This window comes from Roseomonas sp. CAU 1739 (genome assembly GCF_039839775.1).
GTDB lineage: Bacteria > Pseudomonadota > Alphaproteobacteria > Acetobacterales > Acetobacteraceae > Neoroseomonas.
Window position 1 is genome coordinate 112,702 of sequence record NZ_JBDOQQ010000013.1, and the last position, 56,587, is coordinate 169,288.

50 protein-coding genes (2 of these 50 running past the window's edge) are annotated in these 56,587 nt (G+C 70.7%); 16 read left to right on the top strand and 34 right to left on the bottom strand.

The window, feature by feature from the left end; genetic code table 11:
- The 3 genes from AAFN86_RS20075 to AAFN86_RS20085 all read right to left on the bottom strand — a co-directional run.
- Positions 1–972, bottom strand: partial view of a tripartite tricarboxylate transporter substrate binding protein gene (locus AAFN86_RS20075; protein WP_347545330.1) — the 5' portion only. Its footprint begins 3 nt before the window's first position; only the first 972 of its 975 coding nucleotides appear in the window; its start codon is at positions 970–972; its stop codon lies off the left edge, out of view.
- A gap of 108 nt (positions 973–1,080) precedes the next feature.
- Positions 1,081–2,055: a tripartite tricarboxylate transporter substrate-binding protein gene (locus AAFN86_RS20080; RefSeq protein WP_347545331.1), complete on the bottom strand. Its 975-nt coding sequence runs from the start codon at positions 2,053–2,055 to the stop codon at positions 1,081–1,083.
- 149 nt (positions 2,056–2,204) lie between these two features.
- Positions 2,205–3,191 (bottom strand): tripartite tricarboxylate transporter substrate-binding protein, encoded by a 987-nt coding sequence (locus AAFN86_RS20085; RefSeq protein WP_347545332.1) that lies wholly within the window; start codon positions 3,189–3,191, stop codon positions 2,205–2,207.
- Between the two features lie 152 nt (positions 3,192–3,343).
- Between AAFN86_RS20085 and AAFN86_RS20090 the strand changes: the two genes are divergently transcribed.
- Both AAFN86_RS20090 and AAFN86_RS20095 read left to right on the top strand, forming a co-directional pair.
- The gene (locus AAFN86_RS20090; protein WP_347545333.1) at positions 3,344–4,975 is read left to right on the top strand and encodes a thiamine pyrophosphate-binding protein; all 1,632 of its coding nucleotides are present in this window, start codon (positions 3,344–3,346) and stop codon (positions 4,973–4,975) included.
- An 8-nt stretch (positions 4,976–4,983) separates the two neighbouring features.
- Positions 4,984–7,365: a glycosyltransferase gene (locus AAFN86_RS20095; protein WP_347545334.1), complete on the top strand. Its 2,382-nt coding sequence runs from the start codon at positions 4,984–4,986 to the stop codon at positions 7,363–7,365.
- Positions 7,366–7,401: 36 nt separating this feature from the next.
- Here the strand turns inward: AAFN86_RS20095 and AAFN86_RS20100 are convergent, their stop codons facing one another.
- On the bottom strand, positions 7,402–8,664 hold the full coding sequence (locus AAFN86_RS20100; protein ID WP_347545335.1) for a nucleotide sugar dehydrogenase: 1,263 nt from the start codon (positions 8,662–8,664) through the stop codon (positions 7,402–7,404).
- 114 nt (positions 8,665–8,778) lie between these two features.
- Between AAFN86_RS20100 and upp the strand changes: the two genes are divergently transcribed.
- Positions 8,779–9,432, top strand: a complete 654-nt coding sequence (upp, locus tag AAFN86_RS20105) for a uracil phosphoribosyltransferase (RefSeq protein ID WP_347545336.1) — start codon at positions 8,779–8,781, stop codon at positions 9,430–9,432.
- Positions 9,433–9,558: 126 nt separating this feature from the next.
- Here upp and AAFN86_RS20110 read toward each other — a convergent pair whose 3' ends face one another.
- Both AAFN86_RS20110 and AAFN86_RS20115 read right to left on the bottom strand, forming a co-directional pair.
- Complete coding sequence (locus AAFN86_RS20110) at positions 9,559–10,254, bottom strand: hypothetical protein (protein WP_347545337.1); 696 nt, start codon at positions 10,252–10,254, stop codon at positions 9,559–9,561.
- A gap of 61 nt (positions 10,255–10,315) precedes the next feature.
- Positions 10,316–11,266 carry a hypothetical protein gene (locus AAFN86_RS20115; RefSeq protein ID WP_347545338.1) on the bottom strand — a complete coding sequence of 317 codons (951 nt, stop codon included), beginning with the start codon at positions 11,264–11,266 and terminating at the stop codon, positions 10,316–10,318.
- 353 nt (positions 11,267–11,619) lie between these two features.
- Between AAFN86_RS20115 and AAFN86_RS20120 the strand changes: the two genes are divergently transcribed.
- Positions 11,620–12,663 carry a helix-turn-helix transcriptional regulator gene (locus tag AAFN86_RS20120; RefSeq protein WP_347545339.1) on the top strand — a complete coding sequence of 348 codons (1,044 nt, stop codon included), beginning with the start codon at positions 11,620–11,622 and terminating at the stop codon, positions 12,661–12,663.
- Positions 12,664–12,950: 287 nt separating this feature from the next.
- On the opposite strand, the gene AAFN86_RS20125 is transcribed toward AAFN86_RS20120, so the two are convergent.
- Together AAFN86_RS20125 and AAFN86_RS20130 are read right to left on the bottom strand one after the other, a co-directional pair.
- Complete coding sequence (locus tag AAFN86_RS20125; protein WP_347545340.1) at positions 12,951–14,252, bottom strand: aminotransferase class III-fold pyridoxal phosphate-dependent enzyme; 1,302 nt, start codon at positions 14,250–14,252, stop codon at positions 12,951–12,953.
- Between the two features lie 128 nt (positions 14,253–14,380).
- A complete protein-coding gene (locus tag AAFN86_RS20130) occupies positions 14,381–17,590 on the bottom strand; it encodes an AsmA-like C-terminal region-containing protein (RefSeq protein WP_347545341.1) in 3,210 nt (1,069 codons plus the stop codon).
- 17 nt (positions 17,591–17,607) lie between these two features.
- Between AAFN86_RS20130 and AAFN86_RS20135 the strand changes: the two genes are divergently transcribed.
- Both AAFN86_RS20135 and bcp read left to right on the top strand, forming a co-directional pair.
- A complete protein-coding gene (locus AAFN86_RS20135; RefSeq protein ID WP_347545342.1) occupies positions 17,608–20,601 on the top strand; it encodes a bifunctional [glutamine synthetase] adenylyltransferase/[glutamine synthetase]-adenylyl-L-tyrosine phosphorylase in 2,994 nt (997 codons plus the stop codon).
- Positions 20,598–21,065 carry a thioredoxin-dependent thiol peroxidase gene (gene bcp / locus AAFN86_RS20140; RefSeq protein WP_347545343.1) on the top strand — a complete coding sequence of 156 codons (468 nt, stop codon included), beginning with the start codon at positions 20,598–20,600 and terminating at the stop codon, positions 21,063–21,065. Before AAFN86_RS20135 ends, bcp begins: the two co-directional genes overlap by 4 nt.
- Before the next feature lie 214 nt (positions 21,066–21,279).
- On the opposite strand, the gene AAFN86_RS20145 is transcribed toward bcp, so the two are convergent.
- Positions 21,280–21,840 (bottom strand): hypothetical protein, encoded by a 561-nt coding sequence (locus AAFN86_RS20145; RefSeq protein ID WP_347545344.1) that lies wholly within the window; start codon positions 21,838–21,840, stop codon positions 21,280–21,282.
- A gap of 139 nt (positions 21,841–21,979) precedes the next feature.
- Positions 21,980–22,486, bottom strand: a complete 507-nt coding sequence (locus tag AAFN86_RS20150; RefSeq protein ID WP_347545345.1) for a hypothetical protein — start codon at positions 22,484–22,486, stop codon at positions 21,980–21,982.
- Between the two features lie 165 nt (positions 22,487–22,651).
- On the opposite strand from AAFN86_RS20150, the gene AAFN86_RS20155 reads away from it, so the two are divergent.
- The 3 genes from AAFN86_RS20155 to AAFN86_RS20165 are packed head-to-tail and all read left to right on the top strand — an operon-like array spanning position 22,652 to position 25,628.
- Positions 22,652–23,623 carry a tripartite tricarboxylate transporter substrate-binding protein gene (locus AAFN86_RS20155; protein ID WP_347545346.1) on the top strand — a complete coding sequence of 324 codons (972 nt, stop codon included), beginning with the start codon at positions 22,652–22,654 and terminating at the stop codon, positions 23,621–23,623.
- 8 nt (positions 23,624–23,631) lie between these two features.
- Positions 23,632–24,879 carry a CoA transferase gene (locus tag AAFN86_RS20160; protein WP_347545347.1) on the top strand — a complete coding sequence of 416 codons (1,248 nt, stop codon included), beginning with the start codon at positions 23,632–23,634 and terminating at the stop codon, positions 24,877–24,879.
- Between the two features lie 59 nt (positions 24,880–24,938).
- On the top strand, positions 24,939–25,628 hold the full coding sequence (locus AAFN86_RS20165; protein ID WP_347545348.1) for a glutathione S-transferase family protein: 690 nt from the start codon (positions 24,939–24,941) through the stop codon (positions 25,626–25,628).
- 331 nt (positions 25,629–25,959) lie between these two features.
- Here AAFN86_RS20165 and AAFN86_RS20170 read toward each other — a convergent pair whose 3' ends face one another.
- Entirely contained in the window at positions 25,960–26,991 is a 1,032-nt protein-coding gene (locus AAFN86_RS20170; protein WP_347545406.1) for an L-idonate 5-dehydrogenase, read from the bottom strand.
- A complete protein-coding gene (locus AAFN86_RS20175) occupies positions 26,991–27,932 on the bottom strand; it encodes a 2-hydroxyacid dehydrogenase (protein WP_347545349.1) in 942 nt (313 codons plus the stop codon). The genes AAFN86_RS20170 and AAFN86_RS20175 overlap by 1 nt, the downstream gene beginning before the upstream one ends.
- A 51-nt stretch (positions 27,933–27,983) precedes the next feature.
- Here AAFN86_RS20175 and AAFN86_RS20180 point away from each other — a divergent pair, with 51 nt between their 5' ends.
- Positions 27,984–28,739, top strand: a complete 756-nt coding sequence (locus AAFN86_RS20180) for an SDR family oxidoreductase (protein ID WP_347545350.1) — start codon at positions 27,984–27,986, stop codon at positions 28,737–28,739.
- Here AAFN86_RS20180 and AAFN86_RS20185 read toward each other — a convergent pair.
- From AAFN86_RS20185 to AAFN86_RS20285, 21 genes are all read right to left on the bottom strand, one after another.
- The gene (locus tag AAFN86_RS20185; protein WP_347545351.1) at positions 28,697–29,290 is read right to left on the bottom strand and encodes a hypothetical protein; all 594 of its coding nucleotides are present in this window, start codon (positions 29,288–29,290) and stop codon (positions 28,697–28,699) included. The genes AAFN86_RS20180 and AAFN86_RS20185 overlap by 43 nt on opposite strands.
- Complete coding sequence (locus AAFN86_RS20190; protein ID WP_347545352.1) at positions 29,287–30,174, bottom strand: CoA ester lyase; 888 nt, start codon at positions 30,172–30,174, stop codon at positions 29,287–29,289. The genes AAFN86_RS20185 and AAFN86_RS20190 overlap by 4 nt, the downstream gene beginning before the upstream one ends.
- Positions 30,171–31,133, bottom strand: a complete 963-nt coding sequence (locus tag AAFN86_RS20195) for a polysaccharide deacetylase family protein (RefSeq protein ID WP_347545353.1) — start codon at positions 31,131–31,133, stop codon at positions 30,171–30,173. Before AAFN86_RS20195 ends, AAFN86_RS20190 begins: the two co-directional genes overlap by 4 nt.
- A complete protein-coding gene (locus AAFN86_RS20200) occupies positions 31,133–32,035 on the bottom strand; it encodes a polysaccharide deacetylase family protein (RefSeq protein ID WP_347545354.1) in 903 nt (300 codons plus the stop codon). The genes AAFN86_RS20195 and AAFN86_RS20200 overlap by 1 nt, the downstream gene beginning before the upstream one ends.
- Before the next feature lie 51 nt (positions 32,036–32,086).
- On the bottom strand, positions 32,087–32,869 hold the full coding sequence (locus tag AAFN86_RS20205; protein ID WP_347545355.1) for a fumarylacetoacetate hydrolase family protein: 783 nt from the start codon (positions 32,867–32,869) through the stop codon (positions 32,087–32,089).
- Positions 32,862–33,836, bottom strand: a complete 975-nt coding sequence (locus AAFN86_RS20210; RefSeq protein ID WP_347545356.1) for a tripartite tricarboxylate transporter substrate binding protein — start codon at positions 33,834–33,836, stop codon at positions 32,862–32,864. Before AAFN86_RS20210 ends, AAFN86_RS20205 begins: the two co-directional genes overlap by 8 nt.
- 64 nt (positions 33,837–33,900) lie before the next feature.
- Complete coding sequence (locus AAFN86_RS20215) at positions 33,901–35,418, bottom strand: pilus assembly protein TadG-related protein (protein WP_347545357.1); 1,518 nt, start codon at positions 35,416–35,418, stop codon at positions 33,901–33,903.
- Positions 35,415–35,984, bottom strand: a complete 570-nt coding sequence (locus AAFN86_RS20220; protein WP_347545358.1) for a hypothetical protein — start codon at positions 35,982–35,984, stop codon at positions 35,415–35,417. The genes AAFN86_RS20215 and AAFN86_RS20220 overlap by 4 nt, the downstream gene beginning before the upstream one ends.
- The gene (locus tag AAFN86_RS20225; RefSeq protein WP_347545359.1) at positions 35,962–36,441 is read right to left on the bottom strand and encodes a TadE family protein; all 480 of its coding nucleotides are present in this window, start codon (positions 36,439–36,441) and stop codon (positions 35,962–35,964) included. Before AAFN86_RS20225 ends, AAFN86_RS20220 begins: the two co-directional genes overlap by 23 nt.
- The gene (locus AAFN86_RS20230) at positions 36,438–37,151 is read right to left on the bottom strand and encodes a tetratricopeptide repeat protein (protein WP_347545360.1); all 714 of its coding nucleotides are present in this window, start codon (positions 37,149–37,151) and stop codon (positions 36,438–36,440) included. The genes AAFN86_RS20225 and AAFN86_RS20230 overlap by 4 nt, the downstream gene beginning before the upstream one ends.
- A 119-nt stretch (positions 37,152–37,270) precedes the next feature.
- Positions 37,271–38,191 carry a type II secretion system F family protein gene (locus AAFN86_RS20235; protein ID WP_347545361.1) on the bottom strand — a complete coding sequence of 307 codons (921 nt, stop codon included), beginning with the start codon at positions 38,189–38,191 and terminating at the stop codon, positions 37,271–37,273.
- Entirely contained in the window at positions 38,188–39,153 is a 966-nt protein-coding gene (locus tag AAFN86_RS20240; RefSeq protein WP_347545362.1) for a type II secretion system F family protein, read from the bottom strand. Before AAFN86_RS20240 ends, AAFN86_RS20235 begins: the two co-directional genes overlap by 4 nt.
- Positions 39,150–40,541 carry a CpaF family protein gene (locus tag AAFN86_RS20245; RefSeq protein WP_408906616.1) on the bottom strand — a complete coding sequence of 464 codons (1,392 nt, stop codon included), beginning with the start codon at positions 40,539–40,541 and terminating at the stop codon, positions 39,150–39,152. The genes AAFN86_RS20240 and AAFN86_RS20245 overlap by 4 nt, the downstream gene beginning before the upstream one ends.
- The gene (locus tag AAFN86_RS20250; RefSeq protein WP_347545364.1) at positions 40,529–41,770 is read right to left on the bottom strand and encodes a cellulose synthase operon protein YhjQ/BcsQ; all 1,242 of its coding nucleotides are present in this window, start codon (positions 41,768–41,770) and stop codon (positions 40,529–40,531) included. The genes AAFN86_RS20245 and AAFN86_RS20250 overlap by 13 nt, the downstream gene beginning before the upstream one ends.
- Positions 41,757–42,071: a hypothetical protein gene (locus AAFN86_RS20255; protein ID WP_347545365.1), complete on the bottom strand. Its 315-nt coding sequence runs from the start codon at positions 42,069–42,071 to the stop codon at positions 41,757–41,759. Before AAFN86_RS20255 ends, AAFN86_RS20250 begins: the two co-directional genes overlap by 14 nt.
- A gap of 11 nt (positions 42,072–42,082) precedes the next feature.
- The gene (locus AAFN86_RS20260) at positions 42,083–43,519 is read right to left on the bottom strand and encodes a type II and III secretion system protein family protein (RefSeq protein WP_347545366.1); all 1,437 of its coding nucleotides are present in this window, start codon (positions 43,517–43,519) and stop codon (positions 42,083–42,085) included.
- Complete coding sequence (gene cpaB / locus AAFN86_RS20265; protein ID WP_347545407.1) at positions 43,516–44,376, bottom strand: Flp pilus assembly protein CpaB; 861 nt, start codon at positions 44,374–44,376, stop codon at positions 43,516–43,518. Before cpaB ends, AAFN86_RS20260 begins: the two co-directional genes overlap by 4 nt.
- Before the next feature lie 10 nt (positions 44,377–44,386).
- Entirely contained in the window at positions 44,387–44,914 is a 528-nt protein-coding gene (locus tag AAFN86_RS20270; protein WP_347545367.1) for a prepilin peptidase, read from the bottom strand.
- A gap of 89 nt (positions 44,915–45,003) precedes the next feature.
- Positions 45,004–45,189 (bottom strand): Flp family type IVb pilin, encoded by a 186-nt coding sequence (locus AAFN86_RS20275; RefSeq protein WP_347545368.1) that lies wholly within the window; start codon positions 45,187–45,189, stop codon positions 45,004–45,006.
- 328 nt (positions 45,190–45,517) lie between these two features.
- Positions 45,518–46,438 (bottom strand): nucleoside hydrolase, encoded by a 921-nt coding sequence (locus AAFN86_RS20280; protein WP_347545369.1) that lies wholly within the window; start codon positions 46,436–46,438, stop codon positions 45,518–45,520.
- Positions 46,435–47,622 (bottom strand): amidohydrolase, encoded by a 1,188-nt coding sequence (locus tag AAFN86_RS20285; RefSeq protein ID WP_347545370.1) that lies wholly within the window; start codon positions 47,620–47,622, stop codon positions 46,435–46,437. The genes AAFN86_RS20280 and AAFN86_RS20285 overlap by 4 nt, the downstream gene beginning before the upstream one ends.
- 69 nt (positions 47,623–47,691) lie before the next feature.
- On the opposite strand from AAFN86_RS20285, the gene AAFN86_RS20290 reads away from it, so the two are divergent.
- The 6 genes from AAFN86_RS20290 to AAFN86_RS20315 all read left to right on the top strand — a co-directional run bounded on the left by AAFN86_RS20290 (position 47,692) and on the right by AAFN86_RS20315 (position 56,234).
- Positions 47,692–48,384, top strand: a complete 693-nt coding sequence (locus tag AAFN86_RS20290; RefSeq protein ID WP_347545371.1) for a phosphoribosyltransferase — start codon at positions 47,692–47,694, stop codon at positions 48,382–48,384.
- Positions 48,381–49,940: an ABC transporter substrate-binding protein gene (locus AAFN86_RS20295; RefSeq protein ID WP_347545372.1), complete on the top strand. Its 1,560-nt coding sequence runs from the start codon at positions 48,381–48,383 to the stop codon at positions 49,938–49,940. The genes AAFN86_RS20290 and AAFN86_RS20295 overlap by 4 nt, the downstream gene beginning before the upstream one ends.
- A gap of 88 nt (positions 49,941–50,028) precedes the next feature.
- Entirely contained in the window at positions 50,029–52,884 is a 2,856-nt protein-coding gene (locus AAFN86_RS20300; protein WP_347545373.1) for a molybdopterin oxidoreductase family protein, read from the top strand.
- Positions 52,881–53,618 carry a 4Fe-4S dicluster domain-containing protein gene (locus AAFN86_RS20305; RefSeq protein ID WP_347545374.1) on the top strand — a complete coding sequence of 246 codons (738 nt, stop codon included), beginning with the start codon at positions 52,881–52,883 and terminating at the stop codon, positions 53,616–53,618. Before AAFN86_RS20300 ends, AAFN86_RS20305 begins: the two co-directional genes overlap by 4 nt.
- Positions 53,615–54,556: a DmsC/YnfH family molybdoenzyme membrane anchor subunit gene (locus tag AAFN86_RS20310; RefSeq protein ID WP_347545375.1), complete on the top strand. Its 942-nt coding sequence runs from the start codon at positions 53,615–53,617 to the stop codon at positions 54,554–54,556. The genes AAFN86_RS20305 and AAFN86_RS20310 overlap by 4 nt, the downstream gene beginning before the upstream one ends.
- A gap of 91 nt (positions 54,557–54,647) precedes the next feature.
- Complete coding sequence (locus AAFN86_RS20315) at positions 54,648–56,234, top strand: ABC transporter substrate-binding protein (protein ID WP_347545376.1); 1,587 nt, start codon at positions 54,648–54,650, stop codon at positions 56,232–56,234.
- Here the strand turns inward: AAFN86_RS20315 and AAFN86_RS20320 are convergent, their stop codons facing one another.
- A protein-coding gene (locus tag AAFN86_RS20320) for a LysR family transcriptional regulator (protein WP_347545377.1) crosses the window boundary here: on the bottom strand, positions 56,235–56,587 show its 3' end. It continues 535 nt past the right edge of the window; 353 of the gene's 888 nt are visible here — the last part of the coding sequence; its start codon lies beyond the right edge, outside the window; its stop codon occupies positions 56,235–56,237. It lies immediately after the preceding gene.

The following is a 56,587-nucleotide window of genomic DNA, read 5'->3' on the forward strand; positions in this document are numbered from 1 at the left end:
CTCCGGCTGTGCCCCGGAAATCCGCACCATCTCCGCCCAGATCGGCCTCTCCCGCGTCAGCCGGTCCGCAAGCTGCTCGGGCGTGGTGCCGAGCAGCTTGGCCCCCATGCCGATCGCGCGCTGCTGCAGTGACGGGTCAGCGAAGGCCGTGCGGATTTCTTGCGACAGCCGATCCACCACCGCCTGCGGCGTGCCCGCAGGCCCCGCCCACAGGTGCCACGGCCCGTAGGACAGGCCTGCGAACCCTGCCTCGGCCATGGTTGGCACATCCGGCAGGCCCGGCCAGCGGTCCCGCGTGGTCACCGCCAGCGCCTTCATCCGCCCTTCCTGGATGACCCCGACATAGGAAGCGAGGTTGTCCACCGCGATCTGGATATCGCCCGACAGCATCGCCGGGATGGTCTGCGCCGCGCCGCGGAAGGTCACGTGCTCGCCCCGGATGCCCGCCTGCGCCATCAGATAGGCGCCCGAGAGGTGGATCGTGGTCCCCACGCCGGAAGATCCGTAGCTGACGCCATTCGGCCGCGCCTTCGCCCAGGTGACGAATTCGGCCAGCGTGCGCGCGGGCACATGCTGGGATGGCACCACCGCGACATTGGGCAGGTCCCACATCGCGCTGATCCAGGCGAAGTCGCGATCCGCGTTGTAGGGCAGGCGCGCGAACAGCAGCGGGTTGATCAGCAGGTTGTGCATGCTGACGGTGCCGATGGTGTAGCCATCGGGCGTGGCCCGCGCGATCGCCTCCGCGCCGATGTTGCCGGAGGCGCCGGACCGCGTCTCGACCACGAAGGCCTGGCCGAGGCGGTTCTGCATCTGCTCGCAGGCAAGCCGCGTCATCACGTCGAGCGATCCGCCGGGCGGGAAGCCGACGATCACCCGCACCGGCTTGTTGGGCCAGGGCGACTGGCCGAGCGCCGGAGCGGCGAGCGGCAGCGCGCCCGCGGCGGCGAGCAGGGTACGGCGATGGATCATGGGCGCGGCATCTCCTCCGGTGGCCGGACGGGCTCATGCTGCGGCCTGTCCTGGTGAGGACAGGCTACATCACATCCGCCCGGCAGCGAGGGCGATCGCGCGGGGCGGCTACTCCGGCACCACGCCGGCCGCGCGCAGCACGGCGATGCTGCGCTCCTGCTCGACGCGCACATAGGCCAGCACCGCCTCGGGCGTGGCGTATTGCGGCTGGCGCTCGACGCCGAGTTCACCAAGGCGCGGGGCGAGACGCACCATCGCCTCGTTGAAGGCGGCATTGAGCGTGGCAACGGCCGCCGGCGGCGTGCGTGCCGGTGCGGCCGCGAGAAACCAGGCGCCGGCGGCCCAGGCCGGCAGGCCGGCCTCGGTCGCCGATGGCACCTCGGGCAGCACGGCCGCGCGGGTCGGGCCGGCCACCGCGATGGCGCGCACCGTGCCACCGCGGATGTGCGGCACGGCGGAGGCCACCGGGTCGATCGCCATCTGCGCCTCGCCGGAGATCACCGCCGCCATGGCCGGGCCGCCGCCGCGATACTGCACCATCTGCATCTCGACACCGGGCACGGCGGCGCGGAAGACCTCGCTGGCCAGGTGGTTGGCGCTGCCGATGCCGGCGGAGGCGAAGTTGATCTTCCCCGAATTGGCCCGCAGCCAGGTCAGCAAAGATGCCATGTCGGTCATCGGCAGGCGCGGATTGACCACCAGCACCTGCGGGATGACGCCCAGATGCGCCACCATCGCGAAATCGGCGATGGGGTCGTAGGGCATGCGCGAGACCAGCGCCGGGGCGATGACATGCGCGTTGGAGTGAATGAGGATGGTGTGCCCGTCGGGCGCGGATTTCGCCACCGCATCGGTGCCGATCAGCCCGGCCGCGCCGCCGGCGCGGTTCTCGATCACCACCGGCTGGCCGAGCAGCGTGCCCATCGTCTCGGACAGCACGCGGGCGACGACGTCGGTGGCACCGCCGGGCGCGAAGGGCACGACGGCGCGGATGGGATGGTCGGGGCGCCAGGCGGGCTGGGCGCGGGCGATGGCGGGGGCGAGCAGGCCAGCCAGCAGCAGCGGGCGCCGGGTGATGGTCATGATCGTTTGGTCCTCCCTGGTCATTCTCTCGAATCGTCGCGGCGCGGCGCGCCCGGGCCGCGCCCTGCCCGATGCCTCGGCGCGCCCACGGCAAAGGGTGGCCGTCGCCGTGGGCCTGACGATCCCGCGCCGTGTCGCGCCGCTGCCGGCTATTCCGGCTGCACGCCGGCGGCGCGCAGGATCCGCGTGTATTGCTCGGCCCCGTCACGCACCAGAGCCATCACCTGGGCGGACGTCTCATACCCCGCGCGCGGGCGCACGCCGGCCATCTCGTTCATCTTGTCCGCGCTCTGCCGGATCGCCGCCTGGAATGCGGCGCCGAGCGCGGCCAGCACTTCGGGCGGCGTGCCCTTGGGGGCGAGGATCGGGAAGAACTCCTCGAGGATCAGGCCGGGCAGCCCGGCTTCCGGGGCGCTCGGCACGTCCGGCAGCGCCGGGCTGCGCTCGGCCGAGGCGACCGCCAGTGCGCGGATGGTCCCGCCCCGCACCTGGCCGAGCGAGGAGGCCATGGTCGGCGTGCCAAGCTGCGATTCGCCGCTCACCAGCGCCGCGACTGCCGGCCCGCCGCCACGGTAATGCACCAGTTCCGCCTCCACGCCGGCGGTGCTGCGGAGCAGTTCGGCGGTGATGTGCACGCTGCTGCCGATCCCCGCGGTGGCGAGGTTGTAGCGCCCCGGATTGGCCTTCAGCAGCGCGACGAGTTCCTGCGCCGTCCGCGCGGGCACCTGCGGGTTGACCACCAGCACGTGGGGCGAGAAGCCGGCCACGGCGATGCCGGTGAAATCGGCCACCGAATCATAGGGGACGCGGGCGACGATCGCCGGCACCGCGGCGTGGGCGCTGTTGATCAGGATGGTGTAGCCGTCCGCCGGGGCACGGGCGGCCGCCTCGGCACCGATCACCGAACCCGCCCCGGCGCGGTTCTCGATGACGATGGGCTGGCCGAGCGCGGTGCCGGCGGCTTCCGCAACGATGCGTCCGACGATGTCGTTCGACCCGCCCGGCGCGAAGGGCACGATCATGCGGATCGGCCGGGTCGGGCGCCAGGACGCGGCGGCACCCTGCGCGCGGACCAGCGACGGCGCGGCGGTGACCGCAAGCGCGGCGGCGAGCGTGTGGCGACGGTTCAACCTCATGAACGATTCCCTCGGCGATGGCTTCGACCCGGCATGGGGCCATGCTTCTTGGCCAGGACCATAGCGCGATCGCCGGCCAATGCCATGGGCGGCATGGATCGCCGGGCGGGTCCGCGCTATCCGGGGAGCAACGACCAAGGAAACGCTGCGCGATGCCGACTGCCGCCGAACGACTGATCGACTTCCTCGCCGCCCAGGGCATCGACCGCGCCTTCTGCGTGCCGGGCGAATCTTACATCGCGCTGCTCGACGCGCTGCATGCCCATCCGGCGATCGACCTGGTGACCTGCCGCAGCGAGGGCGGGGCCGGCTTCATGGCGGTGGCGGATGCGAAGATGACGGGGCGGCCGGGCGTCGTGCTGGTCTCGCGCGGGCCGGGTGCGTGCAATGCCTCGATCGCGGTGCATACGGCGGAACAGGATGCGGTGCCGCTGATCCTGCTGGTCGGTCAGGTGGAAAAGCGCGACCTGCGCCGCAATGCCTTCCAGGAGATCGACTACGGCAGGATGTTCGGCGGCATCGCCAAATGGGTCGGCGAGGCGACCGAGCCGAACCAGATCCCGGAACTGATCGCGCGCGCCTATGCGATGGCGATGCAGGGGGTGCCCGGCCCGGTGGTGCTGTCCCTGCCCGAGGACGTGCTGGCCGAAGCCTGCGTCGCGGCGGACCTGCCCGCCACGCTGCCCTCCCCTGCGATTCCCGCGCCGGCCGATGTGGCGCGCCTCGCGGCCATGCTGCGCGGCGCGGAACGGCCGATCCTGCTGGCCGGCCACGCCTTCGACCGTCCGGGCGGGCGGCAGGCGCTGCAGGCCTTTGCCGAGGCGTGGCGGCTGCCTGTCGCCGTGTCGTTCCGCCGGCAGGATTTGTTCGACAATGGCCACGCGCTTTATGCGGGCGACCTTGGCCTGCGCAATCCGGACGCGCAGCGCGCCGCCTTTGCCGAATCCGACCTGGTGGTCGCGCTGGGCACGCGGCTGACCGACATCACGACGCAGGGCTGGACCTGGCCCGCGGAGGGCCAGCGCCTGGTGCATGTCTGCGCCGATCCGCGTTTCCTCGGCTGGCTGTTCCCGGCCAAATTGGCACTGCCGGTCGATGCGCTGGCATTGATCGAAGCACTCGACGCCGAAGCGCCGGGCGCACCCGCCTCGCGCGACGGCTGGACGGCGCGGCTCCGCGCCATCCACCTCGCCGATACCGGCATCCGCCCCGGCCAGCACAATGACGGCGTCGCCTTCGCCGAAGTGGTGCGGCTGGTGGGCGAGGTGGCGAAGGCCGACGCCATCGTCACGCTCGATGCCGGCACCTTCGGCGCGCCCTTCTACCGCAAGGTGCCCTGGGTGCCGCCGCAGCGGCTGCTGGCCCCGGTCTCGGGCGCGATGGGCTTCGGCGTGCCGGCGGGGGTGGCGGCCTCGCTGCGCTTCCCCGACCGCCAGGTGATTGCCGCGGTGGGCGATGGCGGGGCGCTGATGACCGCGGGCGAATTCGCCGTGGCGGTGGCGCGCGGCGTGCCGCTCAAGCTGCTGCTGTCGGACAATGGCGCCTATGCCTCGATCCGCATCCACCAGGAACGGGCGCATCCGGGGCGGGTGTCGGGCACATCCCTGGCGAACCCGGATTTCGTTGCCTGGTGTGGCGCCTTCGGCGTGCCGGTGACCCGGGTGGACAGCAAGGGCGATTTCCCGGCGCTGGCTGCCGCCCTCGCCGCCCCCGGCCCGGCCGCGATCGTGGTGCGCACATCGCTCGCCGCCGTGCTGCCCGCGCCCGCCCGGGCTGCGGAATAGCCCGGCCGGTGACGCGCCCCGCCGAGGCCGAGACCCGGCTCGCCGCCGCCGAGGCCGCCGCGGCGGCACGCGACCTGGCGGGCGCGGTACGGCTTGCTGGCGAAGCGATCGGCCTGTGCGGCGAACCGGCGCTGATGCTGCGCGCGGCGCTGCTGCATGCCGGTCTCGGCCGGCCGGCTTCGGCTTGTGCCCTGGCGCGCGCGGCGCTGGCCGGACGGGACGATTCTGCGCTCGGCGCCATCGGCATCCGCGTCGCCGGGCAGTTGCATGTGACCGGCGCGCCGCAGGAGGCGACCGCGGTGCTGCTGGACTGCTGGCGCGCCCGGCCCGACCGGGCGACGATCGGATTGCTTTTGGCCGCCGGCCTGCCCGCCTTCCGCCGCGGCATGCAGGACGGCCCCGACCTCGGGCTGCTGCAGGAACTGGTGGCGGCCGCCTGCCTCGACCCCACCGCCATGCCGGAAGGCGACCTCGCCGAACTCGCGCGGCTGGCCGAGGAGGCCGGGCGGGACGACCTGCTGCGCAGGCTCGGCGCGGCTGCGCTGGCGCAGGGCGGGCGGGCGCTGGCCGAACGCATGACACGGCCGGGGCTGGGCGTGGTGCAGAGCCTGGCGGGCCTCGCCCATCACGCGACGCATCGCCAGGGACGCGCGGCGATCGCCTTCGCGGCGGCGCATGCCGGGCTACCGGCCGATCCCTCGGCACGGTTCAACGCGGGGTATGCGGCGCTGGCGGCCGGCGATGCGGCAGCGGCCGCCGCGTTGCTCGGCGGCCTGCCGGCGGCCGGGGCATCGCTGCTGGCCGGCGCCGCCTGGCCGCATTTCGGCGAGTTGCCCTGGCCCTTCGCCGCCCCGCCCGAAGCCGCGCGGCGCGGCTTCGAGGCGCGTCTGCCGCCCGGCGCGCGCTGGCCGCGCATCCGCCTCGTCACGCCCTGCCTGAACCCGGGCCCGTGGCTCGAGGAGACCATCCTGTCGGTCGCCGCGCAGGGCTATCCGGCGGTCGAGCATGTCGTCGTCGATGGCGGTTCCACCGATGGCACGGCGGCGGTGCTGGCACGCCATCGCGACCGGCTGCATGCCGTGATCGTCGGGCCCGATGGCGGGCCGGCCGAGGCCATCGGCAAGGGCTTCGCCGGCACGGAGGCGGATCTGGTCGGCTGGATCAATGCCGACGACCTGCTCGCCCCGGGTGCGCTGCATGCGCTGGGCGCGGCCTGGGCGGCCGATCCTGGCGCCGACCTGGTGCATGGCTGGTCGGTCGCGCATCGCGCGCGGCGCATCACCACCGTCCAGCAGCCCCTCGCCGAGGGGCAAGGCGGCTTCACGGTCGCCGCACTCGCCGATGTGTTCGGCCGTTGGGGCGACGGGCGCTTCTTCCTCCAGCCCGAGGTGCTGATCGCCCGGCGCTGCTGGGACCGGCTGGGCGGGCGGCTCGATACCGGGCTCAAGGCGGTGTTCGACTATGAAGTCTGGCTGCGCGCGGCGCAGGCCGGGGCGCGCATCGCGCAGGTCCGCTGGCCGGTCGCCTTCTATCGCACCCATGCCGGGCAACTCAGTGGGCAGCGCGCCGCCGTGGCGCTGGAACAGGCCACGGTGCGCGACCGCTTTGCAGCCCCCGCCCCGGCGCCCACGCGCGTCGCCGACGTCACCGCGCGGCTGCGCGCCGCCCTGCAGCCGCAGGGCCGCCCGGCGCGCCTGCTGCTGATCGACCCCCGCTGCGCCGAGACGATCTCCGCCACCGCGCATGAGGAAGCACGCGCCGCGCTCGCCAGCCGCGGCATCGCGCTGGAGATCCGTGCCCGCGCTGCCGAAAGCCGCGCGCCGCCTGACCTCGTGCTGCGCCTGCTCGGCGCCCATGACGGCGACGATTGGGTGCCGCAACTGCGCGGCCGCGGCTTCGCCGGCCCGGCGATCGGCTGGTTCCTTGAGGATGACCGCGATGCGGCCTCCAACGCCGCCATGGCGCTGGCACCCGACATCGTCGTGCCGTCCCGCCCGCGGCGACGTGGCATCCTGTTGCAGGAGAACGCCGTGGTGACCGCGCCGATGGCGCCACCCTGCGGGCTGGTCTCGATGGCCGAGGCGCGCGCGGCCTTCGCCGCAGGCCCGACGCCGGGGCCCGCCACGGAACCGGTCTGGCAGCCGGGGCCGGTGCGCCTGGCGGCGGCGCTGCGCGACAGCGGGGCGCTGGCGGTCGCCGGGGCGGGCGCGCTGGCGCTGGCGCTGCTGGCCGGGCGGGTGCCGGTGATGGCCGATGCGGGGCTCACGGAACTGTTCGCCGGGCCGCTGCCGGATGACTCGGCGGGGCGCCATGCGCTGGGGCTGGACTGGTTGCTGGCGGCACGGCTTGGCCGGCTTATGGACAGGCTTGCGGATCTGGCGGGCGGGTGAAGGATGGGGCGGCCGGCCTCATCCTCGCCGGCCCACCTACACCGCCCGCACCCGCCGGTCCGGCGGCAGCAGGCCGAACGGGTCGAAGACCACCGGCGCCAGCCCGGCCAGGCGCGCCAGGTCGAAGCCGCGCTGCGGCGTGCCCAGGATGACCGCATCCACGGCCTCCGCGGCGGGATCATCGACCCGGCGCAGCCCGTCCAACGCCTGCGGCGCCGGTCCGGCCATCGGGTCGTGCCACAGCGCCTCGGCCCCGCGCGCCGCCAGCGCATGCAGCAAGGCGGCCGGCGCCGCGCCGCGCAGGTCAGGCACGTCGGGTTTGTAGGTGACGCCGAGAACCAGCACGCGCCGCCCCGCGAGCGTTCCGCCCAGCGCCTGTTCCACCGCGGCAAGGATGCGGGCCGGCCGGTCGCGGTTGGCCTCGGCCGCCGCGGCAAGCAGGCTTGAGGCCGCGCCGGCGCGCGCCAACTCCATTTGCAGGAAGGCCGGATCGACCGGAATGCAGTGCCCGCCAGCCCCCGCGCCGGGCCAGAAGGGGGCGAAGCCGAAGGGCTTGGTCGCCGCTGCTTCGACCACTGCGCGGGTCGGCACGCCGAGCGCGGCGAAGCCGCGATGCAGTTCGTCGATCAGCGCGATGTTGACCAGGCGATAGGTGTTTTCGAGCAGCTTCGCGCATTCGGCGATCTCGGCGCTGGCCACCGGGATGACGCGGTCGGCGATGCGGGCCCAGAAGGCGTGCGCCCGGGCCAGCGAGACCGGGTCCGGCGCGCCGAGCAGGCGCGGCGTGGCGCGTGGGCCGGGTGAGGTTGCGCCGGGATTCTCGCGTTCGGGCGAGACGGCGAGGAAGATGTCGCGCCCGACCACCATGCCGTCGCGTTCCAGGGCGGCGCGGCACATCCCGTTGGTGGCACCGGGCTGGCAGGTGGAAACTAGGCAGACCAGCGCCCCGCGTGCCAGGCCCGCCCGGCAGGTGGCCAGGGCGGCGGTGACCAGCGAAAGGTCCGGCCGGCCAGCGGCGTCGAGCGGCGTCGGCACGCAGATCAGCCAGGTCCCGGCGCGCGGCAGCCCGCGCGGATCGGCGGTCGCCACCAGCCGGCCGGCGCCCCTCCGGCCGTGGAACGCCGCCTCCGCCACGCGGGCCGCCGCGGGGTCGAGGTCGAAACCCGTCACCGCGAAGCCGGCCGCGGCCGCTTCCAGCGCGATCGGCAGGCCGACATAGCCGAGGCCGATGACCACCACCTCCCCAGCGGCGACGGGGGCGGTCCGGGCGGCGTCGGGCAGCAGGCCGGTATCGGGCATGCCTGCATAGTTGTTGTTTCTTTATCTTAAATCAACTCATTGGCGATTTGTGGTCCGGCACTGGCGCGCGGCCCGGCTTTCCGCCAAGCAGTAGGCGACCAGGAGGGCGATGCGATGGGCGAGGAGGACTCGGCAATGACGGCGCCGGTGCATGTCGCGACCCACCCGATGATCCAGCACAAGCTCGGCCTCATGCGGGAGGCCGACTGCCCCTCCCCGGAGTTCCGGCGACTGCTCGGCGAGATCGCCATGCTGCTGTGCTACGAGGTGACGCGCGACCTGCCGCTGGAACAGGTGCCGATATCGACGCCGCTGGAACCGATGATGGCGCCGCGGATCGCCGGGCGGAAACTGGTGCTCGCCCCGGTGCTGCGGGCGGGGCTGGGCATGCTCGACGGGATGCTGGCGCTGCTGCCGGCGGCGCGCGTCGCGCATGTCGGGCTGTATCGGGACCCGGCGACGCTGCGGGCGGTGGAGTACTACTTCAAGGCGCCAGCCGACGTTGCGGAACGGCTGGTCCTGGTGCTCGACCCGATGCTGGCGACAGCCAATTCGGCCGTGGCGGCGATCGACCGGTTCAAGGCGCGCGGATGCAAGTCGATCCGCTTCGTCTGCCTGCTGGCGGCGCCCGAGGGGATCCGGCATCTGCAGGAAGCGCATCCGGACGTGCCGATCTGGACAGCGGCGGTGGACCGGGCGCTGGACGACCATGGGTATATCCGGCCCGGCCTGGGGGACGCCGGGGATCGGATTTTCGGGACGGCGTGAGCGGCAGCCACCGCCCGGGGCCGAACCGCGACGCTGTTCGACCGCCGATGGCCGGCAAGCCGGGTGTGATCGGACGTCCAGGCGAAAACCGCTGATCGGCGGATGCTCCCGGCAACCGGGATGTGGCTACCGGCCGGTGACGGTGGCGAGCGATGTCTCGCCGGCCATGGCGGATTGGCAGCTCTCGGCGGCAGCGTTCGGCGCAGCACTGTCCGGCGTCGCGCCCATGCCGCCGGCCGAGACGGCCAGCGCCTGGCACAAGGTCGAGAGGCGAGACGATGCCTCGCGCCGTGCCGCCGGCCGGGACCCGAACGCGAAGCGGGGCGCGCCATCGCCGATCGCCACCGCGGCGACGTAGCGTGGTCCGGCCTCCCCGAGCAGGTCGGCCGCGGGCTCGCGGACAACGTCCAGCACCGCCATGCCGCCCCGGCCGTAGCCGATCAGCGTCACCGGGCCGGCACCCGCCAAGCGCGTCAGGGCATCGAGCGCGCCCAGCGCCGCCGCGACGACGGTGTCGCGCCCCGCCCGCACCGCCTCGCAGGATCGGGGCACGAGTTCGAGCACGGCCGCCCGTTCACCGAGCAGCGCCGCGACCAGCCCATCGCGGGCGGCGTCGCGCTGCGGTTCCGGCGTCAGCAGCACCACCGCGCCGTCGCCCGGCCGCCAGGCGGATGGCAGGGTCAGCAGCACGCCCGTCCGGCAGTCCGGGGCGGCTATCGAGGCGATGTCGAGTTGCCGGAAGGTCGCGTATTCGTCGGCAATGGCCGGCGTGACGACGAAGCCGGCGGCGAGCGCCACGGCAGCGAAGCGGGACGTCAGCATGGAAGGCCTCCTGTCACGGTCGGGATGGGGCGGCCCCGCAGGACCGGGATGAACGGCAGGGTCATTGCGGCCTCGGCGCCGCGAGGCCTGCCGCGAAGAAACTCGCGGCTTGGGTGGCCGACAGCGCCGCACCGGCAGGCCAGTAGCGAACCGGGACCCGATGACCGGGGCGGCCAGGCCAGGGCAGGCTGGGGATTTCGTATTGCCCGGACGGCGTCATGTCCCAGGCGTAGCCGGCCCCGGCATACTGCACGCGGCGTACGGGCGCAGTACGGGCGAGATGGGCCGCCAGATCGACGCACTCGGCCGGCGTATTGGCAGGGTCGGAATCGCCATGCAGCAACAACACCGGCGTTTGTGGTCCCCGGCCTTGCGTCGTCAGGCTGGCGTCCAGCGCGGCGCAGCCTGGATAGAGCAGGACCAGGGCCCCGATACGACCGCGATGGCTTGGGTCCGTGGCCGCCAGCGTTGCGGCCTGTGCGGCACCGCCGAAGGCCAGGAGGCCGATCGGTGCCTCGGCGAAGGACGGATCTCTGGCAAGGATGTCCATCACCATCCGCAGGCGGGTCAGCGCGGCGGCAGGTTCATCGGCCCCAACCGGACCGCCGTCCTCGGCGGAGGTATCCTGCAGGTCCACATGCAGCACAGCGATGCCGGCGGCCGTGAGCTGCTCGGCATAGTGCCAGCCCCGCGGATCGATCCCTGTCGTGTCGTACAGCGCGATAACGATGGTCGGCGGCGCGGCTGGGGCCGCCTCGTCAGGCAGCCACAGCAGCCCGACATTGCGCACCGCGTCAGGCTCGCCGGCCAGGCCGGTGGCCGGCGCGAGGAGCATGATCGCCAGGGCCGCGGCGAGGATCGACCGTGCAAATCCCCGCGCCGCGCTGGCTCTGGAGCCGGCAGTCGGGATCGTTGCGCCCGGATCGGTGTGCCGGATGATCGTGATAGCGCGCCCTGGTGCGCGCCGCGGCATCGCGACGTGGCGCGCCGCCTCACCTGCTGCGGAGTTCATGACAGCGGGCTCCGATCGGCAGACCCGCCGGCCACGGCGTCAGCGCACCTCATGGCCCTTCTCCTGGCCATATGCTGCGAGCATCGGTCATGACGAACACCCCATTGCCGTGCCGGACCGGGCAAGCGGCCCGCGACGCAAAGCCTCTTGCTCGTGTTGCGAACGAATCTACGGGGCGACCGCCACCATCGATGCGCGCAGCGTCACACAACGGGATGCAGTGCGATGACGGAACCGCGAGGTTCCGCCGTCATTGCCGCGAATTGTGTATGGCTATTTCCGAAAGTGTCTATGTTGCACCGCCGAGGGGCGGGTGCCGGGCGCCCTCGGCCAGCACAGCGGGACGTGGTGCCATGTCGCTGGACGTGCGCATGGTCGGTCTGGAACACCTGTCGAGCTTCGACGTGATCCGTGTGACCGATCCCGGGGAATTGGGGGCGAGCTCGCGTATCAGCGACCGCCTTCCGCCGTCAGGTCGCCCCTACAAGTACCGGCTGCGCGATCGCGGGCTGTGGCGCATGCGCTTCGACGATCCGATCCTGAGCGTGGCGACGCGCGGTGCCGGCGCGATGCTGGTGAGCTATGGCGAAAGCCGTTTCGCGACGGAAGTCACCATTGACGGTGACGACGGCGACTTGTTCTGCCTCACCATGCCGCTACAAGGCGAGATGACCCTGGTCCAGGATGGCGTGCCGACGACCGGCACCGTAGCCTGCGGCATGGTGTACCGTCCGGGACCACGGACCAGGCTGCTGATCAACGGCGTCAGCCTGCGCGCGAACGTCTTTCTCAAGGTCGCGAAGGACGAGGAGGCGCTGGAGCACATTCTCGACCAGCGGCTTCGCAGGCCGCTCGAATTCCGGCCCGACCTTGATTGGACCCGCGGCCTGACGGCGAGCCTGAGGGGCCAGCTCGACTATGTGATGCAGGAATTCCAACGGCCCGACGGCGTGGCCGCCAATGCCGTCGCACTGGCTTCGACGACCGACCTGCTGACGACCCTGCTCCTGCATGCGGTGCCGCACAACCATGCCGACCAGTTGGAGGTCGGGCGCGGCGGTGCGATTCCGGCCTATGTCCGGCGTGCCGAGGATTTCATGCGCGCCAACAGCGCGGAACCGATCCACATCGCGCAGGTCGCGGAGGCTTCCGGTTGCAGCGTCCGGACCCTGAACAGCGTGTTCCAGCATTTCCGCGGCACGACGCCACTCGCCGCGCTGCATGCGATTCGGCTGGAGCGGGTGCGGGACGAGCTGGCCCTTGGCGTGACCGGCGCCTCGATCGCGACGGTCGCGCACCGCTATGGATTCACCAACCTCGCCCGGTTCGGCGCCGCGTTCCGTCGTCGCTTCAACGAAACGCCGTCGGAACTCCTGCGGCGCGCATCGCGGCCGTGATCCAAGGGATGGAGGGGCGCTGCCCCTCCAAACCACCCCGCCAGGAGCCAACGGGCTCCTGGACCGCGGGATTTTGGTGCTTTGCATCGGGACAGCGCGGGCCTGGAGGGGCGCCACGGATGGCACCATGCTCCTCGCACCGAGCCGTGGCGTCCAACGCCAAATCCGAGGTTTCCAAAGGCCTTAAGCCTTTGGTGGGGTGAGGTTCGGAGAGGGGCAAGGCCCCTCTCCGAGGCGCCACGGCACCCAAACTCCGCGCCAACGGGGCGCTGCCCCTCCGCCCTGTCTCACGCCACCTTGCGGCTCGCCGGCAGGCTGCCCAGCGCCGCGCGGAACGCATCGAGCGTCTGCGCGATGTCCGCCGCCGTATGCGCGGTGGACAGGTAGTACTTGCTGTCCCCCTTCAGGATGCCGCGGCTGCGCAGCACGGTGTTGACGTGCTTCTGCATGGCCATGTCCTGGCGCAGCAGCGCGCGGTAGTCGCGCATGTCGCCGGCGGCGTAGACCACGTCGAACAGCACCGGTTCGCCCAAGCACTGCGCCGGGATGCCGGCTTCGGCGATCAGCGTGGTCAACCCGTCCATCAGCGCGCGGCCCATGGCGTGGACCTTGTCGTAGGTGCCGGGTTCACGCAGCACGGCGAGCGTCGCGAGGCCCGCGACGGCTGCGACCGGGTTGCCCGACAGGGTGCCGATCTGCGTCAGGAAGCGGTCTTCGCCGACCGCCGCCTTGTCGAACAACGCCATGATCTCGGCCTTGCCGCCGATGGCCGACAGCGCGAAGCCGCCGCCGACGATCTTGCCCATGGTGCAGATGTCGGGCGTCACGCCGTAGAATTCCTGCGCGCCGCCATAGGCGAAGCGGAAGCCGGTGACGACCTCGTCGAAGATCAGCGGAATGCCGAGCCGCGCCGTCACGTCGCGCACCGCCTGAAGGAAGCCGGGCTTCGGCGGGATGAGCCGCTGCAGCGGCTCCATGATGACGCCACCGATCTCGTCCTGATGCGCCTCGATCAGCCGCACGGCGGCCTCGATGTCATTGAAGGGGGCGACCAGCACGTCGTTGCGCACGGAGTCGGGGATGCCGGGGCTGTCGGGCACGGCCTCGGGGAAGTTCGCCATGCGCTTGGGTGCGAGCGACATCAGCCCCCAGTCGGACATGCCGTGGTAGCCGCCCTCGAACTTCACGATCTTTGGCTTGCCGCGATACGCACGCGCCAGGCGCATGGCGTAGAAATCCGCCTCGGTGCCCGAGGTGAGGAAGCGCACCTGCTCGACGCAGGGGACCGCATCCACAATGGCTTCCGCCAAGTGGATGCCGGGTTCGTTGTTGGCGAAGAAGGTCGTGCCGAGCGGGATCTGGGCGAGCACCGCCTCGGTCACCGCCGGGTGGTTGTGGCCGATGAACATCGGCCCGGAACCGAGCAGGTAGTCGATGTAGTCGCGGCCCGAGACATCGCTGACATGCCCGCCCTGGCCCGAACGGATGATGATGTCATTGGCGAAATTGCCGAAGCCGCCACCGGGCAGCACGCGCTTGGCCGCCTCCATCAGGGCCAGTTCCTCAGCACCCTTCGCAATGCCCGTCATGTCCCGCTCCTTGCCGCGCTGCGCGCGTTGCTGCCGTGCGGCAAGGCTAGAGCGGTTCGCCGGATGGTGGAACCGCTCCGGCCCGGCATCTTCGCAGGCCGGGCGGGTCCGCGCGGCCGCGATCCGTCCTACCGCCCGCCCTGCGGTGGCGCGGCATCCACGTCGGATTGCCCGATGCCGAAGATGCCGCGCAGGAAGCCTGGCGTCAGCGCGGCGAGCGGATTGACGCTGACCGCGGGGTCCGCCATCGGCCCCCGCATCCGGTAGGTCGCGGCGAACAGCCCGCCACCCTGCTCGGGGCTGAACAGCCGCCCCAAGATCGGGATACGACCGAGCAGCGAATTGAAGACATAGGCGGGCACGATGGTGCCCTCCATGTCGATCGTCTCGCGCTGGCGGTCGATGCGCCCCCGCGCCGTCAGGCCCAGCGAGGCCGAGAAGGCCCGCGCATTGTCGAGGAGCAGCGCGTCGCGCGACAGGGTGAAGGGCGCGGTCAGGCTGGCGAAGCCCAGGCCCTGGCCGGACAGCGCCTCGAACAGGCCATAGACCGACATCGCCTGCAGCAGCTTTCCCAGCGCCGGGGCGTCGCGCACCGCGAAGTCCTCCAGTTCCGCCGAGCCGGCCATCGGCGCGCCGGGCCGCCCGCTGGCGAAGGATGCATCGACACGCAGCCGCCCGCCCTGGATGGTGCGCAGCACGCCGAAGGCGCGCAGCAAGGCGCCGCCATCGTCGCTGGTCAGCCGCAGATGCCGTCGCCCCGCGGCGGGCGCGATGGTGAAGTCGATGCTGCCGCCGCCCTCGACGCGTCCATGCACCTGCGCGGCCTGCACCGCGCCGGGTCCGTCCACCGTCACGCGTGCGGTGATGCCAGTCAGCGCGCGGTCCTGTTGCAGCAGCACGCGGTCGAAGGTCGCATCCAGCACCACCCCGGCCACATTCGCATCGGCGGCGACGGCTTCATCCGTGGCATTGGGGCGGGCCAGCACGGGCGCGAGGTCCAGCACCGGCCCGCGCATCGTCACCGCCCAGTTCGCCCGCGATCCGCCGGGCGGGCTGATCTCCCCGGTGAAGCGGTTGCGGCCGAGCTGGCCCTGCTGGATCTCGACGCGCTGCGGGATGTTCTGCAGCAGTTGCGTGCCGCGCCCGCGCAGCAGCGCGTCCGGTGCCTCGACCCGGATGCCGTCGATCGCGGTGACCTGGCCGTTCTGCAGCACGACCACCGCCTCCCCGGTCGCCGCGGTGCCCGGCGGCTTGGACCAGGCGAGCGCGTCGAGGCCGAGCCGTGCCTCCCGCAGGTCGGTGCGCAGCTGCACGCGGCCGGCACCGTTGCGCCGCGTCTCGTTGCGGATGTCGAGGCCGACGATGCCCTCGACGAAGGGCCGCGGGTCAAGCCCGAAGGTGGCGATCTGGCGCGCCTCCGCACGGCCCGAGACGATCTCGCGCGAGACCAGCTGGCCCGGCGGGCCGGGGCGGAAATCGGCCTCCTGCTGGATGCGCAGCGCGATGCCCTGGACCGTGGCGGTGCCGTTGGCGCGCAGCCCGTTCGGGTCGACCGTGAAATCGAAACTGCCGCGTTCGAGATCCTTGCCCAGCACCAGCCGCGGGATGCGGATGTCGCTGACGCGGCCGGTCGCCGAGATGCGCATCGCCTCGATCGGCAATTCGGCGATCATGGGAAAGCCAAGCGAGACGCGCGCCTCGCGCAGCGTGCCGCGCACCTCGGAGATCGGCGGCGCACGGCGGGCGAAAAGGCCAAGCCGCTGATGGCGCAGCAGCGTCCAGACCTCGGCGGCCGGGCCGCCGACGACGAAGTCCAGATCCGCCGTCTCGGGGTCGGTGGCGAGGCCGATCCGCACGCGCCCCTCGCGCACCTCGATCGCCGTGCCGGCCTGGATGCCGCCGGTGATGTCGATGTCGATCGCGTCGAGGCCGAAGCGGGCGTGCCCGGAGGCACCCTGCGCCGGCGGGATGGGCCGCAGCCAATGGACCTCGAGATCCTCGGCGACCAGCGTGCCGTCGAGGCTGAGCAGGCGCGGCGCGGGGCTGGCTGCATCCCATTCGGCGGTGACGCGCCAGCTGCCGTCGCGGGCCACGCCTCCGGTCATGTTCTCGGTGATCCATTCGCGCGCGCCGCGCGCGACGCCCACCGGCCAGTATTGGGCGAGGTCGGCCACCGCGACCTGGTCAATGCCCAGCTGGGCCTGGCCCCGCCAGCGGCCCTCCGCCAGTTGCAGTTCCGCCTGGGCGGTGATCACCGGCGGCGCGCCGGCCAGGGCCCCGGCCGTCGCCGGCGCGGGGCGCAGCGTCGCGCGCTCCACCCGCAGCGTCGCCTCCTCCAGCGTCAGGTCGGCGTCGAGCGCGGTCAAGGCGACGCGACCCTCGCGGCCCAGCGCGATGGTGCCGGCGCCCACGCGCAGCCGGGCCAGCGCCATGGTCGGGGTGCGCAGCCCATCCAGTTGCACATCGATCGCAAGGGAAGCCGGCGCATCGATCGCGGCGAGCGGGGCGAGGATCGGCGCGCTGCCGGCCAGCGCCGCCGGGCGGATCGCCGGCATCTCCATGGTCAGGCGGCCGCGCCCGGTGGCGCCGTCGATCGACCCGCGGACCCGCAGGCCGACCTGCCCGGTCTCCAGCACCAGTGCGCCTTGGCCACCGAGGTCGATGCCGCCGCCCTCACGCCGGGTCAGGGCCAGGCTGCTGATCTCGCCGGTCCAGGACCGGCCGAACTGGGCATCGACCACGCGCAGCTGCGCATCGGTCAACCGCACGCGGCGCAGCGCGGCCAGCGGCGTATTGTCGGAGGGCGGGCGCATCAGTTGCGCCGCGAGGTCGAGCAGCGGGTCGGCGGCCGGCGCCGCACCTGGTGGCGGCGCGGCCGGATGCTCGGCGGTGGGGCCGAGGCCGAGCTGCAGCGTGCCATCCTGCGAGCGTTCCGCGAACAGGGTCAGGCCGCGCAGTTCCAGCACGCTGGGCGCGAAGACGCCGCGCATCAGCCAGGACAGCGACAGCGACACCGAGGCATCCGGCAATTCGGCCCGCATCGAACCGTCGGGCGCGATGGCGCGCACCTGTTGCAGCGTGAGGGCGAGCGGCGAGCGGTGCCCCTCGCTCCAGCCCGACCAGGCGATCGCCACCTCGCCGATCTCGAGCCTCGTGCCGTCGCGATCGGCGTTGAAGGCATCCTCCACTTCCCGCGCCAGCATCGGCAGCGGCAGCGGGCCTTCCTGCAGGCGCCAGGCCAGCGCGCCGAGGCCAATGCCGCCCAGCACCGCGACGCCCAGCACCAGCCGGACCAGACGGTTCAGGAAGCGGCCGGCTTGACCGGCGGCCCGCCTCACCTGTTCCCTGCCCGGCCATGACGGCCTGTTTCGCGACCGAACGCCTGCCCCGCCCCTTCGACCCCGCCGCCGCCGCGCTGGCGCGGGGCGGATTCGCCGAACGCGGCGCCGCGGAGCGCGACTTCGCGGCCTCCGCGCCCGGCGGGGCGCTGCTCGATGCGCTGGGCGGGCACAGCCCTTACCTGGCCGACCTCGCCATCCGCGAATCGGCGGCGCTGATGGCGCTGGCCGAACGCGGGCCCGATGACGCGATGGCCCGCGCGCTCGACCCGCTCGGCCGCATCGACCCCGCAACGCCGCGCGCCGCGGTCGCGACCGTGCTGCGCCAGGCCAAGCGGCAGGGCGCGCTGGCGGCCGCGGTCGCCGACATCACCGGGCTGTGGCCGCTCGACCGCGTGACCGGGGCGCTGTCGGACCTTGCCGAGGCCTCGATCGACGCGGCCTGCGCGCATCTGCTGCGCGATGCCGCTGCACGGGGCGAGATCCGGCTTTCCGGCGCGGCGCGGACCGATCCGCGCCTCGTCGGGCGGAATTCCGGCCTCGTCGTGCTCGGCATGGGCAAGCTCGGCGGGCGCGAACTGAACTACTCGTCCGATGTGGACCTCATGGTGCTCTATGACCCCTCGGTTGCAGCCTACCATGCCGATCGGGCCGGTGCCGTCTATGTGCGGATCGCGCGCGATCTCGTGAGGCTGCTCGAGGAACGCACGACCGAGGGCTACGTTTTCCGTACCGACCTGCGGCTGCGGCCCGATCCGGCGGCGACGCCGCTGGCCGTCTCCATACCCGCCGCGATCACCTATTACGAGAGCATGGGCCAGAACTGGGAACGGGCCGCCATGATCAAGGCGCGGCCGGTCGCGGCCGACCGTGCCGCCGGCGAATCCTTCCTGCGCGAGATCCGCCCCTTCGTCTGGCGCCGCCATCTCGACTTCGCCGCGGTTGCCGACATCCATTCCATCAAGCGGCAGATCCATGCGCATAAGGGCGCCAAGGGCGCGCACGAGACCGTGCAGGTCGAAGGCCATGACGTGAAGCTTGGCCGGGGGGGGATCCGCGAGATCGAATTCACCGCCCAGGTGCTGCAGTTGATCTGGGGCGGGCGCGACCCCGGGCTGCGCGACCCGACCACCCTCGGCGCGCTGTCGTCCCTGGCGAGGGCGGGCAAGATCGACCGGCGCGCGGCGGCCGACCTCGCCGATGCCTATGTCTTCCTGCGCAACCTGGAACACCGGCTGCAGATGGTGGCCGACCGGCAGACGCACCGCATGCCGGAGGACGCGCAGGGCCTCGCCAACATCGCCTCCTTCCTCGGTTTCGCCGATGCGGATGCGTTCCGCGCCGCCTTCACCCAGCACCTGAAGCGCGTCGAGCGCCACTATGGCCGGATGTTCGAGGCCGAGCCGACGCTCGCCGCCGAGGACGCCCATGGCAGCCTGGTCTTCACCGGCGTCGAGGATGACCCGGCCACCATCGCGACGCTGCGCGCCATGGGCTATGCCAACCCCTCGGCCGTCGCCGCCATGGTGCGCGGCTGGCACCACGGCCATACGCGGGCGACGCGAAGCGAGCGCGCGCGCGAATTGCTGACCGCGCTGATGCCGTCGCTGCTGGGCGCCTTCGCCAAGCAGCGCAATCCGGACGCCGCGCTCGCCCGGCTGGATGGCGTGTTCGGCCGGCTGGCGGCGGGTGTGCAGGTGCTGAGCCTGATCGCCCGCAACCCGGCGCTGATGGAACGCCTGGCCGGCATATTGGGCGCGGCGCCGCAACTCGCCGACCACCTCGCCAGCCATACCGCGGCGCTGGAGGGGCTGCTGGTCGGCGCCGGCGGCACCATCGGCAATTCCGCCGCCACCCTGCCCGCCCTGCTCAAGGATGCGCGCCATGTCGAGGAGGCGATGGAATACGCCCGCCGCCTCGTGCTTGAGGGCAAGTTCGAGGTCGATGCCGCCACGCTGGAAGGCACCTTCGACGTCGATGCGGCAGGCGAGGCGCGCAGCGCGCTGGCCGATGCCGCCATCACCGGCCTGCTGCCGCATATCGAGAGCGAATTCGCCCAGCGCTACGGCCGCGTGAAGGGTGGCGCGCTCGCCGTGGTGGCGCTCGGCAAGCTGGGCGGGCGGGAGATGCTGCCGGGTTCGGATCTCGACCTGGTGCTGATCTATGACCATGCGGCGGGGACGGAGGCGAGCGAGGGCAAGGCGAAGCGCGGCCAGCCGCCGCCGCGATCGATGCCGGTCAGCCAGTATTTCACCCGGCTCGCGCACCAGGTGATCGGCGGCATCACCGCGCCAGGTGTCGAGGGCAAGCTGTATGAGGTGGATATGCGGCTGCGGCCCTCGGGGTCGAAGGGTCCGGTCGCGGTCTCGCTGAGCGGCTTCCAGCGGTACCATGCGGAGGAGGCCTGGACCTGGGAACGCATGGCGCTGACCCGCGCACGGGTGGTAGCCGCCCCCGCAGGGCTGAAGCGCAAGGTGGAGGCCGCCATCCGCGCCGCGCTGCTGCGCCCCGACGTGGCCGGGAAGGCGATCCCCGACGCGGTGGCGATGCGCGGGCGAATGCTGCGCGACCTGCCGCCCGATGGGCCGTGGGATGTGAAGCTGGGGCGCGGCGGGCTGGTCGAGGTGGAGTTCATCGCCCAGGCGCTGCAGCTGGCCCATGCGCGGCAGCATCCCGGCGTGCTCGCCACCACGACGCGGATCGCTCTCGGCCGGCTGGCCGAGGCCGGGTTGCTGGATGCGGAGGAGGCCGCCGCGCTGGTCGGTGCGGAACGGCTGTGGCGCACCATCAGTGGGCTGCTGCGCCTGACCGTGGGCCGCTGGCGTGAGGACCAGCTGCCCGAAAGCGTCGGCGCGGCGCTGCTGCATGCCTGCCGCAGGCTGAACCCGCAGGATGCGCCGGTTGACCTGCCGGCCCTCCAGTCACAGATGGCCCGGCGGGCGAACGAGGTCCGCGCGGTGTTCGAACGCCGCCTCGGCCGCCCCGAGGCGCAACAGGGGGATCGGGAATGAGCGAGCTGACCGAAGGCAAGAAGGCGCCGGCCTTCAAGATGAAGGCGAGCGGCGGGCGGGAGGTCTCCTCCGCCGCGCTGAAGGGCAAGCCTTATCTGATCTACTTCTATCCGAAGGCGAATACGCCCGGTTGCACGACACAGGCCTGCGGGGTGCAGGAAGCGCTGCCGCAGCTCGGCCATCTCGGGTTGGAGGTGATCGGCGTCAGCCCCGATGCCATCCCGCCGATCGAGAAGTTCGCCGCCAAATACAACCTCGCCTTCCCGCTGGCGTCGGATGAGGACCACAAGGTCGCCGAGGCCTATGGCGTGTGGGTCGAGAAGTCGATGTACGGCAAGACCTACATGGGCATGGAACGCAGCAGCTTCCTGGTCGGTGCCGATGGGAAGATCGTGCGGATCTGGCGCAAGGTGAAGCCGGCCGAGCATGCGGCGCAGGTGCTGGAGGCCGCCGCCGCGCTCTAGAATCGACGCCGATCAGGCGGACTCACCCGATCGGGTGAAGATGCTCGCCGGGCCGGTGCAGGAGCATGCGACGTGAACGCCCGAGAACGCCGCATGCTCCAGGACGGGCCGCCGCTCGGCCGACCGGTGCCGATGGGCGATGGGCGATGGGCGATGGGACAAATGGCGGGACCGGCTTACTTGGGCGCGGTCGAACCGCGGTCGATCGCGGCTGCTAGCCGCTGGTGGCGATCTGGCGGAAGATTTCCTCCGCCTCCTTGAAGGTCTCCTCGGCGCGCATCTTCATCACCGGGTCGGCGAAGCGGTCGGGGTGGAAGCGCAGCCGGAAGGCGCGGCGCGCCGCATCCACCAGCCAGGTCGGCGCCGTCTCGGCCAAATGGACCCTGCGCAGCAGGCCGCCGCCGCGCGAGGGCAACGCCTCGGTCGCCAGCGCCCGTTCGGCCGCCGAGGCCCGCGTCTCGGCCTCCCGGATGCGGCGTTCCGCCTGGTCCAGTCGCGCCTTCAGCGCCGCAATCTGCTCTCGGCCGTCGGTGGAGATGGCGTCGGCGGCATTGTCCAGTGCGGCGTGGCCGCCACCGTTCCGGCCACGTTCGATCAGTTCCGATACGCGCCGCGCCGCGGACGCGGCGATCGACGCGTCACGCCGGCCGAGCTCGCCATGGATGAATTCGAGCAACTCCCGATCATCCGCATGGCCTTCGGCGAACTCCAGCAGCCGGCCGGATGGCCAGTTGCCGATCGAACGCCGGTCGATGTCATAGCCTGTCGAGCTCATTGCCAGCGTTTCATCCACTGCGTCTCAATCTGGTATACTGGCAGGCCTTGACGACAAGTTCCATAGACTTGCGGTAGTGAATTACTCTCCAGTGGTTGCGACGCCCCGAGAGGAGTCGCGTGCAGTGCCGTAATTTCCGTCACGGTCCTCGCATGCGCTCTATCGCCTCGAACACCGCCTCCGCACGCTTGAAGACTTCCTCCGACCGGCGCCGGTTCTGTTGTTCGGTGGCGGTATCGGGGTGATACCGGCGCCGATAGGCTCGGCGCACCTCGGTCACCAGCCAGGCCGGGGCATCCGGGGTCAGGTGGACACGACCGTGCGGACCCGCCTCGGCCGCGACTGGCGGGGCATTCTCAAGCGCGGCCAGGCGGGCGCGCAGCGTGGTGATTTCGCGTGCCGCGGCGGCGAGCATGGCACGCCACCGCGGCGCCGGGTCCAACGCCGGCACAGGCGCCGCGGCGCAGGCGGCGATCATGGCGGCCAGCCGGGCCTCCAGCGCCTTGGCTCTGGGTCCGCGGCGATGCCGCGCCTCCTGCGCCAGCGTCGCCAGCGCCCGGGCATCCCTGGCGTGCAGCGCTGCCTGCTCGGCCAATTGCTCGAGCGGCCATTCGCGCAACGGACGCTCGGCCGTGGACGCGGCCATGGCGCATATCTCCCCCGAACCGTTCGGACCAGCTCCGCTTTGTCCCAGGCGCGGGTTAACACCGCACTGAAGGGACCGCCGGCCCGCATGGTCGCGAGGAATTGGCGTCTTCCGGCTCGGCGACAGGTCGGCGAGACTGCATGCCAGCCTGTCGGGGGAAATGACATGAACGGAATTCGCATCGGCCGCCGCGCCGCCATCGGGTTGGGCGCGGCGCTGGCCAGCCCGGCGGTGCACGCGCAGGGCGCCTGGCCAAATCGACCGATCAGGATCGTCGTGCCCTTCCCGCCCGGCGGGTCGAACGACGTGGTGGCGCGGCCGCTGGCCGAACGGCTGCAGCAGCGCCTGGGCCAGCCGGTGGTGATCGAGAACCGCGCCGGCGCGGGTGGCGCGATCGGTGCAACCGCCGTCTCGCAGGCACCGGCCGATGGCTACACGCTGATGGTCTCCTCCTCCTCCTTCGCCACCACCTCGGTGTCGCAGCGCGTGCCGTGGGGCGTGCTGGAGAATTTCACGCCGATCGCGCTGCTCGCGCGGTCCCCCTTCATCGTTATCGTCAACAACGACTTGCCCGCGCACAGCGTGCAGGACCTGATCCGCCTTGCCCGCGAACAACCGGGCAAGATCGACTACGGCACTTCGGGCCCGGGCGGGATCAACCACTTCGTCACCGAATACTTCGCCCTGCGCGCCGGCGTGCGGATGAACCACGTGCCCTATCGCGGCACCGGGCCGGCGGTGACGGACCTGGTCGCGGGGCATATCCAGTTGATGATAACCACCTTGCCCAGTGCCGCCGGCGTGGTGCGCGACGGCCGCGTCCGGCTGCTCGCCTACAGCGCGGCGGGCATCCCGGACGGGTCCCCGCCGGCACCGCTGGTGAGCGCGAGCGGGCTCGATTACGACATCGCGATCTGGTGGGGGCTGTTCGCGCCGCATGGCCTGCCGGCGCCGATCCTCGAGAAGCTGAACGCCGAGGCGAATGCGGCGCTGCGCGACCCCGATCTCGCCCGGCTGTATCAGGGCGAGGGTGCCCGCCCCTCCCCCGAAACACCGGACGCCTTCGCCGCCATGCTGCGTACCGACATCGCCCGCTGGCGCGAGGTGGCGCAGTCGGCGAACATCAGACTCGACTGAGGACCATCATGACCGGCATCCACCGCAAATCCTTCGACCCGGCCGCACGCGGCGCCATGCACGGCGTGCGGGTGGTGGATCTGTCCCGCCTCGTCGCGGGGAATGTGCTGACCAAGGTGTTCTCCGACCACGGGGCGGAGGTGGTGAAGGTCGAGCCGCCCGAGGGCGACACGCTGCGCGCCTGGCGCGTCGGCGGAGTCGAGACATCGTGGAAGACCATCTGCCGCAACAAGAAGTCGGTGGCGCTCGACCTGAAGCGGGCGGAAGGCATCGCGGTGGTGAAGGCGCTGGTGCGCGATGCCGCGATGCTGGTGGAATCCTTCCGCCCCGGCGTGCTGGAAGCGATGGGCCTTGCCCCGGCCGAACTGCTGGCGATCAATCCGGCGCTGGTGGTCGTGCGGATTTCCGGCTGGGGCCAGGACGGGCCGTTCAACCACAAGCCCGGCTTCGGCACGCTGGTCGAGGGGTATTCCGGCTTCGCCGCGGTGAACGGATTCGACGACCGCGAGCCGGTGCTGCCGCCGATGTTCATGGGCGATGCTTATGCCGGGCTATATGGCGCATCGGTGGCGATGATCGCGCTGCGCCATGCGGAAGCAGGCGGCGGTGGTCAGGTGATCGACGTGTCGCTGTTCGAGCCGCTGTTCAGCGTGCTGGAACCGCAGGTGGCGAATTGGCGCATCAGCGGGAAGCGCAAGCCCCGCACCGGCAGCCGGTCCACCAACACATCGCCGCGCAATGCGTATCGGACACGCGATGGCGGATGGGTGTGCCTGTCGGCCTCGACGCAGGGAATGACGGAGAAGCTGTTCCGTTCCATCGGGCGGGAGGACATGATCACCGACCCTCGCTTCGCCAACAATCCGTCCCGGCTGCAGCATTGGCAGGAACTGGATGCGATCATCGGCGGGTGGATCGGCGAACGGACGCTGGAAGACAACCTCGCGCATTTCGACAAGGCGGGCGTCACCATCGGACCGATCATGGACACCGCGATGCTCGAGAAGGATCGCTACGCCATCGAGCGCGAGGCGCTGATCGAAGTGCCGGATGAGGACATGCCCGACGGCTGGCTGCCCATGCACGGGCTGGTGCCACGGCTGTCCGCCACGCCCGGCGTGCTGGCGCGCCGGGCGCCGCGCATCGGCGAGCACAATGACGAGATCCTGACACCGGTGCTCGGCGCTGCGGAAGTCGCGCGGCTGCGCGGACTGGGGGTGCTGCGGGAGGCCGCGCGCAAGCAGGCCGCGGAATAGCGCAACCTTGCCGGCGCACAGCGCGCCGGCGGTCAGGATCATCGCAGCGGAGTCCGGACATGGCGATCAAACTCTACGAATTGTGCGGGACGGAGGCCGAGCGGGTGTTCAGCCCCTTCTGCTGGCGATCCCGCATGGCGCTGGCGCTCAAGGGCCTGGAATTCGAGAGCGTGCCCTGGCGCTTCACCGAGACCGACCGCCTGGCCTTCGCGCAGCACGACAAGGTGCCGGTGCTGGTGGATGGCGACCGCGCGGTGACCGAATCCTGGGACATCGCGCAATACCTCGATGCCGCCTACGCGCAAACCGTGCCGCTTCTGCGCGGCAACCCGGCGCCCTACGTGTTCGTCGCGGCGTGGAACGACACGGTGCTGCAGGCGGGGATGGTGCGCCTGATCGTGTCCGACATCCCGCCGCTGCTCGATGCGAAGGACCGCGCCTATTTCTTCGAAAGCCGCGAGAAGCGCTTCGGCACGACACTGGCTGAGGTGACGGCGGATCGGGAGGCGCGGCTGCCGGCCTTCCGCGCGAGCCTGCAGCCGCTGCGCCATGCGCTGCGCGGGCGCGACTTTCTGGGAGGCGATGCGCCGGACTACGCCGACTGCATCGTGTTCGGGTCGTTCATGTGGGCGCGCAGCGTCAGCGCGCTGCCGATGCTGGCAGGGGATGACGCGCTGCATGGGTGGCGGGAGAGGATGCTCGACCTCGCCGGCGGGGTGGCGCGGCGGGCGCCGCATTTCGGCGGGTGACGCGCATCGGGGACGGGCAGCGCCCGATACCTGGCGGGATTGCGTCGTGACAGGCGGAGCCGGAGAGGGCTTTGCCCCCTCCGGACCTCCCCCACCAAAGGCCGGTGGGCCTTTGGAAACCTATACCTGGCGCAGGGCGTGATGGTTGGTCCGGAGCCTGAAGGCTGTCTTGGGCCTGGGAATTGTATTCGGGCACCGGTCATGAGCGCGGTGCTTTTCGTCGGGTGATGGTTTCCAGGGGGCCGCTTGCCCCTGTCGGGGAGGCCTGGGAAGGGAAAGGCACCTTGATCCGTCAGCCCTGAACCGTGGCGTCAGCGGCCTTCGGCGACCATCAGAACGCGATCTGCACCTTCATCGCTCGCGACCGGTCGGCGGCCAGGGCGAATGCCTCCGCCGCCCGATCGACCGGGAATTGCGCGGTCAGCAGGGGTGCGACGTCGATCGCGCGGCGCGCCAGGGTCTCGACGGCAAGGGCGAATTCCTCGTGGAAGCGGAAGGTGCCGCGCCAGGTGACCTCCTTCGCCGCCAACACCGAAAGCGGGACAGCAGCATCGCCGCCGATGCCGATCTGCACGATCGTGCCGCGCGGGCGCAGCACGGCCAGGATGCCGAGCAGCGCCGGGGCGCTGCCGGATGCCTCGAAGGCCACGTCGAAATATCCCTTGCGCGCGGCGAAGGGTGCCAGCGCGTCGGGTGCGGCACCGACGGCGATGAAGCGGTCCGCACCCATGGACAACGCGACCCTCTCCGGAGCGGTGGTCAGGTCCGTCGCGACGATCTCCCGCGCGCCGGCGAGCCTTGCGGCGGCGATGGTCAGCGCGCCGATCGGCCCGGCGCCGGTGACCAATACGCGCCTGCCAAGCAGCGGCCCCGCCTGCCGCACCGCATGCAGGCATACCGAGAGCGGTTCGGCGAAGGCCGCCGTCGTGGTGTCCAGGCCCTCGGGCAGCGGGATGGCCTGGATGGCCTCGCAGACCAGCGCCTCGCGGAAACCGCCATCGACATGGGGGTCGCGCATCGCGCTGCCGTAGAAGCGCATCTCCAGACAGTGCTGCTGCTCACCGGCCTGGCAGAAATGGCAGGTGCCACAGGGCAATGACGGATTCACCGCCACCGCCTGGCCCGGCGCAATACCGGTGACGCCGGCGCCTACGGCATCGACGATGCCCGCGACCTCATGCCCCAGCACCATCGGATGCTTCACCCGCACGGTGCCGAAGCCGCCATGCTGGTAATAGTGTAGGTCGGATCCGCAAATGCCACCCGCACGGATGGCGACGCGGACCTGGCCCGGACCAGGATCGGCCACGGCGCGATCCTCGACGCGAAGGTCGTGCGGCGGGTGGATGACGACGGCGCGCATCACGCGACCGGCGTCAGCAACGGACGGCCTGCGAAATGGGCGTCGAGGTTCTCGCGCATCAGCGCCCCCATGGCCTTGCGCGTTTCCACCGTGCCGGAAGCCTGGTGCGGCGACAGCACGACGTTGGGAAAGGTCGCGAAGACCGGATCGATGGCCGGTTCGTTGTGGAAGACGTCGAGGCCGGCGACGGAGATGCGCCCGGACCGGATTGCGGTGATCAGTGCGGCTTCGTCCACCACCGATCCGCGCGAGACGTTGACGAAGATGACGCCGGGATTCAGTGCCTCGATCGCTGCCCGATCCACCAGCCCCGCCGTCGCGGCGCCGCCGGCGGCCGAGACGATGAAGATGTCCACATGCGGTGCCAACGCGGCCGGGCACGGGTGAAATATGTAGGGCAGGTCCTTCTTCGTGCGGCCGGAATAGGCGATCGACATGCCGAAACCTTCCGCCCGCCGCGCAATGGCGCGCCCGATCCGCCCCAGACCGACGATGCCGAGACGTTTGCCCCAGACGCGCGTGGCCAGCCGCATCGGCCCCTGCTTCGCCCAGGCGCCGGTGCGGACATAGGCATCGCCCTCGGGGATGGCGCGGGCCGTCGCCAGCAGAAGGGCGAAGGCCATGTCCGCGACTTCCTCGGTCAGCACGTCGGGCGTGTTGGTCACGGCGATACCACGGGCACGCGCGGCGGGCAGGTCGATGGCATCCACGCCTACGCCGTAGCAGGCGATGATTTTCGCGTTCGGGCAGGCATCCATCATGGCAGGGTCGGCGCCGAGTTCGCCCTTGGTCGAGATGGCGCGGATGGACGGGCCGTGCTGCGCGAGGAAGGCGGCGCGGTCGGGTGCCTCATACAGCAGGTGCAGGGTGAAGCGGCGCGCCAGCGCCTCGAGGTCCCAATCGGGCAGCACGCCCACCACCAGCAGCCCCGGCTTGTCCATGCCTGCGTCCTCCCCCTAGCCTTGCGGCGAAGATTGCACGGGGAAACGCCGATGTCGCGCGCGCTGTTCGACCTGACGGGGAAGCTGGCCCTGGTCACCGGATCGAGCCAGGGGATCGGCCTGGCGCTGGCGAAGGGCCTGGCGGAAGCCGGCGCGAAGGTGGTGCTGAACGGGCGCGATGCGGCGAAGCTGGAGGCCGCGCGGGCCCATGTGCCAGGTGCGGTCGTCGCATCCTTCGACGTGACCGACCACGCGGCGGTCGAGGCCGGCGTCGCGGCCATCGAGGCCGCGCACGGCCCGCTGTCCGTGCTGGTGGCGAATGCCGGCATCAACCTGCGCGCGCCCTCCACCGAGATGCCGGTCGAGACCTGGCGCCGCGTCATGGACGTGAATGTCGATGGCGTCTGGTATTGCTGCCAGGCCGCGGGCAAGCGGATGGTGGCGCGCGGGCGCGGCAAGATCATCACGGTCTGCTCGGTACAGAGCGAGCTCGGCCGCCCGACCATCGCACCCTACGCCACCAGCAAGGGCGCGCTGCGGATGCTGACGCGCACGCTGTGCGCTGAATGGGCGAAGCACGGGGTGAACGTGAACGGGCTGGCGCCGGGCTACTACGACACGGAACTGACCAGCGCGCTGGTGCAGGACGCGACATTCACCGACTGGCTGTGCAAGCGCGTGCCGGCCGGGCGTTGGGGCAAGGTCGAGGAACTGGTCGGCGCGACAGTGTTCCTCGCCGCGCCGGCGTCTGACTTCGTGCACGGTCAGTTGCTGTTCGTGGATGGTGGGATGACGGCAGTGGTGTGAACTTCAGCCCTCCGCTGCTGCCTATCGGCTTCAATGTGTTTCTCAAATGCGGAGAAGATTGCGGATGTCGGCTGGTCCCAGCCAACGGCAACCACCTCAACGCTGCGGTCGCCCCACGTGCGGCCCAGTGGTCCGCCGGACCTCACTCTCTGCTTCCTCCATCGCAGCGACTGCCGATGAGGGATCGTCATTTGCATGCTGATCACCTTCTTGCTGAAGCCGCGCAAGCGAACGAAATCGTAGGTCCAAACCTCGGACCAGGGAACCGGCCCATCCGAGAAACCCACGAGCCACCAGCCACGCGCGTCAATGCGCAGTTCCCGGCGCGGCGTGAAGACAACGACATACGCTGACAGGGCAAGAGGAATACCTGCCATGGCACCGGCAAACACCTGCCACGAGCCGTTCGGCATGACAGGCAGAAGGGCTGAGGCGAACAACGCAGACAGCCCGCCCCCGATGACGACCGTTTCCCAAATCTGATAGAGCTTGCTGGTCCGAGCCACGAAGGGCGGCGGCGACGCCAGCCTACCCTCCGGCTCTTCCGTCATGCGCCGAGCGAGTGATTGGAAGTGGCCCGCCCGATCAGCCGCCGCGCCCGATCCACGATCGGCTTGTCGATCATGTCGCCTTCGAAGGCGACGGCGCCCTTCCCTTCCGCCAACGCCGCCTCGAAGGCGGCGACCAGGCGCATCGCGCGCTCCACTTCCTCGGGGCGCGCGCCGTATTCCTCGTTGATGATCGCAACCTGCGAGGGATGCACGCAGGAGGCACAGGCGAAACCGATCGCCTTCGACCGCCGCAGCATGGCGCGATAGCCATCGAGATCCTTCAGCCCCGCCACCGTGCCGATGAAGCCGAGCGGCAGCACACCCACCGCACGCGCTGCCACCACGCCGATCCGCTTCGGCAGGTCGAGAGCATCCGGCGTCGGCTCCGCGCCGAGGTCGGTGGCCAGGTCCTCACCACCCACCCCCAACGCCACCACGCGCGGATCGGCCGCGGCGATGGCCTGCGCATGGGCGATCGCCGCCGCATCCTCGATCAGCACGATGAAGCGGACTGACCCGATCGCGCGACCGGCCCGCGCTTCGGATTCCGCCGTCAGTTCCGACAACAGCCGCACATGGTCCGCACCCATCATCTTGGTGCAGATCAACCCATCCGCACCGGCCGCGACGGCGGCTGCGATATCCTGCACCGCCATCCGCAGCGGCCGGTTGATCCGCACCACCACATCCGCACCATTCTGCCGAACGCTGCGCACGGACGCCGGCAGCCCGGCGCGTGCGGCATCCTTCGCATCGGGGGCGACGCCGTCCTCCAGGTCCAGGATCACCACATCCGCGCCGCGTTCATGCGCCTTGGCGACGAACTTCTCGGCGCTAGCCGGGACATACAGAAGGGAGCGCCAGTTCGGCAGGTCACGGGTCATGCGGGCGGGTGTTCCTTGCGCCAATGGCGAGCGATGTCGACGCGCCGCATCACCGCGACGCGCGGATGCTGCGCGATCCAGTCGAGCAGCCGCGCCAGCCCCATCGCACGCCCGGGATGGGCGATGATGCGGTTGTGCAGCCCGAAGGACAGCATGCGCGGCGGGTCTTCCCGCAACACGCATTCGATGGCGTCGCGCATGTAGTCGAAATACTCGCTGCCGGATGTCATGCCCATGCGCGGGAAGCGCACATCGTTGTGGACCAGCGAGTAGGGCAACACCAGCGCGTCGCGCCCGGCGCACTTCACCCAATACGGGATCTCGTCGTCATAGGCATCGCTGTCGTATTCGTAGCCGGCTTCCAGCAGCAGCCGGCGCGTGTGTAGGGATGGCGCATATCGCGTGTACCAGCCTGCCGGTCGTTCGCCGATGCAGCGGGTGATGATCTCGGTCGCCTCATTGATGCGGGCGCGTTCGGTGGCACGGTCGAAGGCGTTGTGCATTTCCCAGCGCAGCCCGTGGCCGGCAACGTCCCAGCCGGCCTCGCGCATCGCCGCGCAGGCTTCGGGGTTGCGTTCCAGCGCGCGGGCCACGGCGAAGACGGTGCAGGGCAGGCCGCGCTTCGTGAAGATGCGATGCAGGCGCCAGAAGCCGGCGCGGCTGCCATAGGTGAACATCGATTCGGCGGCCATGTCGCGGCCCTGCACCGGAGCGGTGCTGCCTTCGGTCAGCGCGCCCTCGCTGTTCGGGTCCCCATCGGGGACGCTCAATTCGCCGCCTTCCTCGTAGTTGATGACGAAGTTGCAGACGACATGCGCGCCGCCCGGCCAGCGCGGGTCAGGCGGGTTGCGACCGTAGCCCGTGAAGTCGCGCGCGCGTCCCGCCTCGATGTCGGCATCGCCCTGGCGGGCCGGGGTCGGGCCTTCCGCGGCCGGCATCCGCTCCTCGGATCCGCTCATCACAGCGCCTCGGAGCCTGGCACCACCCCGCGCGGCAGGGACGCCGCGTAGCGCGCGATCTCACCAGGCCGGGTCACCCAGAGCCGATCCCGATGCGACAGGATGTGGCGCAGCGCATCGCGCAGCGCGCGCAGCCGGAAGGGCTGGCCGACGACGAAGGGGTGCAGCACGATCGAACAGACCAGCGGGCGCTTGCGCGATTGCTCCAGCATCTCGTCGAACTGGTCGATGATCATCTCGGCGAATTGCCGGCCGGTGTGCTGGCGGAAGACCTGCGCCGGGCTGTCGTTCAATTCGATGGAATACGGCACGGACAGCATCGGCCCGGCGCGTGTCGCCATCCAGAAGGGCTGGTCGTCGGCCGGCCAGTCCATGACGTAGGAGAAGCCTTCCTCCTTCAGCAGGTCCAGCGTCACCGCCGATTGCGCGATGTAAGGGCCAAGCCAGCCCTGCGGGGCGACGCCGGCATGGCGGATGATGGCGTCGCGGCTTTCGGCGATCAGCCGGCGCTCATCCTCCTCCCACATGCCGTCCTGGCGTTCGGCGTTGGTGCGGCCGTGACCGATGAACTCGTCGCCGCGCGCGACCAGCGCCGGCGCGATCTCCGGGCAGGCATCCAGCACCGCGCCATTGACGTTGTGCGCGCAGGGGATCTCGAGGTCATCCAGCATGTCGAGCATGTTCCACAGCCCGACGCGGTTGCCATAGTCGCGCCAGGCGTAGTTGCGCTGGCCCTGCGGCGCCGCCGCGCCCGTGCTGTCGGACCCCATCCCGGCGCGAAAGGCGAAGGCCTCGATGTTGTTGCACACCGCCAGCGCGAGCCGCGCGCCGTTCGGCCATTCATAGGTCGGGCGGGTGGGGATGGCGCTGTGGGCGTAACGCCCATGGGTCGGCATCTTCATCGCGCGGTCCTTGCTGCGTTGCGCGGACGCTGCGACAGCGGCCGCCCGGCGTCAACGCAGGTCGAGCACGACCTCGCAGCCCGTCCCGAAGCGCGCGCGCAGCCGCTGCCCGGCGGCCGGGCGCAGCATGCCGGTGCAGGTGCCGCTGCTAACCAGGTCGCCCGCCGCCAGCCCCTGCCCGCGCCGGCGCAAGGCCTCGGCCAGCCACAACAGCACATGGAAGGGATGGCCCATCGCCTCCGCCCCCGTTCCGCTGCGGCGGACCGCGCCATCGACTTCGAGCGTCACCGGCAACGCCTCAAGGTCGGCCTCGCGGATCTCGGGACCAAGAACGTAGCGCCCATTGCCGGCGCCATCGGCGAGGATCGCGGGCATGGGCGGCAACGCATCCATCGGGAAGCGGCATTCCGCCACCTCGATGCCGCCATGGGCGGCGGCGACGGCGGCCTGCACCTCCGTCGCCGTCCAGGGTTCCGGCCGCGGCGGCAGGGCACTGCCGAGGCGCAAGACGATCTCGCATTCGATGATGGGATCGACCAGCGAGGCGAAAGGCAGCAACGCCGGCGAGGGTTGCACCAGGGGCGCATAGATCGGCCCGCGCGTCGGTTCGGTAGCGCGCAGGCGGCGCTGCATCTCGGGCGTGGTCGCCGCCACCTTCCAGCCGCAGCGCGGCCAGCCGAGGTGACCGGCGACCGCCTCAGCGATGTCGTAGCCTTCCTCCGCCGTCGCCGGCAGGATGGTCGGCGGGGTCACCTGCCTCCCGTCGCGGCGCGCCGCGGCCAGCAGCAGCGCGAACCCATCCGCGCCGTCCGCCGGCACCGGGCTTTCAGCCATTCGCCGAGATGTTGGCGCTGCGGACCACCGGCCCCCAGCGCTCGTATTCCTGGCGCACGAAGGCGTCGGTCTGGGCGGGTGTCATCACGATCGGTTCCGCTGCGAGCGCGGTCAGCCGTGCGACCAGCGGCGGGGCGGCCAGTGCCTCCCGCACCGCGGTGCCCAGCCGGTCGACGATGGCCTGCGGCGTGCCGCGGGGGGCGAACAGCCCGGTCCAGGACCGGACGGCGAAATCCGGCACGCCCTGCTCCATCACCGTCGGCAGGTTGGGGCGCACCGAGACACGTTCGCCCGTGCAGACGCCGATGATTTTCAGTCGCCCATCCTCCGCCGCCGGGGCCACGGTCGGCAGGTTCATGAAGGCGATCGGGATGGTGCCGGCCACCAGGTCGGTCAGCGCCGGCCCGCCGCCGCGATACGGCACGTGGGTCATGTCGAGGTCCATGCGCATACGGAAGAGCTCGCCGGCCAGGTGGTTCGAGGTGCCCGCGCCGGACGACCCGAAGGCGAAGCCGCCACGCGTCGCCCGGATCTTGGCGATCAGTTCCGGCACGGTATTGACGCCGATGCCGGGATTGGCAGCCAACACGGTCGGCACGTCCGTCAGCATCGAGACGCCGACCAGCACCTCACGCACGTCATAGCCGACATCGCCGGAAACGAGAGGATGGAAGACGTGGTTGGAGGCCGAGGAGACCAGCAGGGTCTGCGCATCGGGCCGCGCCCGCACCACCATGCCCATGCCGAGCGAGCCACCGCCGCCCGGGCGGTTGTCGATGATGAAGGATTGGCCGAATTTCTGTTCCAGCACCGGCGCCATGAAGCGCGCGACGACGTCATTGGATCCGCCGGCGGCAAATGGCACCAGCAGCGTCACCGGGCGGCTGGGCCAGGCATCCTGGGCGAAGCAGAGGCGGGGCGCGGCCAGCGCGGCGGCCGTGATGGTCAGCAGGTGGCGGCGGTTCATCGCCTTGGCTCCGTTGGACGCTGTGTCCGGGCCGTAGCGCGCCGCCGGCTGCCGGGCAAGGCTTTCAATGCACCAGGCGCAGATTGGCGAGCTGGCCGGCGATTTCGCGGAAGGCGGCCTGCAGGGCGGCCGTGTCGGGGCTGTTGAAGTAATATTCCGGCTGCGTCGCGCAGTTGCGATACAGGTCGCGTGTCGTGCTGTTCGTGACGTTGAAGGTGATGGTGTAGAGGATGACCCCATTCGCCTTGATGCTGGTGCACAGGCGCGACATGCGGGCGTTGATCTCGGCCAGGGCGGCGGCGGCGGTGTTGTTCGGCAGGCCGAGCCGGTTCTCCCGCCGCCGGCCATAGGCGGTCATGTCGGCATCGCCATCGGAGACATAGATTGTGCGGCAGGGCGGGCTGGACCCGGTGCTGCGGCAGGCGCCGGGCGCACCGCCATCCCAGTCGTGCCATTCATTGTTGCCGTCGGTCATCAGCACCAGGACCTTGTCCATGTACGGCGTGTCGTAGTTCTGCGGCAGCGTCGCCGATCCCCACAGCCCGCGCCAGCGCGGCGATATGGTCGCCCAGCCCATCTGCAATCCGAGATTGGCCATGGTGCCGCCGCGATGGGTCGCGCGCAGGTTGGCGATCTCGTTCAGCACGGTGCTGCGCGCGGCGGTCAGCGGCAGGATGGCGCGGCCGCAACCGAGGTTCGGGCCCTTCGCGTTGTTGCCGAGGTTGTTCTGCGTCGTGTCGCTCGGGGGGCTTTCCGGGTTCGGCTCGGTGATGCTGCTGTTGGTCCACTCATTGTCGCCGAGATTGGGGCTGTAGCGGTTGACGGTGGAGGGCCACAGGAAGGGCTGGAACGGTGTCGTGGTCGGGGGTGCATCCGTCTCGTCCTGCCGGTTCTGGGACCGGGCGAAGACGCAGCCGCGCCAGACCGTGCTGCCATAGGCCGAGGCATTGAGACTGCCCGCCGCCAGCCAGTTCGAGCGCCCCCGGCCGATATTCACCGTCGAGGTATAGGGCACCACCGAGACCCAGAGATTGGTAATGGTCTCGTTCGGCCCGTAGATGATGTTCACCAGTTCCGTCGCCGAGTTGCGCAACGTGGTCATCGCCGTGCCGGCCATCGAGCCGGTGACGTCAAGCACCAGCGCGATCTCCATCCCCCGATCCTGCCGGCGCGCGGTGTGGTCCACGCTGGCATACAGCGCATCCTGCCCGAACAGGCGTAGCACGGTGGTCGGCAAGGCGGCGCGCACGCGCACGCGCACCGCACGGCTCGTCTCATCGACCGAGATGGTGAAGGCGGTCACATCCGCCCCGATGAAACCCGTGGAGACGCCCGGCCGGTCGCGCGTGAAATTCGCCCAGAACCAGCGCTGGATCTGGGTATCGCGATCCAGCTCATTGATGACCCGTGCGCCGGCGAGGGCCGCGGCATCGACCGCGGTGACCAGGCGCGAATGCAGGATGTAGAGTCGCGTCAGATCGATGGCGGCACCGGCCATGGTCAGCAGCGGGATGATCGAAAGCCCGGCCATCAGCGCGACGGCACCGCGCCGGTCACGCAGCAGACGCCACAGCCGCTTCATGTCGCCGAAACCCGCAGGATCGAAACCATGCGCGGGCGCTGCAATGCGAAGGCCGTGAGGCGGGAAAAGGGCTCGCCCGACAGGAACCGCCCGGATAGCACCCAAGGTTCGCGGGCGTAGAACACCTCCGTCACCACCGCCCCCTGCCCGACCGCGAGCACCAGGTCGGCCGAACGCGCCGGGATGGTCGCCACCCCGCCCTGGCTGCCATAGGCGCTGCGGTAGCTTGATGCGCCGGCCCGGCGTTGCCACAGCACCACCACCCCGCTGCCCTGGTTGGCGAGGCCCGAGACCACCACCGCCCCATCCGCATCCGTGACGCGAAAGGGCGAGGCGATGCGTCCGGCGAGATCGAAGACCGTGGCGAAATCCGCCTCGCGCAAGGTCTGGTACTGCGCGACGACGTTGGCGAGTTCCCCCGCGGTGCGCTCCAGCCGCAGCGAGACGCGCAGGAAATCCACCACATCCAGCACGGCAAGCCCGAGCAGCGCGATGATCGGCGCGACGAGGGTGAACTCGACCGCGACCGAGCCGCGCCGGCGGTCAGGATGCCGGGAAAGGTTCATTGCGCACGATCATCCGGGAGGTGTGGTCGAGCGAAGTCCGCCCTAGCACCAGCGCCGGAAAGGGTGACAGGAAGGGCTGCTGGTAGGTCAGCTCGTAGAGCACCGTCTGCCCCGCCGCGCCGGCGCCGGACTGGCCAGACGCCGGGGTCCCCATGGCGGTCGGCCCGGCATAGGCGGTGACGCGCAGTGACAGGTGGTCGGGGTTCAGCACATGCGGCCCGAACCACAGCACGACGCGGCGCACCGCTTCTTCCCGCGACGCCGGCGCGGGTGGCGGCAGCCAGGATGGCGCGGCCTCCCCGGTCGCGCCGAAGCGGCTTGCCTCGCGCGCGCCGATGTCGAGCGTCGCGGCGGTCAGCGCCTGCCAGGCGCCTTCCACCACGCTCATCATCAGCCCCATCAGCACGGGGGCGAGCAGGGTGAATTCGAGGATGATGGAGCCGCGACGCCACTTCATGACCCGGACAGCGCGGCCCGCCAGGCCACCACCGCTTCCCGGCTCGCGTCACCGCCCAATTCCGGAGCGAGCAGTTCCGCCGCGCGCGGCGCATCGCCCGAGGCCGCATAGGCCAGTGCGAGGTTGTGCCGCTGACGCGCCGTCGCCTGGGGTGCGCGCGCCACCTGCTCGATCATGCGCACGGCTTCGGCGCCATGGCCTGACAGCGTCAGCGACAGGGCAAGGTTGGTCCGCGCGCCCGCATGGTTCGGATTGATCGCAAGCGCGGCACGATAGGCGGCCTGCGCCTCCGGCTGGCGACCCTGCATGTCGAGCGCGACGCCGAGGCCGGATTGCGCGCCGGCTTCGTGCGGCAACATGGCGACCGCCTGGCGGAAGGCGGCTTCGGCCGCCGCCGCATCGCCGCCCCGCAGCAGGGCCCGACCGAGACCAAGCCGCGCCTGGGCGGAACTTCCGTCCGCGCGTATCGCACGAGTATAGGCCTCGGCGGCCTCGGGCCACCGGCCATTGCCGGCGAGCATCTCGGCATGGCGCAGCTGCGCGGTCGCGTCGCCCGGATTGTCCTGCGCCACGCTGCCGGTGATCGCCGTGGCGGCGCTGGTGTTCCCGGTCGCCAGGGCGGCGCTCGCCATGCGCAGGCGCTGGTCGTCCTCCCCCACGCTGGCGCAGGCGGCGAGCGATGCGGCGAGCAGGACGGAAATGATGCGCATGGCCAACTCCTTCGGCTCAGAGCGCGATGACCGTAGGTGCGAACGCACCGAAGGTCTGAATCACGCGATCAAACAAAAGGCTACGGCGTGATAGGTGAACGAATGTGAACCGATCACGCTCAGGGACGCGCGGCGATGTCGAGCACGCGCAGCACGGCGGGACCGCCGACGATCAGGAAGATGCAGGGCAGGATGAATGCGATGGTCGGCATGGTGAGCAGTGCGGGGAGCCGCGCGGCGCGGGCCTCGAAGCGCATCAGCGTTTCATGCCGCAGTTCGGTCGCAAGCGTCCGCAGCGCCTGCGACAGCGGCGTGCCGTATTGCAGCGTCTGCGCCAGCGTGCCGCCCAACCGCCGCAGGGAATCCAGGCCCGACCGGTCGCCCATATTCTGCAGCGCCTGGCGACGGTCCGACAGGATGCGCAGCTCCGTGCCGACATTGCCGAACTCGGCGGCGACGGCGCGGTTGGCCTCGGCCATCTCGGTGGCGACGCGCTCGACGGCGGCTTCCAGCGGCAACCCGGCCTCGGCGCAGATCACCATCAGGTCAAGAGCATCGGCGAGGCCGCGCTCCACCTGCTTCGCATGCATCTCCCGCAGGCGGCGCAGCGCCATGTCGGGCAGCAGCAGCCCCGCCACCGCCGCGCCGGCGACCAGCAGGTTGCGTCCCATCGGCGCCATTCCGGCCGATAGCGGCAGCGCCAGGAAGGGCAACCCGATCATCAGCATCACCTTGGTGCCGATGAAAACGGTGACGGCGCGCGCGCCGCGGAAGCCGGCCGCCGTCACGGTGCGCTGCAATTCGGCCAGCGTCTCGCCCTTGACGATTCCGCTGGCGAGCACCGCCTGGCCAACCGCGCGAGCCATGCGCTGCGGCAGCGGCGCAGCTTCCGGCCGGTTCTGCCGCGCCAGCCCGCGCAGCGCCGCGATGCGGCCCTGCATCCGTTCCGCACGGCGCAGCCGCGGCAGCAACAACGCGACGCAGACCAGCATCGCCAGCACGATGGCACCCGCCGCCTGCATCAGCATCATGCGGTTCATGACAGCGACCGCCGGATGATCGCCTTCATCGTCCCGAGGCCGACAGCCAACGAGGCGATGGCCGAAGCCAGCACCATGTTGCCGCGCGGATCGTTGAACAGCACCAGCACGTAACGCGGATTGATCAGCAGCAGGGCGCAGCCGGCGAAGACCGGCACGGCCGACAGCACATAGGCACTGGCCCGCGCCTGCGATGCCAGCGCATGCCCGCGCAGCCGCGTCGCCACCCGCTTGCGCACGACGTCGGCGAGGTTCTCCAGCGTTTCGGTCAGGTTGCCGCCGGCGCTGTTCTGCAGGGTGAGTGCCACCGCAAAGAAGCGGTATTCCGGCAGGCCGGAGCGGCGGGCAAGGCGCTTCAGCGCCTCCTCCATCGGGATGCCGATGGCGAGCTGGTCGGACAGGCGGCGGAACTCCGCCCCGGTCGGGTCGGGGAGTTCGCGACCGATGGTGCGCAGCGCCTCGACCACCGGGATGCCGGCGCGCACGGCGCGCACCACCATCCCCAGCGCATCGGGCAATTGCTTGTACAGCGCGGCGGCCCGCTTGCGATGCACGGCGGTGAAGGCCCAGCGCGCCGCATGGACCCAGAGGGCCGGCGCCAGCAGCCAGGCCAGCTTGCCGAACAGCGTCACCGCATAGGCCGCGCCGATCACCGCCGGCGCCGCGACCAGCAGCACCACCAGCGGCGGCGCGACCGGATACTGGTCAAGGCGTTCGGCCTCCCAGCCAAACAGTCGCGACAGGCGGCGTTCGAGCGGTTCCGGCAAGCGCAGCCAGCGTGCCTGCGGGGCGCGCTGGGCGACGCGGCTGACCAGGCGGACCCGCGCATGCGGCAGGGAATGCGCTGCGAAGCGGGCTGCCAGGCGTCGGCCCCGCCCGCTTCTGCCGGCGCTGTGCAAGCCCCACAGCGCCAGGCCGAGGCCGAGCAGGATGGCGAGCAGCAGGGCGGCGGCGCCGCTCATGGCGCGGGGTCCTCCAGCGCGCTGAACCAGGCGCGGTCGAGCCCGAAATAGGCCAGCCGCGACGTGAAGGACGGGCGGGCGCGGCTGACGCGGTAACTGCCGCGCAGCTTGCCGCCAGGATCCTCGCCTTCGTATTCCCACTGGAAGATGTCGTTGAGCACGACGACCTCGCCTTCTAGCCCGCAGACCTCGGTGATCTGGGTGCAGCGGCGCACGCCATCGCGCATGCGTTCGATCTGCAGGATGATGTCCACCGCCGAGACGATCTGCTGGCGAATGGCGCGCGCCGGCAGCGCGGTCTGGCCCATCAGCACCATGTTCTCGATGCGGGTGACGGCGTCGCGCGTGGTGTTGGCGTGGATGGTGGACATCGACCCGTCATGGCCGGTGTTCATCGCTTGGAGCATGTCGAAGGCCTCGGCACCGCGGCACTCGCCAAGGATGATGCGGTCGGGGCGCATGCGCAGGGCGTTCTTGACCAGGTCGCGCTGGGTCACCTCGCCACGGCCTTCGAGGTTTGCGGGCCGCGTCTCCAATGGGATGACATGGGGCTGTTGCAGTTGCAGCTCGGCCGCATCCTCGCAGGTGACGATGCGCTCGGTGTTGTCGATCAGCCGCGACAGGGCATTGAGCATGGTAGTCTTGCCCGACCCCGTGCCGCCCGAGATGATGATGTTGAGCCGCGCGCGTGCCGCGACTTCCAGCACGCGCGCCATCTGCGCGTTCAGCGAACCGTTGAGCACCATCTGCTGGAAGTCGATCTTGCGCTTGGCGAATTTGCGGATCGACAGGCAGGGGCCGAGCAGCGAGAGCGGTGGAAAGATGATGTTGACGCGGCTGCCATCGGGCAGGCGGGCATCGACCATCGGGCTGCTTTCGTCGATGCGCCGGCCGATCTGGGCGGCGATGCGCTGCGCGATGCCGGCCAGATGTGTGGCGTCGCGGAATCGCACGGCGGATTGGGTGAGCCGGCCCTTCTGCTCGATGAAGACGCGGAAGGGTCCGTTCACCATGATGTCGGTGACCGTCTCATCTTCCAGCAGCGGAGCGAGCGGGCCGAGGCCCAGCATGTCATCGACGAGTTCCGCCGCGACCTCGCGCTGTTCGCGGGCCGACAGGCCGATGCGCTGCTGATCGGCGATCTCGGCGATCATGCGCTCGACCTCGGCGAACAGGGCTTCCTGTGGCAGGGCGGCGACCGAGGCCGGGTCGATGCGGGCCAGGCAGAGCGTGCGCAGTTCGGCCTTCTGCCGCTGCTGCGGCGTCGCGAGGGCGGGCGGCGCCGGGGGTGCCGGGGGTGGCTCGGCCTCCGGCGGCAGCACGGCGGGAGGCGCGTCCTGCCGGACCATGCGACCGAAAGCGGGAGCAGGCAGGTCTAGCGGAACCATCGCGCGAACAGCCCCTTCCTGACCTCCTCCTCCCCCTCGGCGCGGATCGAGGCGACGTCATGCACCAGGCGCAGCAGCGCCGCGCGGAAGGGGCCGCGGCGCGTGCCGGCGGGTTCGCCCAGATCGGCCGCGGCCGGCACGATCTTCGGCAGCCAGGGCACGACCAGGTCGGGGTCCTCGCCCAACGCTTCCTTCATCTGCGCAGCGGTCAGCAGGCCCGGCTGACCGGCACGGTTCAGCACGGTGACGGCGCGGCGCGACTGGGTTGGCGCATTCGGGATGGCGGCGTAGCGCAGCATCTCCCGCGCGCCGGCCAGCGTCGCATCGGTGACGAGGACGCGCTGATGCGCCATGTCCAGGATCTCGCGCGCAATCGGGCCGCTGCGCGCCGGCAGGTCCACCACGACGAAGTTGTAGCGCCGGCGTAGCATCGCCATCAGCTTCGCCGCCGCGCCGGGTCGGGCCAGCACCGGTTCCAGCGGCTTTTCCTCGGCGGCCATGACATGCAGGCGTTCACCGGCCGGCTGGGCGGTGCGTTCGACGAACAGTTCATCGACGCGTTCGGGATGCTCCAGGGCGGCGCGCAACCCGCTGGTGGTGCGAGCCCCGAGCAACAGCGCCGACGCCCCGCCATGCAGGTCGCAATCGAACAGCACGGTATGACGCCGCGCCTGCTCGCCCAGGTGCCAGGCGAGGTTCGCTGCCAGCGTCGTGGCCCCCACCCCGCCGCGCACGCCGGTGACGGTGATGACGCGCCCGCCGCGCAGATGCATGTCGCGCGGCGTGGTGCCCTGGCGCAGATAGGGCAGCAGATGGCGTGCCACCATCTCCTGCGTCAGCGGCTTGAACAGGTATTCCAGCACGCCGAGGCCGCGCGTGAGTTGCCGGTAGAAGGCCGCATCCTGGCGTTCCCCGACCACCAACACGCGGACATCGGGTTCAACCACCAGGGCCAGTTCCTCGAGCGCGGTCAGCGGCTGCTCCACGCCCGTCACATCAACGATCAATGCCTGCGGCGTGGCGCTGCGCTTGAGCGACCTGATCGCGGCGATGACGTCGCCCCGACGGACTTCCGCCCCCTCCCCGAGTTCGGCGAGCAGTGTCTCGCGCAGGACCGCATCGGAGTCGGCATCCGTGACGAAGGCGACCAGCGGCGCGCGATCGGCCGGCGCCGATGAGACCTGGGCGGTCCCCGGCTCGACGCGGTCGGGTCCGTCAACGCCCGCCATCGCCATTCCCGCCGGAAGGCGCCGCTCCCGCGGTGCCGGTTGCCTGCAACCGCGCGACCGAGGCGGCGGCGAGCGGATGCACGCGGCCGGTCCGCAGCCGCTGGATGGCCGCGATCGTCGTCTGGCCGTCCGATCGCGGATCGTCCACGCCGCGGTCCAGCATCAGCGGGTCGGCGACATGCAGGCGCAGATTGGCATCATTGGCGCCGCGCGGCCGCCACACGCCCTCGCGCGTGTAGGGGTCGATCGCGGCGCAGCCGGCGACTGCGAAGACCAGCAGCATGACGGGCGCATGGCGCATCGCTGCCTTCCTCAATCCAGCACGAAGCCGGGCGAACCCGACAGGTTGCGCGGCGGGGCAGCCGTCGGGCGGCCGGTCTGGCGCAGCAGCAGGATGCGCTCGACATCGTTGGGCTGGGTGAAGCCATCGAGCGGCGAGGCCGTCGCCCGCGGATTGTCCGCCGGGCGCACGAGATAGGGCGTGATGATGATGACCAATTCCGTCTCGTTCCGCTGGTATCGATCCGAGCGGAACAACGCGCCGAGGATCGGCACCTCCCCCGCATAGGGCAGCGCGCGGCCGGTACTGCGCGATGAATCCTGTAACAACCCGGCGATGGCGAAGGCCTGGCCGGACCCTAGCTCCACCGTCGTCTCAGCACGCCGCACGGTCAGCGACGGCACGGTGACGGTGTTGTTGTTGCCCGCCAGCAAACGCACCGCGCCCTGGTCGGACAGCTCGCTGACCTCCGAGCGGATGCGGAAGGAGATACGGCCATCCGACATCACCGTCGGCACGAAGGCGAGGCCGACGCCGAATTGCTTGAACTCGATGGTCACCTGGTCGGCGCGCTGGCTGACCGGGATGGGGAACTCGCCGCCGGCGAGGAACGACGCCGTCTCGCCCGAGGTCGCCGTCAGGTTCGGCTCGGCGAGGATCGTCACCAGCCGGTCCTGCGCCAGCGCGTCGATCACCGCGTTGATGTCGCGCAGCTCCGCATTGCCGGTGCGGAAGCCGACGCCGATACGGTCGGACGGCGCGGTGCGGTCGAAGGCGAAGTTGAGTGTTTCCGCCGCCAACCCCGCCGGTCCACCGATCAGCGTGCCGATCCGCCCGATACTGCCCAGCGCCTGCCAGTTCACGCCAAGCTGGCGCGTCACCTCGCGCGACACCTCGGCAACGCGCACACGCAAATTCACCTGCGTCACGCCGGTGACGGCGATTCGGTTGTCGATCGGCAAGCGCTCATTGTCGAGCCGTGAGCGCACCAGCGTCTGCGCCCGTTCAGCATCGGCCGGCGCGCTGACCGTGCCGCTGAGAATGATCCCACCGGGGCCGGATTCGACACGCAGGGTGCGGTTGCCGGGGAAGCTGCGTCGCAGGGCGGAGCTGATGTCCGACAGCAGGAAGGCGGAGGGGCGCACCGTCACTTCCCACTGCACCAGTGGCAGTCCCGCCGCGTCCATCGCCGCCAGCGTCGTGCGCCCCGGTGCGACGCCGAAGACGAAGACACTGGTGGGGCTGGCCGGACGCATCTCGGCGATGCGTGGATCAGCGGCGAACAGGCTGGCCGCGGGGGCGGACAGAACCAACACGCGGCCGGTGCCGGCTTCGAGCGTCATGCGTTCGACGCGCAGGCCGGGTGGCGACTGCACGACGGGCAGGCTGGCGTCGCCCTGGGGTTGGGCCAGGGCCGGCGCGGCCAGGGCCAGCCACGTGCAAAGGGCCGTCAGGGCGTTCGTCCTCATCGAAAGCGGATCTCCTCGACCCGTCCTGGGCCCCCGAAGACACGGATGGTGGAACCGGCCCCGCCGGTCCCGCTTGGCGCGGCACCCACCGGTGCGAAGGCGCCGCTGACATCGCCGCCCCAGACCGGGCGCTGGTCCAGCCGTTCCTCGACGGGCGTGCCGGCGGCGCGCAGTGCCAACGACAGCCGGCCGAGCCGAGTCGCCACCGCGACGCGCGTCGCCTGGTCGGCCGTCACCTCGATCGTCACGGTGCGGTTGGCGTCGCGCAGCGTGTCGCCCACCGCGCCGGGCTGCATGCCCTGCACCAGGTGGCGGTCCACGGCGATGACGCGGGCGGCGGTCAGCACCGTCTCCCCGGCCACGCGGCGGGCGGGGGCGGCGTCGTTGTCGTCGAAGGCCTGGGTCAGGATCACGTCGACGCGGTCACCCGGCCAGATCAGCCCGGCGGTGCCCGAGACGGCATCGACGCCGACGGTGACGGCACGCATGCCCGGCGCCAGCACGGCGGCGAGGAATCCGTTCTCGCCCGGGCGCAGGACGGCGTCCAAGCGCAGCGTGTCGCCCTGGGACAGGGTGCGGCGGACCATGGCGCCGATGAATTCGATCCGTGCGTCCGGCGCATCGCGCAGCGCCCCTTCCGGCAGTTCGGTGGCTGGCATCTCGCGCGCGGCGAGGTCTTCCGGCTTCAGCAGGGTGCCGGCCTGCACGGGGCGTGCGGCGACCAGGACATTGAGGCGTTCGGGCGGCGCGGCGGCCTCCTGCCGCGGGGCCTGCGGGGTCGGCGCCATGGCGATGACGCCAAGCAGGCCAAGGCCCGCCACGCCGACCAGCACCACCACGATGAGGATGAGGCGCATGGCCACGGCGTCAGGCCTCCGGCCGGATCAGGATGATCGCGGTGCCAAGGGCGATGGCGACGCCGTAGGGCAGCGGTGCACCCTTGCGGATTCGCCGAGCCTCCCGCCGCAGGGCGCGGCGCAGCCTGCCGCGCGGCAGGCCACCGGGGCTCGGCGCGCGCAGCAGCGGACGCAAGCCGAGATGGAAAAGCGCGAGCGCGCCGCCCGCCAGCGCCACGGCGAGCAGTTGCGTCGGAACCAGCGCCGGCGGCACCAGCAGCGCAGCAGCGGCGAGCAGCTTCACATCGCCCCCGCCAAGCGCACCGCGCAACCAAAGCAGGGCCGCACCGAGGAAGACCAGCCCCGCCAGCAGCAGCGCCACGCCAAGCACAGCGCCGCCCGAAAGCCCCTGCCGCAGCAGCCCCACCAAGGCCACCAGCGAGGCGATCCGGTTCGGAATGCGGCGGCAGGCGATATCGCCGAGCGCGGCCGCGAGCAGCAGAAGCAGCGCGAGGACGACCAAGGCTAGGGCCAGGATGTCGGGGGGAAGCGGGACCATCGCAGCGATCATCGCCGGTCCGCATGAAGGAAGGGTTGAGCCGGGGGCGGCACGGGGCGGCAGGTCCTTCCCCTGCCACCCCGCAGGCCTTACGCCGGGGCCACGAACTTCGCGGCGATGCCGTTCAGCATGGCATCGAGGTTGCCGCCGAGCAGGGTCAGCCCGCCGATGATGGCCACCGCGATGAAGGCCGCGATCAGCCCGTATTCCATCGCCGTCACGCCCCGCGTGTCGGCCTTCAGCGCCTGCATGCGCGCCGCGATCAAATGCATCATGGTGGTCACTCCGGGCACGCGCGCCAGCGCGGCGCGCGAGGGGGGTTTCGAGCCAGGCATCCTGCCAGCCATCGAGCGGTCCCTTCCCCGGCGCCGCTGGCGGTCTGTCGGCCGTCGCGAGCGCCGGTCCGGGCCCTCGACGCCATTTGAGGGAACGAGGGTTAAGGCTTGGTGAAGCGCGCGTTTGGTTTGAGGCAGGCGCCGACGCGGCCATGCGTGCGCCTGGCTTGCGCGCCGTGCAGCGCGGCATCGGCAACATTGGCCGATCGGCGCGCGATCGCGCTTCGCGCCGCCGATTCGACGCAGGTCAACGAATCGGGCCTCGCAGTCACGGTAGCGCGGCGAGACGCTCCGTCAGCAGCGAGAAGAAGCCCTCGGCATCGAGCGTGTCGAGCAGCCGCGCATTGGGCGCGAGGCCGCTACGGTCCCAGCGATCGACAACGGTGCGCCCGCGCGCGACGCCGCCGCATTCGACATGCACATGCACGTCGCGATGGGTGAACAGCGTGGGGTCGATCAGCCAAGCAATGGCGCATGGGTCGTGCAGCGGGTGGCCACGATGGGCGAAGCGACGCGATGGCGGCACGCCCGACATGATACGCGCGGTGGCATCGAGGCAGGCGCCGCCGCCGGCCGCGCGCAGGGCGTCGATGCGTTCGCGCGTCACCAAGGCCTGCGCCGTCAGTTCCAGCGTCGCGAGCGTCACCGGCCGGCCACATTCCAGCAGCATGGCCAGCGCCTCCGGGTCCGACCAGGCGTTGAATTCGGCCGATGCCGTGATGTTGCCCTCCGACCAGGCGCCGGTCATCAGCACGATCTCCGCGACGCGGTCGATCAGCGCCGGTTCGGTCGCAAGCGCCAAGGCAAGGTTGGTCGCGGGGCCGATGCCGATCAGCGTCACGCCGACTTCCGCGCGCAGCAGAGCGCGGATCGCATCAGCGGCGATGCCGGGTGTGGCCGGCGGGCCTTCAGGCAGCGCGACGCCGGCAAGGCCGTCGGCGCCGTGGACCTGGGTCTCGGAGCGGAAGGCACCGAGCAACGGGCCTTCCGCACCGGCCACGATCGGCACGGCCTGTCCGGCCAGCCCGACGATGGCGCGCGCATTGCGCAGCGTATGGCCGAGCCCGACATTTCCACCCGCCACCGTGACCAGCCGAACATCTAATTCCGGCGAGGCCAGCGCCAGCCACAGCGCGACCGCGTCATCCGTGCCGGGGTCGGTGTCGATGACGCAGACGCGGCGGGTCACGCCAGTTCCTGTTCGACCAGCGCACACCAGAACGCCGCGCCATGCGGCAGCGCCGCATCGTTGAAGTCGAAATGCGGGTTGTGGTGGAAGCCTTCGGGATGCGCCGGATCACCGGTGCCGAGCCAGACATAGGCGCCGGGGCGCGCGGCGAGGAATTCGGAGAAGTCCTCACCCGGCGTCAGCGGCGGATGGTCGTCCAGCGTCATCGCGTCGCCGACCGCCGAACGCGCTGCCCGCACCGCCACCGCGGCCTGTTCGGCGCGGTTGATGGTGGGGGAGATGCGGCGGATGTAGCGCGGTTCGGCCTGCACGCGGCAGGTGGCTGCAATGCCGTTGGCAACCTCGACCAGCCGCGCCTCGAGGTGGCTGCGGACCGCCTCGTTGAAGGCGCGCGCCGTGCCGCAGAGAAAGACTTCCGATGGGATGACGTTGGGGGCGCGGCGTGCACCCGCGGCCATGTGGCCGACCGACAGCACGGCGGCCTGCAGCGGATCGATCTCGCGCGCCACGATCATCGGCAGGGCGGCGATGAACTGCGCGGCGGCGAGCGGCGCGTCGGTGCCGAGATGTGGCCGCGCGCCGTGCACGCCGGCACCGCGGAAGGTCACTTCCCAGGTATCCGACGACGCCAGCACCGCCCCCTTCGGCACCGCTATGGTGCCGACCGGCAGGCCCGGCAGATTGTGCATGCCGTAGACCGCATCGACGGGGAAACGGTCAAACAGCCCTTCCTTCACCATCCGCGCGGCGCCACCGAGGGATTCCTCGGCCGGCTGGAAGATGAAGTGGACGGTACCGCCAAAGCGGTCGCGATTGGCCGCCAGCCAGCGCGCGGCACCCAGTAGCGTCGCGGTGTGGCCATCATGGCCGCAGGCATGCATCGTGTTCGGCACGGTGCTGGCATAGGCGGCGCCGGTCATCTCCGGCATGGCCAGCGCATCCATGTCGGCACGCAGGCCGATGGCACGATTGCCGCCGCTGGATCCGCGCGACCCCGTCAGCGTACCGACGACGCCGGTCACGCCGATGCCGGCCTCGACCGTGATGCCCCATTGCCGCAGCAGGTCGGCGACGATGCCGGCTGTGCGTGCTTCCTCGAAGCCGAGCTCGGGATGGCGGTGGAAGTCCCGGCGCCAGGCGGTCATGTCCTCGGCGAGGGGTGACAAATCCTCCGGCGTGGGCATGGTCGGCCTCCGTTGCTGCGCTGCGGCGAAGATGCCACGCTGGAGGCCGTTTCACCACGGGCTGACGTCATGGAGTTCTGGCAGGGATTCATCGCCGCGACCGGCGATGACCGCCCCTTCACCGACCACTTTCCCGCGCCGATGCCCGACGGGTCGCGGCTGGTGCTGCCGTTGCGTGACTATGGGGAAATCGCCGTCGCGGGCTTCATCGCCAACCAGGCGGCGATCCCGGTGGCGAAACGGATCGGCGGCTGGATGGCCGAGGCCGCGCGCGACATCGGGGCGGAGGTCGTCGTCGGCCTGCCGACGCTGGGCCAGGTCTTCGCTCCGCTGGTCGCCGAAGCGCTTGGCCACACCAACTGGGTCGCCCCGGGATGGTCGCGCAAGCGCTGGTATGAGGAGGCGCTGTCGGTGCCCGCCTCATCCTCCACCGCGCCCACCGAGCGGCGGCTGTGGCTCGATCCGCGCATCCTGCCGCGGCTGGCGGGCAGGCGTGTGCTACTGGTCGATGACGTGATCTCGACGGGTACCTCGGCGCTGGCGGGCGTGGCGTTGCTGGAACGCGCGGGGTTGCGGCCGGCGGGGCTGCTGCTGGCGATGGCGCAGGGCGATCGCTGGCGCGGCATATGGCCCGCAGATATTCCCGTGCGCGCTGCCTTCGCCACGCCCATCTTCACGCGCGTCCCCGGCGGCTGGCTGCCGCGCGCGGGCTCCGCGCCTTGCGATCTCTGTCCCCTGATGTCCGGGAAGGACGCCGCATGAAACGCCTGCTGCTCGCCGCCGTGGCGGCCTTCTCTCCCCTCGCCGTCCAGGCGCAGGACCGCGCGTCGCTGAGGATCGGGGTCGAGGCCGGGCCCACCAGCCTCGACCCGCATTACGCCAGCCTGATCACCAACGTCGCCTTCGCCCGGCATGTGTTCCAGCCCCTGGTGGAACAGGACCACCGCCAGATCCTGCGGCCGGCCATCGCACGGTCCTGGCGGGTGGTCGACGACACCACCTGGGAACTGGAACTCGACCCGAATGCGCGCTTCTCCGATGGCCGCCCGGTCACGGTGGAGGACGTCGCCTTCACCATCGCCCGTGCGGGGGATGTGCCGAATTCGCCATCGTCGTTCCGCTATGCCACGCGACCCGTTGCGGCCGTGGAATCGATCGGGCCGCACACCATCCGGTTGCGCACCAATGGGCCGACGCCGCTGCTGTTGAACCAGTTGGCGCTGGTGATGATCGTGCCGAAGCAGGACGGTCTGACGACGGCGGCCTTCAATGACGGCTCGGCGATGATTGGCAGCGGGCCGTATCGCCTGGTGTCCTGGCAGCCGGGGCAGCCGGCGCGATATGCGCGCAACGATGCCTTCACCGGCACGCCGCCCGCCTTCCCCACGGTGGAATTCCGCCCCATCGCGAATGCCGGGGCACGCGTCGCGGCGCTGCAATCGGGCGATGTGGACCTGATCGAGATCATCCCGCCCGAGCAGTTCGAACGCTTCCGAACCAACCCGCGCTTCGCCACGGCGCAGAGCCCGTCCAATCGGCTGATCTTCCTGACGCTGGATTCGGGGCGGGAGGAGAGCCCGCATGTCCGCGCCCCGGAAGGTTCGCCGTTGCGCAACCCGCTCCGTGATCCGCGGGTGCGCCGGGCGCTGTCCATCGCCATCAACCGCGATGCGCTGGTCAGCCGCACATTGCAGGGTCAGGCGGTGTCGGCGGGCGATCTCGGCCCGGCGGGGTATTTCGGCACCTCGCCCGACCTGACCCCGCCGCCCTTCGATGCCGATGGCGCACGGCGCCTGCTGGCCGAGGCCGGCTTCCCGCGCGGCTTCGCCGTGCAGGTGAACGGACCCAATGACCGCTTCGTGAATGACGAGCAGGTAGTGCAGGCCATCGCGCAGATGTGGACGCGCATCGGCGTGCAGGCCACCGTCGAGGTGAAGCCGCGCGGCGTCTGGCTGACCGAGGCGGCGCAGCTGCGATATTCGGTGAATCTCGCTGGCTTCTCGCCCAACCCCGAAGTGCTGGGGATGCTGGTGCCGCAGATCCATTCCTGGGACACCGCGCTGGGCATGGGCACGGCGAATCGCGGGCGCTTCAGCGACCCGGAGATCGACGCGCTCATCCAACGCGCCGGCGGCACGATGAACGATGCCGAGCGCGAACGCCTGACGCAGGAGGCGACGCGCCGGGCGATCCGCGACGAGACTGCGCTGATCCCCCTGTATTTCCAGGTGAACACCTGGGCGATGCGGCAGGGCATCACCTATGAGGCGCGGACGGATGAGATGACGCTGGCCTTCTCCGCCGGCAGGAATCCCTGACTGAGAACGATTCGCAAGCTCTGGCACCCCCCTTTGCGCGAGCGGCGGAGCATGCGCTACTCCGGGCACTAAGGTTCAGGGGAAGACCATGCCGGCGGATGGTGGCGCGACAGACAGGATCATCTATTCGGCGCCCATCGGCGACGAGGTGAAGACCACCACCTGCTATATGTGCGCCTGCCGCTGCGGCATCCGCGTCCATCTCAAGGACGGTCGCGTCCGCTACATCGAGGGCAATCCGAACCACCCCGTGAACAAGGGCGTGCTCTGCGGCAAGGGCAGCGCCGGGATCATGACCCAGTATTCGCCGGCGCGGCTGCAGGCGCCGCTGAAGCGCGTCGGGCCGCGCGGGTCGGGTGAATATGCCGAGATCAGCTGGGAGGAGGCGATCGACACCGCCACCGGCTGGCTGAAGCATGTGCGCGAGACGGACCCGAAGAAGTTGGCGTTCTTCACCGGGCGCGACCAGTCGCAGTCGCTGACCGGCTTCTGGGCGGCGCAGTTCGGCACGCCGAATTTCGCAGCGCATGGTGGGTTCTGCTCGGTCAACATGGCGGCCGGCGGGCTCTACACCATCGGCGGGTCGTTCTGGGAATTCGGCGAGCCCGACTGGGAACGCGCGAAATACCTGATGATCTTCGGCGTCGCCGAGGACCACGATTCCAACCCGATCAAGACCGGCCTCGCTGCGATGAAGGGGCGCGGGGCGAAGATCGTCTCGGTGAACCCGGTGCGCACCGGGTATTCGGCGATCGCCGATGAATGGGTCGGCATCCGTCCGGGCACGGACGGGCTGTTCATCCTGGCGCTGATCCATGAGCTGATCCGCACCGACAATGTCGATGGCGAGTTCCTCGCCCGCTACACCAATGCTCCGTGGCTGGTGGTGCGCAACCCTGGCGGCGCGGATGACGGGCTGTTCGCGCGCGATGCGGATGGCAAGCCGCTGGCGTGGGACCGCGCGCGCGGCGCGATTGCCGCCGATGACGTGACGCTCAGCGCCGTGCTGGTCGGCGACTTCACCCTGCCGGACGGCCGCACCGTGAAGCCGGTGTTCAACCTGATGGCCGAGCGCTACCTCGGCGACGAATACGCGCCGGAGGCGGTGGCCGAACGCTGCGGCTTCAGCGCGGATCGCATCCGCCGGCTGGCGGCCGAGATCGCCGATGTCGCCTTCAACCAGACGTTGACGCTCGACATTCCCTGGACGGATGTGTGGGGCCGCAAGCATGAGACGATGGTCGGCCGGCCCGTCGCCTTCCACGCGATGCGTGGCATCTCCGCCCACTCCAACGGGATGCACACCTGCCGCGCGCTGCACATCCTGCAACTGGTGCTGGGTGCAGTCGATACGCCCGGTTCCTGGCGCTACAAATCGCCCTTCCCGCGGCCGATCCCGCCCGGACCGGGGCCGGCCGGCAAGGGGGCCAAGCCGAACACGCCGCTCGCGGGCAACATCCTCGCCTTCACCCATGGGCCGGATGACCTGCTGGTCGAGGATGACGGCACGCCGCTACGCATCGACCACTCCTTCTCCTGGGAAGCGCCGCTCGGCCTGCACGGGATGATGCATTCCGTCATCGGCCATGCGGCGGCCGGCGACCCGTACAAGATCGACACGCTGTTCATGTTCATGGCGAACATGGCGTGGAACAGCGCCATGAACCCGCTGGAGACGATCCGCTGCCTGACGGCGCAGGAGGAGAATGGCGACTACGTCATCCCGCACGTCATCTATTCGGACGCCTACTTCTCCGAGACGGTGCCCTATGCCGATCTGATCCTGCCGGACACGACCTATCTGGAACGCTGGGATGCGATCAGCATCCTCGACCGTCCCATCGGGTCCTCGCACGGGCCGGGCGATGCGATCCGCCAGCCGGTGGTCAAGCCCGACCGCAATGTGCGGCCCTTCCAGGAGGTGCTGATCGAGATCGGCGCGCGGCTCGGCCTGCCGGCCTTCGTGAAGGAGGACGGCTCGCCACGCTTCAAGGACTACCCGGACTACATCGTGAACCATCAGCGCACGCCGGGCGTTGGTCCGCTGGCCGGATGGCGCGGTGAAGATGGCTCCAAGAAGGGCGTCGGCGAGCCCAACCAGGACCAGTTGCAGCGCTACATCGACAATGGCTGCTTCTGGCGGCATCACCTCGCGCCGGAGGAATCCTACTTCAAGCACGCCAATCGCACGTATCTGGATAACGCCAAGGCGATGGGCATGATGGGCAACGCCAACCAGATCGTCATGCAGATCTGGTCGGAGCCGCTGCAGAAGTTCCGCCTTGCCGCCGAAGGCCATGGCGCCAAGCAGCCGCCCGAGCATCTGCGCGAACGCGTCCGCACCTACTGCGATCCCCTGCCCTTCTGGTACGCGCCGCTCGAACAGCAGCAGCACGACACCGACCCCTATCCGTTCTCGGCCGTCACGCAGCGGCCGATGGCGATGTACCATTCCTGGGGATCGATGAATGCCTGGCTGCGGCAGATCCACGGTTCCAACAAGCTGTACATGTCGCGCGAGCGCGGCACGGCCGAAGGGCTCGCCCAGGATGACTGGGTGTGGGTGGAAAGCCGCAACGGGCGGGTGAAGGCGCAGCTGTCGCTGATGGAAGGCGTCAATCGCGACACGGTCTGGACCTGGAACGCCATCGGCAAGCGGGCGGGGGCGTGGATGCTGTCCCCGGATGCGGCGGAATCGCAGCGCGGCTTCCTCCTGAACCACGTCATCAGCGAGTGGCTGCCGGCGCAGACCGGCCCGCGCCTGGCGAATGCCGACCCGGTGACGGGCCAGGCCGCCTGGTACGACCTGCGCGTGAAGGTCACCAAATGCGCCCCGGGCGAGGAGGGCGTCACCGAGCCCTTCCCCACCCTTCTGACGCCGCCGACCGACATGCCTGAACCACCGGATATCCTGCGATTCAATGCGGGAGGACAGAAGCCATGACCTCGCTGCCGCAACCGGGGGCGAAGAAGCTCGGCCTCGTCATCGACCTCGACACCTGCGTCGGCTGCCAGGCCTGCGCGACCAACTGCAAGGAATGGAACACCAGCGGGCACATGGCGCCGCTGCCGGACCACAACCCGTATTCCGCGGGCCAGGAAGGCGTGTGGTTCAACCGCGTCCATTCCTACGAAGCCGGTGACGGGGAGGATGGCCGCACGGTCCATTTCCCGCGGTCCTGCATGCATTGCGAGACGCCGGCCTGCGTGACCGTCTGCCCGACCGGCGCGTCCTACAAGCGCGCCGAGGACGGCATCGTGCTGGTCAACACCGACATCTGCATCGGCTGCCAGCTGTGCGCCTGGGCCTGCCCCTATGGTGCGCGCGAATTCGACGATGATGCCGGCGTGATGAAGAAGTGCACGCTGTGCATCGACCGCATCTACAACGAGACCATCCCCGAGGAACGCCGCGTTCCGGCCTGTGTATCCACCTGCCCTGCCCAGGCGCGGCATTTCGGCGACCTGGGCGATCCCGACAGCGATGTGTCGAAACTGGTCGCCGATCGTGGCGGCTACGGGCTGATGCCCGAACTCGACTACAAGCCGGTCAATCGCTACCTGCCGCCACGCCGTGCACCGAAGATCGATGCCGGGCCACCGCGCGATGCCGGCCCGCTCCCCTCGCAGATCAAGAACCCGCTGCTGCGCTGGGTCGACAAGGTGCTGTCCCGATGAATCCGGCTCCGTCCATCATCTTCTTCACCGTGGCCTCGGGTGCGGGCTATGGGCTGCTGTTCTGGATGGGTCTGCTGCGGGCGCTGGGGCTGGTGCCGCGCTCGGCGGGGTTCGGCGTGCTCGCCATCGGACTGGCGCTGGTGCTGGTCATGCTCGGGCTGCTGTCCTCCACGGCGCATCTCGGGCGGCCGGAACGCGCCTGGCGGGCGCTCAGCCAGTGGCGTTCCTCCTGGCTGTCGCGCGAAGGCGTGGCGGCGGTGCTGACCTTCGTCCCGGCGGGGCTGTTCTTCCTCGCGGTGGTTGGCCACACCGAATGGGTCGCCCTGCCCGCGGGGCTGCTGGCCGCGGCGGGTGCGGCGGTGACGGTGTGGTGCACGGGCATGATCTACGCCTCGCTGCCAACCATACGGCAATGGCACCACCCCCTGGTCGCACCGGGCTACCTGCTGTTCGGCGCCTTCTCCGGCGCGGTGCTGCTGGCCATGCTGGCCGGCTTCTGGGGCGCGGCCGCGACCCCCGCGGCGATCGCGGCCGTGCTGGGTGCGGCCGCTTTCGTCCTCAAGCGCGCCTATTGGGCCAGCGTGGATGCCGGACCACCCGTCGCGACGATGGAAACCGCGACGGGCCTCGGCTTCATCGGCAAGGTCCGCACGCTCGACCCGCCGCATACCGAGACCAACTACCTGCTGCGCGAGATGGCCTTCCGCATCGGCCGCGTGCATGCCGCGCGGCTGCGGCGGATCGCCTCGCTCGGTGGCTTCGCGGTGCCAGCGGTGCTGTTGCTCGTCGCGTTGGTCACCAGCGGCGTGCTGGCCGGCCTGCTGGTGGTTGTCGCTGCGGGGCTGGTCACGCTCGGCATGCTCGCCGAACGCTGGCTGATGTTCGCCGAGGCGACGCATACCGTGGCGCTCTATTACGGCGTTGGCGAACGCGGCTGACGGCGGCCGAAGGGCCGCAGCTCCTTCCGCCTTGCACCCATCCCCGCCATCCCCAAGGATCAGCGCAACGATCACGGGGATGGACACAGCCATGAAGCGCTCGGAATTCCTGCGCCTGTCTGCCGCCGGCCTGACCGTGGCCATCCTGCCACGACCCGCCGCCGCGCAGGCCGACGCGGCGGGCATGCTGCGCGCCGGGCTGAAACTCAGCCCGACCTCGATGGACCCGCAGTTCCGGCTCTCGGGTGAGCAGAACCTGCTGCGCGCCATCCATGCGCGGCTGATCGGCATGACGCCGGACGGCAAGCCGGAACCGGGTGTCGCGCAGTCATGGCGGCCGGTCCAGGACGGTCGCGCCTGGGAATTCACCATCCGCGCCGATGCGAAGTTCTCCGACGGCAGCCCGATCACGGCGGAGGACGTCGCCTATTCCATCGCCCGGATTCCGACGCTGGAGGGTTCGGCCGGCGGCTACCAGATCTTCGTCCGCGCCATCACGCGCACCGAGGTGACCGGCCCGCGCACGATCCTGCTGCACACGGCCAACCCCTACCCCTTCATGGCCGAGGACATGACCGAGGTCGCGATCATCGCGAAGGTGCTCGGCCCCAATCTGCGCCCGCAGGATTTCAACAGCCAGACGGTGAAGATCTTCTCCGGTCCCTATACGCTGACCGACTACCGCTTCGGCGAATTCGTCGCCATGCAGCGCAATCCGCATTGGTTCGGTGCGGCGCCTACCTTCGCGGCGGCGAACTTCAAGGTGATCAGCGGCGATTCCTCCCGCATGGCCGCGCTGTTGGCCGGCGACGTGCAGGCGGTGGACGAGGTCGCGGTGGCCGACCTCGCCCGACTGCGGCGCGACGCGGCGCTGGCCGTCACGCAGATCGCCGGCATGCGCGTGATGTACATCTCAATGGACATGGACCGCGACGTCTCCCCGCAGATCCGCGACGCCAATGGCCAGCCGATGACCCGCAACCCGCTGAAGGATGCGCGGGTGCGCCAGGCGCTGTCCTTCGCCATCAACCGCGCGGCGATCGTCGATCGGGTGATGGAAGGGGCGGCGACGGTCGCGTCCAACCTGCTGCCGGATGGCACGCCGGGCACGTCCTCGGCGCTTGGCGTCGCACCCTATGACCCCGAACGGGCGCGCGCCCTGCTCGCCCAGGCCGGCTATCCGAACGGCTTCCAGCTGACGCTGCACGCCACCAACGACCGCTATCCGAATGACGAGAAGGTGGCGCAGGCGATCGCGCAGTTCTGGACACGCATCGGCGTGCGCACGGATGTCGCCACACTGCCCAACGCCGCCTTCTTCCCCGCCGCGGCACGCCAGCAATTCAGCGTCTTCGCCGCGCAGTACGGGGCGGACAACATTTCCTATGCCTATCGCGCATTGGTGCATGCCTATGACCGCGACCAGGGTCTCGGCACCGCCAACCGCACCCGCCACGCCAGCCCGCGTGCGGACGTCCTGGTCGCCGAGGCGCTGCGCGAGATGGATGAGACGAAGCGAAACGGGCTGCTCGCACGCGCCTCGGAAATCGCGATCGGCGAGGAAGCGATCATCCACATGATCTACCACCCCGCCTATGTCTATGCGGCGCGCAGGCCGGCGTCGGTCACGCCGTACTACAACGGGGCCTTCCTGCCGCAGGCGGTGACGCGGGGCTGATCACGCCGCGGCATGCGCCGCCATGAAGTCGACGAAGGCGCGGATGCGCGGCATGCGGTGTCGGCCCGGCGCGGTGATGGCCCAGACCGGCACCTCCTCCGACGCGTGCTCGGCCTCCAGCAATGGTACCAGCCGCCCATCGGCGATCGCGTCGAGCACGACGAATTCGCTCACGCGAATGATGCCGAGGCCTGCCAGGGCCATGTCGCACAGCGCGTCGGCACTGTCGGTCGTGAGCGGTCCGCGTACGGCCAGCGCGGCGATGCCCTCGCCGTCGCCGAAAGGCCAGATCGTCAATCGTGCATGGCCGTGCAGCACGATGCAGTCATGCGCCAGCAGATCACCGGGCCGCT

Coding starts and splice junctions, on each gene's coding strand:
- AAFN86_RS20080 (WP_347545331.1), bottom strand. CDS start 2,055: ATGACCATCACCCGGCGCCCGCTGCTGCTGGCTGGCCTGCTCGCCCCC.
- AAFN86_RS20085 (WP_347545332.1), bottom strand. CDS start 3,191: ATGAGGTTGAACCGTCGCCACACGCTCGCCGCCGCGCTTGCGGTCACC.
- AAFN86_RS20090 (WP_347545333.1), top strand. CDS start 3,344: ATGCCGACTGCCGCCGAACGACTGATCGACTTCCTCGCCGCCCAGGGC.
- AAFN86_RS20100 (WP_347545335.1), bottom strand. CDS start 8,664: ATGCCCGATACCGGCCTGCTGCCCGACGCCGCCCGGACCGCCCCCGTC.
- upp (WP_347545336.1), top strand. CDS start 8,779: ATGGGCGAGGAGGACTCGGCAATGACGGCGCCGGTGCATGTCGCGACC.
- AAFN86_RS20110 (WP_347545337.1), bottom strand. CDS start 10,254: ATGCTGACGTCCCGCTTCGCTGCCGTGGCGCTCGCCGCCGGCTTCGTC.
- AAFN86_RS20115 (WP_347545338.1), bottom strand. CDS start 11,266: ATGAACTCCGCAGCAGGTGAGGCGGCGCGCCACGTCGCGATGCCGCGG.
- AAFN86_RS20120 (WP_347545339.1), top strand. CDS start 11,620: ATGTCGCTGGACGTGCGCATGGTCGGTCTGGAACACCTGTCGAGCTTC.
- AAFN86_RS20125 (WP_347545340.1), bottom strand. CDS start 14,252: ATGACGGGCATTGCGAAGGGTGCTGAGGAACTGGCCCTGATGGAGGCG.
- AAFN86_RS20135 (WP_347545342.1), top strand. CDS start 17,608: ATGACGGCCTGTTTCGCGACCGAACGCCTGCCCCGCCCCTTCGACCCC.
- bcp (WP_347545343.1), top strand. CDS start 20,598: ATGAGCGAGCTGACCGAAGGCAAGAAGGCGCCGGCCTTCAAGATGAAG.
- AAFN86_RS20145 (WP_347545344.1), bottom strand. CDS start 21,840: ATGAGCTCGACAGGCTATGACATCGACCGGCGTTCGATCGGCAACTGG.
- AAFN86_RS20150 (WP_347545345.1), bottom strand. CDS start 22,486: ATGGCCGCGTCCACGGCCGAGCGTCCGTTGCGCGAATGGCCGCTCGAG.
- AAFN86_RS20155 (WP_347545346.1), top strand. CDS start 22,652: ATGAACGGAATTCGCATCGGCCGCCGCGCCGCCATCGGGTTGGGCGCG.
- AAFN86_RS20160 (WP_347545347.1), top strand. CDS start 23,632: ATGACCGGCATCCACCGCAAATCCTTCGACCCGGCCGCACGCGGCGCC.
- AAFN86_RS20165 (WP_347545348.1), top strand. CDS start 24,939: ATGGCGATCAAACTCTACGAATTGTGCGGGACGGAGGCCGAGCGGGTG.
- AAFN86_RS20170 (WP_347545406.1), bottom strand. CDS start 26,991: ATGCGCGCCGTCGTCATCCACCCGCCGCACGACCTTCGCGTCGAGGAT.
- AAFN86_RS20175 (WP_347545349.1), bottom strand. CDS start 27,932: ATGGACAAGCCGGGGCTGCTGGTGGTGGGCGTGCTGCCCGATTGGGAC.
- AAFN86_RS20180 (WP_347545350.1), top strand. CDS start 27,984: ATGTCGCGCGCGCTGTTCGACCTGACGGGGAAGCTGGCCCTGGTCACC.
- AAFN86_RS20185 (WP_347545351.1), bottom strand. CDS start 29,290: ATGACGGAAGAGCCGGAGGGTAGGCTGGCGTCGCCGCCGCCCTTCGTG.
- AAFN86_RS20190 (WP_347545352.1), bottom strand. CDS start 30,174: ATGACCCGTGACCTGCCGAACTGGCGCTCCCTTCTGTATGTCCCGGCT.
- AAFN86_RS20195 (WP_347545353.1), bottom strand. CDS start 31,133: ATGAGCGGATCCGAGGAGCGGATGCCGGCCGCGGAAGGCCCGACCCCG.
- AAFN86_RS20200 (WP_347545354.1), bottom strand. CDS start 32,035: ATGAAGATGCCGACCCATGGGCGTTACGCCCACAGCGCCATCCCCACC.
- AAFN86_RS20205 (WP_347545355.1), bottom strand. CDS start 32,869: ATGGCTGAAAGCCCGGTGCCGGCGGACGGCGCGGATGGGTTCGCGCTG.
- AAFN86_RS20210 (WP_347545356.1), bottom strand. CDS start 33,836: ATGAACCGCCGCCACCTGCTGACCATCACGGCCGCCGCGCTGGCCGCG.
- AAFN86_RS20215 (WP_347545357.1), bottom strand. CDS start 35,418: ATGAAGCGGCTGTGGCGTCTGCTGCGTGACCGGCGCGGTGCCGTCGCG.
- AAFN86_RS20220 (WP_347545358.1), bottom strand. CDS start 35,984: ATGAACCTTTCCCGGCATCCTGACCGCCGGCGCGGCTCGGTCGCGGTC.
- AAFN86_RS20225 (WP_347545359.1), bottom strand. CDS start 36,441: ATGAAGTGGCGTCGCGGCTCCATCATCCTCGAATTCACCCTGCTCGCC.
- AAFN86_RS20230 (WP_347545360.1), bottom strand. CDS start 37,151: ATGCGCATCATTTCCGTCCTGCTCGCCGCATCGCTCGCCGCCTGCGCC.
- AAFN86_RS20235 (WP_347545361.1), bottom strand. CDS start 38,191: ATGAACCGCATGATGCTGATGCAGGCGGCGGGTGCCATCGTGCTGGCG.
- AAFN86_RS20240 (WP_347545362.1), bottom strand. CDS start 39,153: ATGAGCGGCGCCGCCGCCCTGCTGCTCGCCATCCTGCTCGGCCTCGGC.
- AAFN86_RS20245 (WP_408906616.1), bottom strand. CDS start 40,541: ATGGTTCCGCTAGACCTGCCTGCTCCCGCTTTCGGTCGCATGGTCCGG.
- AAFN86_RS20250 (WP_347545364.1), bottom strand. CDS start 41,770: ATGGCGGGCGTTGACGGACCCGACCGCGTCGAGCCGGGGACCGCCCAG.
- AAFN86_RS20255 (WP_347545365.1), bottom strand. CDS start 42,071: ATGCGCCATGCGCCCGTCATGCTGCTGGTCTTCGCAGTCGCCGGCTGC.
- AAFN86_RS20260 (WP_347545366.1), bottom strand. CDS start 43,519: ATGAGGACGAACGCCCTGACGGCCCTTTGCACGTGGCTGGCCCTGGCC.
- cpaB (WP_347545407.1), bottom strand. CDS start 44,376: ATGCGCCTCATCCTCATCGTGGTGGTGCTGGTCGGCGTGGCGGGCCTT.
- AAFN86_RS20270 (WP_347545367.1), bottom strand. CDS start 44,914: ATGGTCCCGCTTCCCCCCGACATCCTGGCCCTAGCCTTGGTCGTCCTC.
- AAFN86_RS20275 (WP_347545368.1), bottom strand. CDS start 45,189: ATGATGCATTTGATCGCGGCGCGCATGCAGGCGCTGAAGGCCGACACG.
- AAFN86_RS20285 (WP_347545370.1), bottom strand. CDS start 47,622: ATGCCCACGCCGGAGGATTTGTCACCCCTCGCCGAGGACATGACCGCC.
- AAFN86_RS20290 (WP_347545371.1), top strand. CDS start 47,692: ATGGAGTTCTGGCAGGGATTCATCGCCGCGACCGGCGATGACCGCCCC.
- AAFN86_RS20295 (WP_347545372.1), top strand. CDS start 48,381: ATGAAACGCCTGCTGCTCGCCGCCGTGGCGGCCTTCTCTCCCCTCGCC.
- AAFN86_RS20300 (WP_347545373.1), top strand. CDS start 50,029: ATGCCGGCGGATGGTGGCGCGACAGACAGGATCATCTATTCGGCGCCC.
- AAFN86_RS20305 (WP_347545374.1), top strand. CDS start 52,881: ATGACCTCGCTGCCGCAACCGGGGGCGAAGAAGCTCGGCCTCGTCATC.
- AAFN86_RS20310 (WP_347545375.1), top strand. CDS start 53,615: ATGAATCCGGCTCCGTCCATCATCTTCTTCACCGTGGCCTCGGGTGCG.
- AAFN86_RS20315 (WP_347545376.1), top strand. CDS start 54,648: ATGAAGCGCTCGGAATTCCTGCGCCTGTCTGCCGCCGGCCTGACCGTG.